The sequence below is a fragment of the Yoonia sediminilitoris genome (assembly GCF_003058085.1).
GTDB classification, from domain to species: Bacteria; Pseudomonadota; Alphaproteobacteria; order Rhodobacterales; family Rhodobacteraceae; genus Yoonia; species Yoonia sediminilitoris.
This window is the reverse complement of record NZ_QBUD01000019.1, coordinates 1-52,363: the sequence shown is the minus strand read 5'-3', so window position 1 is coordinate 52,363 and position 52,363 is coordinate 1. Positions and strand designations below refer to the sequence as shown.

At 55.7% G+C, this 52,363-nt stretch carries 44 protein-coding genes and 5 pseudogenes; 25 read left to right on the top strand and 24 right to left on the bottom strand.

Translation table 11 applies throughout. The annotated features are described in order from the left end of the window. Positions 1–264 precede the first annotated feature (264 nt). The 3 genes and pseudogenes from C8N45_RS21270 to C8N45_RS21260 all read right to left on the bottom strand — a co-directional run. Positions 265–561 (bottom strand): annotated as a pseudogene (locus C8N45_RS21270) (ParB/Srx family N-terminal domain-containing protein); the annotation flags it as partial. 219 nt (positions 562–780) lie between these two features. Then, positions 781–1,794, bottom strand: coding sequence for a hypothetical protein (locus C8N45_RS21265; RefSeq protein WP_108388766.1), 1,014 nt, complete (start codon positions 1,792–1,794; stop codon positions 781–783). 217 nt (positions 1,795–2,011) lie between these two features. Then, positions 2,012–3,208: a DUF932 domain-containing protein gene (locus C8N45_RS21260; protein WP_108388764.1), complete on the bottom strand. Its 1,197-nt coding sequence runs from the start codon at positions 3,206–3,208 to the stop codon at positions 2,012–2,014. A 640-nt stretch (positions 3,209–3,848) separates the two neighbouring features. Here C8N45_RS21260 and C8N45_RS21250 point away from each other — a divergent pair. After that, positions 3,849–5,537 (top strand): recombinase family protein, encoded by a 1,689-nt coding sequence (locus C8N45_RS21250; protein ID WP_108388760.1) that lies wholly within the window; start codon positions 3,849–3,851, stop codon positions 5,535–5,537. Between the two features lie 133 nt (positions 5,538–5,670). Further along, a pseudogene (locus C8N45_RS21245) lies at positions 5,671–5,868 on the top strand (integrase core domain-containing protein); the annotation flags it as partial. 514 nt (positions 5,869–6,382) lie between these two features. Here the strand turns inward: C8N45_RS21245 and C8N45_RS21235 are convergent. The 10 genes from C8N45_RS21235 to C8N45_RS21190 form a co-directional block, all read right to left on the bottom strand. Beyond that, positions 6,383–7,909 (bottom strand): D-arabinonate dehydratase, encoded by a 1,527-nt coding sequence (locus C8N45_RS21235; protein WP_108388756.1) that lies wholly within the window; start codon positions 7,907–7,909, stop codon positions 6,383–6,385. 33 nt (positions 7,910–7,942) lie between these two features. After that, on the bottom strand, positions 7,943–8,884 hold the full coding sequence (locus C8N45_RS21230; RefSeq protein WP_108388754.1) for a 3-hydroxyacyl-CoA dehydrogenase: 942 nt from the start codon (positions 8,882–8,884) through the stop codon (positions 7,943–7,945). A 31-nt stretch (positions 8,885–8,915) separates the two neighbouring features. Beyond that, complete coding sequence (locus C8N45_RS21225; protein WP_108388752.1) at positions 8,916–9,563, bottom strand: 3-oxoacid CoA-transferase subunit B; 648 nt, start codon at positions 9,561–9,563, stop codon at positions 8,916–8,918. Beyond that, a complete protein-coding gene (locus C8N45_RS21220) occupies positions 9,564–10,217 on the bottom strand; it encodes a CoA transferase subunit A (protein ID WP_108388789.1) in 654 nt (217 codons plus the stop codon). A gap of 63 nt (positions 10,218–10,280) precedes the next feature. Beyond that, entirely contained in the window at positions 10,281–11,225 is a 945-nt protein-coding gene (kce, locus tag C8N45_RS21215) for a 3,5-dioxohexanoate:acetyl-CoA acetone transferase (protein WP_108388750.1), read from the bottom strand. A 21-nt stretch (positions 11,226–11,246) separates the two neighbouring features. Continuing rightward, complete coding sequence (locus C8N45_RS21210) at positions 11,247–12,065, bottom strand: SDR family oxidoreductase (protein ID WP_245882792.1); 819 nt, start codon at positions 12,063–12,065, stop codon at positions 11,247–11,249. 11 nt (positions 12,066–12,076) lie between these two features. Continuing rightward, positions 12,077–13,420 carry a TRAP transporter large permease gene (locus tag C8N45_RS21205; RefSeq protein ID WP_108388748.1) on the bottom strand — a complete coding sequence of 448 codons (1,344 nt, stop codon included), beginning with the start codon at positions 13,418–13,420 and terminating at the stop codon, positions 12,077–12,079. Beyond that, positions 13,413–14,018, bottom strand: coding sequence for a TRAP transporter small permease subunit (locus tag C8N45_RS21200; RefSeq protein ID WP_108388746.1), 606 nt, complete (start codon positions 14,016–14,018; stop codon positions 13,413–13,415). The genes C8N45_RS21205 and C8N45_RS21200 overlap by 8 nt, the downstream gene beginning before the upstream one ends. 4 nt (positions 14,019–14,022) lie before the next feature. Continuing rightward, positions 14,023–15,057 (bottom strand): TRAP transporter substrate-binding protein, encoded by a 1,035-nt coding sequence (locus tag C8N45_RS21195; RefSeq protein ID WP_108388744.1) that lies wholly within the window; start codon positions 15,055–15,057, stop codon positions 14,023–14,025. 192 nt (positions 15,058–15,249) lie between these two features. Then, a complete protein-coding gene (locus C8N45_RS21190; protein ID WP_108388742.1) occupies positions 15,250–15,921 on the bottom strand; it encodes a GntR family transcriptional regulator in 672 nt (223 codons plus the stop codon). Positions 15,922–16,052: 131 nt separating this feature from the next. Between C8N45_RS21190 and C8N45_RS21185 the strand changes: the two genes are divergently transcribed. Together C8N45_RS21185 and C8N45_RS21180 are read left to right on the top strand one after the other, a co-directional pair. Next, positions 16,053–17,357 (top strand): hydroxymethylglutaryl-CoA reductase, degradative, encoded by a 1,305-nt coding sequence (locus tag C8N45_RS21185; protein WP_245882791.1) that lies wholly within the window; start codon positions 16,053–16,055, stop codon positions 17,355–17,357. Positions 17,358–17,404: 47 nt separating this feature from the next. Beyond that, a pseudogene (locus C8N45_RS21180) lies at positions 17,405–17,737 on the top strand (transposase); the annotation flags it as partial. An 18-nt stretch (positions 17,738–17,755) separates the two neighbouring features. On the opposite strand, the gene C8N45_RS21175 reads toward C8N45_RS21180, so the two are convergent. Then, positions 17,756–17,968: a hypothetical protein gene (locus tag C8N45_RS21175; RefSeq protein WP_108388740.1), complete on the bottom strand. Its 213-nt coding sequence runs from the start codon at positions 17,966–17,968 to the stop codon at positions 17,756–17,758. A 25-nt stretch (positions 17,969–17,993) separates the two neighbouring features. On the opposite strand from C8N45_RS21175, the gene C8N45_RS21170 reads away from it, so the two are divergent. Next, positions 17,994–18,893: a sulfotransferase domain-containing protein gene (locus C8N45_RS21170; protein WP_108388738.1), complete on the top strand. Its 900-nt coding sequence runs from the start codon at positions 17,994–17,996 to the stop codon at positions 18,891–18,893. Positions 18,894–19,141: 248 nt separating this feature from the next. Next, positions 19,142–19,408, top strand: coding sequence for a type 2 periplasmic-binding domain-containing protein (locus C8N45_RS21165; protein ID WP_133176029.1), 267 nt, complete (start codon positions 19,142–19,144; stop codon positions 19,406–19,408). Positions 19,409–19,505: 97 nt separating this feature from the next. Here the strand turns inward: C8N45_RS21165 and C8N45_RS21160 are convergent, their stop codons facing one another. Next, positions 19,506–20,384 carry a LysR family transcriptional regulator gene (locus tag C8N45_RS21160; RefSeq protein ID WP_108388782.1) on the bottom strand — a complete coding sequence of 293 codons (879 nt, stop codon included), beginning with the start codon at positions 20,382–20,384 and terminating at the stop codon, positions 19,506–19,508. Between the two features lie 111 nt (positions 20,385–20,495). On the opposite strand from C8N45_RS21160, the gene C8N45_RS21155 reads away from it, so the two are divergent. Then, positions 20,496–20,858 (top strand): DoxX family protein, encoded by a 363-nt coding sequence (locus tag C8N45_RS21155; protein WP_108388734.1) that lies wholly within the window; start codon positions 20,496–20,498, stop codon positions 20,856–20,858. 213 nt (positions 20,859–21,071) lie between these two features. Then, positions 21,072–22,003, top strand: a pseudogene (locus tag C8N45_RS21150) (IS5 family transposase). Between the two features lie 365 nt (positions 22,004–22,368). On the opposite strand, the gene C8N45_RS24185 reads toward C8N45_RS21150, so the two are convergent. The 5 genes from C8N45_RS24185 to C8N45_RS21125 are packed head-to-tail and all read right to left on the bottom strand — an operon-like array spanning position 22,369 to position 26,146. Further along, positions 22,369–22,824, bottom strand: a complete 456-nt coding sequence (locus C8N45_RS24185) for an SRPBCC family protein (RefSeq protein ID WP_168769551.1) — start codon at positions 22,822–22,824, stop codon at positions 22,369–22,371. 25 nt (positions 22,825–22,849) lie between these two features. Then, a complete protein-coding gene (locus C8N45_RS21140) occupies positions 22,850–23,482 on the bottom strand; it encodes a GNAT family N-acetyltransferase (protein ID WP_108388730.1) in 633 nt (210 codons plus the stop codon). A 46-nt stretch (positions 23,483–23,528) separates the two neighbouring features. After that, positions 23,529–23,765: a YjiS-like domain-containing protein gene (locus tag C8N45_RS24180; RefSeq protein WP_108388728.1), complete on the bottom strand. Its 237-nt coding sequence runs from the start codon at positions 23,763–23,765 to the stop codon at positions 23,529–23,531. Continuing rightward, on the bottom strand, positions 23,762–25,033 hold the full coding sequence (locus tag C8N45_RS21130) for a flavin-containing monooxygenase (protein WP_108388725.1): 1,272 nt from the start codon (positions 25,031–25,033) through the stop codon (positions 23,762–23,764). The genes C8N45_RS24180 and C8N45_RS21130 overlap by 4 nt, the downstream gene beginning before the upstream one ends. A 30-nt stretch (positions 25,034–25,063) precedes the next feature. Continuing rightward, positions 25,064–26,146 (bottom strand): class I SAM-dependent methyltransferase, encoded by a 1,083-nt coding sequence (locus C8N45_RS21125; RefSeq protein ID WP_108388723.1) that lies wholly within the window; start codon positions 26,144–26,146, stop codon positions 25,064–25,066. Between the two features lie 114 nt (positions 26,147–26,260). Between C8N45_RS21125 and C8N45_RS21120 the strand changes: the two genes are divergently transcribed. Next, entirely contained in the window at positions 26,261–27,289 is a 1,029-nt protein-coding gene (locus tag C8N45_RS21120) for a GlxA family transcriptional regulator (RefSeq protein WP_108388721.1), read from the top strand. Between the two features lie 534 nt (positions 27,290–27,823). Beyond that, on the top strand, positions 27,824–28,858 hold the full coding sequence (locus C8N45_RS21115) for an IS110 family RNA-guided transposase (protein ID WP_108388780.1): 1,035 nt from the start codon (positions 27,824–27,826) through the stop codon (positions 28,856–28,858). A 461-nt stretch (positions 28,859–29,319) separates the two neighbouring features. On the opposite strand, the gene C8N45_RS21110 is transcribed toward C8N45_RS21115, so the two are convergent. After that, positions 29,320–30,486, bottom strand: a complete 1,167-nt coding sequence (locus C8N45_RS21110) for a LacI family DNA-binding transcriptional regulator (protein ID WP_309499319.1) — start codon at positions 30,484–30,486, stop codon at positions 29,320–29,322. A 77-nt stretch (positions 30,487–30,563) separates the two neighbouring features. On the opposite strand from C8N45_RS21110, the gene C8N45_RS21105 reads away from it, so the two are divergent. The 8 genes and pseudogenes from C8N45_RS21105 to C8N45_RS21070 form a co-directional block, all read left to right on the top strand. Next, on the top strand, positions 30,564–31,886 hold the full coding sequence (locus C8N45_RS21105; protein WP_108388719.1) for an ABC transporter substrate-binding protein: 1,323 nt from the start codon (positions 30,564–30,566) through the stop codon (positions 31,884–31,886). Between the two features lie 143 nt (positions 31,887–32,029). Continuing rightward, the gene (locus C8N45_RS21100) at positions 32,030–32,977 is read left to right on the top strand and encodes a carbohydrate ABC transporter permease (protein WP_108388717.1); all 948 of its coding nucleotides are present in this window, start codon (positions 32,030–32,032) and stop codon (positions 32,975–32,977) included. Next, positions 32,974–33,912 carry a carbohydrate ABC transporter permease gene (locus tag C8N45_RS21095; RefSeq protein ID WP_108388715.1) on the top strand — a complete coding sequence of 313 codons (939 nt, stop codon included), beginning with the start codon at positions 32,974–32,976 and terminating at the stop codon, positions 33,910–33,912. Before C8N45_RS21100 ends, C8N45_RS21095 begins: the two co-directional genes overlap by 4 nt. After that, the gene (locus C8N45_RS21090; protein ID WP_108388713.1) at positions 33,909–34,097 is read left to right on the top strand and encodes a hypothetical protein; all 189 of its coding nucleotides are present in this window, start codon (positions 33,909–33,911) and stop codon (positions 34,095–34,097) included. The genes C8N45_RS21095 and C8N45_RS21090 overlap by 4 nt, the downstream gene beginning before the upstream one ends. A gap of 4 nt (positions 34,098–34,101) precedes the next feature. Then, positions 34,102–35,199 carry an ABC transporter ATP-binding protein gene (locus tag C8N45_RS21085; RefSeq protein WP_108388711.1) on the top strand — a complete coding sequence of 366 codons (1,098 nt, stop codon included), beginning with the start codon at positions 34,102–34,104 and terminating at the stop codon, positions 35,197–35,199. After that, positions 35,192–36,187 carry an ABC transporter ATP-binding protein gene (locus C8N45_RS21080; protein WP_108388709.1) on the top strand — a complete coding sequence of 332 codons (996 nt, stop codon included), beginning with the start codon at positions 35,192–35,194 and terminating at the stop codon, positions 36,185–36,187. Before C8N45_RS21085 ends, C8N45_RS21080 begins: the two co-directional genes overlap by 8 nt. Before the next feature lie 13 nt (positions 36,188–36,200). Beyond that, the gene (locus C8N45_RS21075; RefSeq protein WP_108388776.1) at positions 36,201–37,823 is read left to right on the top strand and encodes a dihydroxyacetone kinase subunit DhaK; all 1,623 of its coding nucleotides are present in this window, start codon (positions 36,201–36,203) and stop codon (positions 37,821–37,823) included. Between the two features lie 495 nt (positions 37,824–38,318). Next, positions 38,319–38,588 (top strand): annotated as a pseudogene (locus tag C8N45_RS21070) (IS630 family transposase); the annotation flags it as partial. Positions 38,589–38,932: 344 nt separating this feature from the next. Here C8N45_RS21070 and C8N45_RS21065 read toward each other — a convergent pair. Beyond that, positions 38,933–40,312, bottom strand: a complete 1,380-nt coding sequence (locus C8N45_RS21065) for an FGGY-family carbohydrate kinase (protein ID WP_108388774.1) — start codon at positions 40,310–40,312, stop codon at positions 38,933–38,935. Between the two features lie 173 nt (positions 40,313–40,485). Here C8N45_RS21065 and C8N45_RS21060 point away from each other — a divergent pair, with 173 nt between their 5' ends. From C8N45_RS21060 to C8N45_RS21050, 3 genes are all read left to right on the top strand, one after another. Next, the gene (locus C8N45_RS21060; RefSeq protein WP_108388772.1) at positions 40,486–42,588 is read left to right on the top strand and encodes a bifunctional rhamnulose-1-phosphate aldolase/short-chain dehydrogenase; all 2,103 of its coding nucleotides are present in this window, start codon (positions 40,486–40,488) and stop codon (positions 42,586–42,588) included. 138 nt (positions 42,589–42,726) lie between these two features. Next, positions 42,727–43,959, top strand: a complete 1,233-nt coding sequence (locus C8N45_RS21055; protein ID WP_108388707.1) for an L-rhamnose isomerase — start codon at positions 42,727–42,729, stop codon at positions 43,957–43,959. A gap of 136 nt (positions 43,960–44,095) precedes the next feature. Next, the gene (locus C8N45_RS21050) at positions 44,096–45,532 is read left to right on the top strand and encodes an arabinose isomerase (RefSeq protein WP_245882789.1); all 1,437 of its coding nucleotides are present in this window, start codon (positions 44,096–44,098) and stop codon (positions 45,530–45,532) included. Here C8N45_RS21050 and C8N45_RS21045 read toward each other — a convergent pair. Then, positions 45,516–46,433, bottom strand: a complete 918-nt coding sequence (locus tag C8N45_RS21045; RefSeq protein WP_108388768.1) for an AraC family transcriptional regulator — start codon at positions 46,431–46,433, stop codon at positions 45,516–45,518. The two genes, C8N45_RS21050 and C8N45_RS21045, sit on opposite strands and share 17 nt — an antisense overlap. Before the next feature lie 256 nt (positions 46,434–46,689). Between C8N45_RS21045 and C8N45_RS21040 the strand changes: the two genes are divergently transcribed. From C8N45_RS21040 to rhaM, 4 genes are all read left to right on the top strand, one after another. Next, a complete protein-coding gene (locus C8N45_RS21040) occupies positions 46,690–47,859 on the top strand; it encodes a sugar ABC transporter substrate-binding protein (protein WP_108388705.1) in 1,170 nt (389 codons plus the stop codon). Between the two features lie 95 nt (positions 47,860–47,954). Then, positions 47,955–49,451 (top strand): sugar ABC transporter ATP-binding protein, encoded by a 1,497-nt coding sequence (locus C8N45_RS21035; RefSeq protein WP_108388702.1) that lies wholly within the window; start codon positions 47,955–47,957, stop codon positions 49,449–49,451. A gap of 12 nt (positions 49,452–49,463) precedes the next feature. Beyond that, on the top strand, positions 49,464–50,441 hold the full coding sequence (locus C8N45_RS21030) for an ABC transporter permease (protein WP_108388700.1): 978 nt from the start codon (positions 49,464–49,466) through the stop codon (positions 50,439–50,441). A gap of 11 nt (positions 50,442–50,452) precedes the next feature. After that, entirely contained in the window at positions 50,453–50,767 is a 315-nt protein-coding gene (gene rhaM, locus C8N45_RS21025; RefSeq protein WP_108388698.1) for an L-rhamnose mutarotase, read from the top strand. A 438-nt stretch (positions 50,768–51,205) separates the two neighbouring features. Here the strand turns inward: rhaM and C8N45_RS21020 are convergent, their stop codons facing one another. Beyond that, entirely contained in the window at positions 51,206–52,102 is an 897-nt protein-coding gene (locus C8N45_RS21020; RefSeq protein WP_168769550.1) for a sulfotransferase domain-containing protein, read from the bottom strand. Positions 52,103–52,363 lie beyond the last annotated feature (261 nt).

Below are 52,363 nucleotides of genomic sequence, written 5' to 3'. Positions count from 1 at the left end.
CTTTCTCATCGTCCACTCCTCAGTGGCTACGATGAGCAACAAACCCTCCCTTAGCAAATACAGCTATTTGGACCCATAGGCGCTGACGTCAGACAGTGGCAAACCGGCTTGGCGTCTCAATCGCTACGCTTGCAACGTGGCGCTGCACGAAACGCTACGCACTGACCTATGTGAAAATCGGGCGGCTCGTGCGCTATCGTCAGGCGGATGTCGAAGCCTTCGAACTCTCGCGGTCGCACGAGGGGTCACTTCGGCATCCATGCGCACGATGCAGGGCACCAGCGCGGTCTTGTTCATCCGCTTTTGCTTCACGAGCAATTCCAGCGCCCGGAATCGCCGCCCACCGGCCGGGATCGAAAACATGCCGGTCTCGGCACCGTTGTCGTCCAGCACGGGCCGCACGGTGATGGAACTGAGCAGCGTCCGCCGCGCGATGTCCTCGGCCGGCTCCTCGATCGACACGCCCGCCTTGACGTGGCGCACGTTCGACTGGCTGAGCATCAGCTTGTTGAAAGGAATGTCGCACGAGGCGCTGAGGGTGATTTTCTGTTGCTTGGTCATCGGGATATCTCCGCGACGGGCCGGCCGGGAGCCTCTCTCCCGACCTCCAAACCCGTCACGGAAAACCCGGCACCCCTCTCACTCTAGGGGGCGATTGGCGAGGAGTATCTGTGTGGCATGACGTTTCGGCGATGTGATCTCTCGGGAACAGCTGGCCAGAAGCAATACTTTTTGCAGCTGATCTTGAATCTGGTTTAAATCTGTTAAGCGCGTCGGCTCTCACCAAAGATTCAAGCGTGTGGCGATGTAAGAATATTGATTCAGCACTAACGCATCCAACTCATAGCAGCCTGTTGGAGACTCGAAAGCCGGGCCAAACCACTGGAAACTGCAATCAAAGAATCCCCAGACGGGAATATTTTTCGCTACCTTCGTTAGCTGGGCCAGCTCCGCACTGTCAATAGAAACGCCCACGCTATAGGTTTTGTTTTCATTGTCGCAGTGGGTATAGTCGGGATCCGACCAGTTTACCGATTGACAACGCGCCGATTCCAATAGTTCACCCCATGTACCGTTTGGGGAATCGAGTGCCTCCCTAAAAGAATAGACATCCGTGTAGATCCCCCAGTCGCGGAAACCTTGAGAATTTATATCGCTACCACAGCCGACAGCCAAAAATTCCAGCTCTTTCCCAGCAGTTCCGCCAGTAAACCAGTTGGGAATACGCAGGCTTAGTTCGCATGAAGTATTGTCATCGATAAGATCGGCGAGACTGGAGATCTTCGGGTAATGGTAGAGCCCGAAAGGGTGCGAAATTTGAGCCTCGGACAAATCTCCCAAAATGGCCTTTCCGACAATTGCTTCGTTAAAATAATCCACCAACAAAAGCGTTTCACCTGCACCAAACAGATCAAAGCCAGTAGCGTCTGGATCGGAGTGTTCAGGTGTTCCTAACGTAGATTGTAAAAAGGCTCGACTTGTACCACTTTCACCGCGCAGGGAGACTTGAACCTCAGAAAAACTCAAACTCTCCTGCTCCTCTCCTGCACCGTTATCTAAATAAAGTTCGTAGTATCGAATTCCAAAGCCCAAAATCATTCCAATAATTGCAATATAGAATACGTACCTGAGAAGTGATTGAACAACGGCTCCACCTGCGCGTTGTGAAATTGGCGGGATCACTCCTGCTGCTAAGAGAGCGCGGTAAGTTGAGAACGCAAGAAAAATAATAAAGCCAACCAATATTAATGGGTGATTGAGCAGCGGCCAGATAGTCTCAGGAATCTTTTCCATCAAATTTGTGCTCCTTAAGTTATTGCCTTTGCTCGCAAGGTTGCCGTCTGAGATGCGGCTTGGCAACAATTCATTGCCAAGCTCGCACTGCACGCCAAGACACTAGGAGCCGACATGCATGCACACCGCAGCATCCGCCGCTATAGGTCGAGAGGGCCATCGGCCTGGTGGCCTTGGGAATGCGGCCCAGTATACTGCCCCTATAGAACCTCGCTGCCTACGCCACTTTCTCTAGCAACACCTTCGCCTTCCCCTCCATCACCAGCCGCGCATCCTGCTGGGGCTTCGACCGGGCCATGGCGGTGATCCCCTGCACGAAGTCGAAGACGCTCTCGGGCGAGCGGCCTTCTTCGGCCAGCACCGTCTCGACGATCCGCCCCGTCTCCGCCTTCGAGAATCCGCGCTTGCGCAGGAAATCCTGACGGTCCTCGTCCGATCGCGCGACGATCTTCTCGCGCGCCGCGCGGATGCCGTTGATGAAGGGCGCGGGCGAGGACTCCGCAAAGCGCGTAAGTGCCGGGGCCGCCTCGTGAGCAAAGCGGGACGCGGCATACTTGGAGTGGCGGATCTTGATCTCCTGGAAATCCTCGACGCCCCAGAGGTTTCGGTTCTGGCATACCGCGCGCAGGTAGAAGCTGGCGATGCCCAGCGTCTTGGCTCCGACCTCCGAATTCCAGCAGTAGAACCCTCGGAAATAGAGGTCTGGCGAGCCGTCAGGCAGCAGCCCCGCCTCAATGGGGTTCAGATCATCGACCAGAAAGAGGAAGACGTCGCGGTCTGAAGCATAAAGTGTGGTGGTGTCTTTGGTGATATCGACCCGGGGATTGTAGATGCCGGTCGACCAGTCGAGCACACCCGGCACCTTCCAGCGCGTGTCACCCGTGCCATTGCCCGCAATGCACTGGACGGCAGAGACCAGCTCGTGATCGTAGATGCGGCCATAGCCGGGCCCGGTCACGGCACGCAGTTCGGTGCGCCCGTCGCCGGTTTCCAGCGTCTTGATTTGTTCGGCGCGGTGGTTGGTCAGGCCGTATTGTAAGTTGATGCCTGCGAGTGGTGCGGGCAACTGGCGCAAATAGGCGGCAGGCGCGCCGACGAGGCTGGACAGTTGACCAAAGCTCCAATGCGTTGGCGCAATCGGCTCATCTGCTCCGGGCAAGACCAGCCCCAACTTCTCAGGATTGTCGCGATGCGCCTCGACCCGGATCGCAGCGCTCTCCACCGTGCGCGTCCGACTGCGCTCTGCGCGACCTTTGACTGAGGCGAAAAGGTCGTCGAGTGACAGGTAGCGCTCATCGTCGGGCCGCGAAAACCATTCGGACGACACGCGGTCCACGTTCGAGCCGCGTGACACATCCACCTTGTAGCCGCCGCTCGCATCGGGGCGCGCATTGAAATTCTGTTCCTGAATCATGGGAAAACCTCCACGACAGGCGCCGGAGGCCACTCCTCCAGCCCTAGCCCGTCACGGCTCCCCAAACCCATCTCTCACTCTCCCGCCGGAGTAGCCGCGCGTGCAAACGGCGAAATCTCGCAACCCCAATTCAATGCCGTTTTGCGATTCGGGCGGGTTGTGGCATTCCTTAAGAACGGGGCGATTGCGCTGGCAATTCGTCCGCCGAGGACCTCGCCATGGACAGAATTCGGACTGACACGCATTCGAACTACGGCCTTTACGGTGCCTATATGTGCGACGCCAAGCTTTCCCATACTGCGACAGCCTACGCCAAAGCACGCCAGCGCATGCGGCAACTCGCTGTTTTCCCACATGGTTTTTTCTTGAAGGTCAGCGACCGTCTGTCATGCTTGGCCCTATGGAACCCACCGATCAAAGAAAGCACGGCGGCCAGACGGCACGCGATACCTCGACGGGGCGTTGCTCAATTAGGGCCGAAAATGCAGATCGTGATGTCGGGCGCGTGGGACGTGCAAGCGATGACCCGCGTCTGGTCAACTTGGTTCGCCTGCTGGCACGGCAAGCTGCAAGAGATTTTGTCGAAGCGGAAACCGCGCGTCATGGACAGACTCGCCCCCGCGATTAGGGAGGTGAGCATATGAAAGCAGCACTTTACGCACGGTATTCATCGGACAATCAACGCGATGCGTCCATTGAGGATCAACTGCGCATCTGTCGTGCGCGTGCGGAACGCGAAGGCTGGACGATTATCGACAGCTATACGGATCGCGCGATCTCCGGTGCCTCGCTCCTCCGTCCAGGCGTTCAGGAACTGATCGCCGACGGACTCAAGCGACGTTTCGACGTAATCCTCACGGAATCGCTAGATCGGCTTTCGCGTGACCAAGAAGATATCGCCGGGCTCTACAAACGGATGCGTTTTGCGGATGTGAGCATCGTGACACTGTCTGAAGGCGAGGTCAGCGAACTGCATATCGGCCTGAAAGGGACGATGGGCGCGCTCTTTCTGAAGGACCTCGCGGACAAGACCCGGCGCGGCCTGCGCGGTCGGGTGGAAATGGGGAGGTCCGGCGGCGGTCTCTGCTTTGGCTATGACGTGGTTCGGACCGCGGACCCGGATGACCGAGGGGAACGCGAGATCAATCCGATCGAAGCGGCTGTCGTGCGGCGGATCTTTCGCGACTACCTTGCTGGGCAATCGTCGCGCACCATTGCAATGACCTTGAACGAGGAAGGCATTGCAGGCCCGCAGGGCAAGGAATGGGGGCCTTCGACGATCCACGGCAACCCCAAGCGCGGCACAGGTATTCTCAACAACGAACTCTACATCGGGCGGCTGGTCTGGAACCGGCTGCGCTACATGAAGGATCCTGACACCGGCAGGCGAGTGTCTCGCCCGAACCCGGAAAGCGAATGGGTTGTGCACGAAGTGCCTGGCCTGCGGATTGTCGATCAGTCGATATGGGATGACGTCAAGGCGCGACAAGCCAGCCTGGCGTTCGATACAACCGGGGACAGCGGCAATCCAATGAATGATCGCAGGCGGCCCAAGCACCTGTTGGGGGGCCTCATCAAATGCGGATGCTGTGGCGGTGGCTATTCCCTGATCTCAAAAGACCTGCTGGGTTGTTCGACGGCCCGGAACAAAGGGACATGCAGCAATCGGATGAATATCCGCCGCGATGCTTTGGAAGCTTCGATACTGAACGGCCTCCGCAAACACTTGATGGAGCCGGAGCTCTTCAAAGAGTTATGTTCCGAGTTCACGCGCGAGGTGAACCGCCTTCGGATCGAGCGTGGCGCGGATCTGGTAGGATGGCAGCGAGAGTTTGAACGGGTTGATCGTGAGTTGGACAAGATGGTCGAGGCCATTTTTCAGGGCTACCCGCCGCTCAAGCTGAAGGACAAAGCCGAAAAGCTGGAAGCACGCAAAGCCGAACTGGCTGAGTTGCTGGCGAATGCCGATGAACCGCCGCCCCTGCTGCATCCAAACATGGCGCATGTCTATCAGGAGCGGGTCGGCAAGCTCTGCGAGAACCTGCAGCGCGAGGAGGACCGCGGACCAGCGGTCGATGTGCTGCGGTCGTTGATCGAGCAAGTAACGCTCATGCCTGACAACGAGGAATTGGCGATCATCCTGCGCGGCGATCTGGGCGCAATCCTGCGCTTTGCCGCAGGAAAGAAAAACCCCGACTTCCTTTCGGAGGCCGAGGCGCTAGACAACTTGCTATCGCAAGGATCGTTGGTTGCGGGAGGGCGCATTGACCTTGACCGAACCTACGCGCACTTTCGGCGTGGCAAAGGGAAGACCGAGCAACTCCTATGAAAAAGGGGATGGAGAGGTATTCCCGAACAAGAAGTGCCAAAAAGAGCCCTGACATAAGACATTGCACTGCACGTTCGAGCAGTCTGTTGGCTCAACCTAAGTGCCCCGTCATTCAGCATAGAAAACCTGTTCCATACCCGGTGATCTCGAACGCCAAATCGGGGCCTTCGTCGAGTATTACAACAACCAGCGTTACCACGAGAGCCTGAACAACGTCACACCCGCCGACGTCTACTTCGGCCGCGACAAAGCCATTCTCAGGGAAAGGAAGAAGATCAAGAAACAGTTAACCCAACACCGGCGCTTGCAACATCAAAAACAAGCCGCATAATCAATCACACAAACGTGCCAGAGCCTACAATGCTCAAGCCGCTCTGATGTTCCATTTTACATGACGAAGGACACCAAAACGCTATGGGATAGACTCTGCGCAATCATAGAGCAGTTTTCGGTGAGGGAGGCTGACGCAAGTGTGTATGCGGTGTGATCGCGGGATGGTCTAATCTGCCGTTGTTGACCTGACTGGAGCTTTCGCCATGACCAGTGCCTGAAGCCGCCAATCATTGTCGCTGGGGTCATCGGTTGGCGCGATGGTCTGCACGAGGAGCCATCGTTTATGGCGATCCTCACACGGCATTGGCGCAAGTATCATCTCGTCAGGTTTCAGGGCTTGATCCATGCTAATCGTGTCCTGTCCCGCATCAATTTCGTCGGCAATGTCCAAAGGATAACTTTTGCGAAGCCTCATATACCGTCGATCAGAGCGGGACTCTTCCGATTCAGTTCGGGCGGCACAAGGATTTCAAGCCTTCTCCGGAGTGTGTAGGTGGCTTCGACAGCCGCGCCTACATCTGAGCATAGGTTTGCCATGGCGCGAATTCCGCATCGCCGATGTCGAGTTCTTCAGACTTCGTTGGTTTGCCCGAGGCCGTTTCGAGAATGGAGCGAAAGATCCTATCTCTCGCTTCGGCAACGGTTTCCGAACCCTCGGCAATGGTACCGCAATTGATGTCCATATCGTCCACCATGTGATGATACATGGTGCTGTTCGAGGCGATCTTGATCGACGGAACGGGTTTGTTTCCGTAGCACGATCCGCGGCCCGTGGTGAAACAGATCATGTTGCAGCCCGACGCGACCTCTCCGGTCAGCGAAACCGGATCGTATCCGGGGCTGTCCACGAAGACGAGCCCCTTGGCCGTGATCCTCTCGCCATATTCGTAAACGCCGGTCAGGTTGGTGCTTCCGGCCTTCGCGACCGCGCCAAGCGATTTTTCAAGAATGGTGGTCAGACCGCCCATCTTGTTACCCGGGGTCGGATTGTTGTTCATTTCGGAACCGTGCTTGGCAGCGTAGTCTTCCCACCATTCCAGAAGATCGACCAGTTTCCGGCCGACCTCGGGGCTTGCGGCGCGATCCGTCAACAGGTTCTCGGCTCCGTAGATTTCGGGCGTTTCCGCCAAGGCCGCGGTGCCGCCGTTCCTGACAAGAAGATCAACGGCATGGCCAAGTGCCGGATTCGCCGTGATCCCGGAATAGCCATCAGAGCCACCGCATTGCAGCGCCAGACTCAGATGAGAGGCATCGATCGGTTCGCGCTGCGCAAGGGCCGCTTTCTGCAAGGCGGTTTCAAGCCACACCAGGCCCTTTTCAATGGACTTGCGCGTGCCGCCTGCGCTTTGCAGCGTGTAATACTGAAAGCTGTCGTCTTCGGGTCGTCCATAGGCTTCGAGCATCAAGGGGATTTGGTTGGCCTCGCACCCCAGACCCAACATCAGGACCGATGCGAAATTCGGATGCGTGGCATAGCCCCAGATCGCCCGTTGAAGTTTGCGAAAGGCGTCGTCATCGGTTCCGATACAGCAGCCAGCGCCATGCACGATGGGCACAATACCATCGACGCCAGGATAGGCGTCCAGCAGACCGGAGCGTTCAGCTTCCTTTGTCAGCAGCTTGGCAGCAGAGGCCGAGCAGTTCACCGATGTGACGATGCCTACATAATTCCGTGTGCCCACGGCGCCCCTGGTACGGCGATAGCCTTCAAAGGTCGCACGGTCCGCAACAGGCAGGATGTGCGTGTCGCGGGCCTTGGAGCCGAAGGTCTCGCTGCGCTCGAAGCTGGCCATCGCGACGTTGTGCACATGCACGTGGGAGCCTGCGGGAATGTCCTGCGTGGCGACCCCGATGATCTGACCGTATTTGGTGATTTGTTGGCCAGCGGCAATGGATTCCATGGCCACCTTGTGCCCTGACGGGATCTTGTCGAGCGCATTGAGGCCGGTGGATGCCAACGCAGTCCCGGACTCGATCTGGCGCAGGGCCACTGTGATATTGTCGCTCTCGTGAAGCTTAAGGATTTGTTGGCTGGACATGTTCAGTTACTCCTGAGGTGTGTTGGGAGCGGATCAATGGTCGGTCTGCTCTCGCGCCTTGTGGCGCAGCAGGGCCATCAGCTTTCGGTCACGTTCCGCTTGCTTTGTGGGAATGTCTGCGACGGGGATCAGGGTTTCCAACTGAGCCTTCAGGCCGGAGTCGACGATCTCTTTCCAGTCGACGTCATCGTAGGGACCAAGACCAAAGCCGCGATACATTGCGCCATAACGTTCGACGTATTGTTCGACCCCTTCTGGCGCATTGAGGTGGATCGTCTGCATCGGCCCCATGAAGGACCAGCGCAAACCGAGCCCGTCACAAATGGCCTTGTCGAGATCTGAGGCCGATACGATGCCGCTGCCGACCAGCTTGAATGCCTCTTCCAACAGCGCACCCTGAAGACGGTTGACCACAAAACCATCGATTTCCTTGGTCAGAACGATGGTTTCGCGCCCGCAGGCCCGCATGAGCTCTGTCGTTATGGACACGATTCTGGGATCGGTCCATTGGGTCGGCACGATCTCGACCGCCGGGATGAGATGCGGTGGATTGATCGGGTGCACGACAAGGCAGCGGTGCCGTCCGGTGATATCCTCGCAATAGCGCGAGGCCGAGATACCGGAGGTCGAGCTGCCGATGGGCACGTCAGGGGCGGCAAGCGTGTCCAGTCTTTCGGTGATCTCGCGTTTTACCTCGACGCGCTCAGGTCCGCTTTCCTGAACATAGACGACGTCTTGCAAGGCCTCTTCGAGACTTGTCGCGACCGTGAGGCGGTTCAAGATAGCGGGGGCGTCAGAGGATGCGATGAGGTCGAAGGCAACCAGATCCGCTACCCTTTGCGTCATTGCGGCAAGGGCGTGCTCAGCCGCCGCCGGCGCGGGGTCGTACATCGCGACATCGAATCCCGCTTTGGCAAAGACAGTTGCCCAGCCCTGCCCGATCAAACCGCATCCGATGGTGGCTATCTTGGTCATGTTTACTCTCCTTGAAGCGGCCAGTTTGTGGCTACGCCATTATTCCGAGGTTGTCCGCCGTCTCAAAACGCGCCTCTGTTGCGTTCGCCACCTTCTCCAGCGTCAGGCCTGGCGCGATTTCCGTCAGGGTCAGACGGGATTCGCGCACCTCAAACACGCCCATATCCGTGACCAGCAGGTCGATGGGCCTGCTCGATGTCAGTGGCAGGTCGCATCTTCTGACGACCTTGCTGACATCCTTTGCAACGTGCTGCATCGCGACAATCACACGACGCGCTCCGGTCGCAAGGTCCATTGCGCCGCCCATGCCCGGCACCATCTTTCCAGGGATCATCCAGTTGGCCAGATGACCGGTCTCATCCACTTGCAAGCCACCCAGCACCGTCACGTCAATATGACCGCCGCGGATCAGGCCAAAACTCATCGCGCTGTCGATGGCCGCGGCGCCCGGAACAGCGGTCACGAAACCGCCGCCCGCATCCGTCAGGTCCGGATCTTCCATCCCTTCGGGCGGCCGTGCGCCAAGGCCGATGACACCGTTTTCGGACTGAAAAAACACGCCGGCCTCTGAGGGCACAAAACTGGCCACGAGGCTCGGCAGACCGATTCCGAGATTGACCAGCGTTCCCGGCACGATTTCCTGCGCGACACGGCGGGCGATACGTTCCTTGGGCGTCATCTAGACCGGCCTTTCGATCAGGTGATCGACGAGCACAGCGGGAGTGCGCACCGAGTCCGGGGGGATGACGCCAACCGGAACAATATGTTCAGGCTCCGCGATCACGGTATCGGCCGCCATCGCCATGATCGGGTTGAAATTCTGGGCGGTCAGGGAGTAGTCAAGATTACCGAGGTAGTCAGACTGGCGCGCGGCAATGAATGCAAACTCGGCGCGAATGGGCATTTCCAGAAGGAACATCTGGCCATCGATTTCGAGAAGGCGTTTGCCGTCTTCTAACCCGGTGCCCAGCCCCGTCGGTGTCACGACTGCGCCAAGCCCCATGCCACCCGCGCGGATGCATTCGACGAGGGTCCCCTGCGGCACCAGCTCGACCTCTAGGGTGCCGTCGTTCATCTGTTTTTGCGTTTCCGGGTTCAACCCGATATGCGAAACGATCAGGCGGCGGACCGCTTTGGCTGAAATCAGCTTGCCAATCCCGCGCCCCGGCATGGCGGTGTCGTTGGCGATCAGAGTCAGGCCACGTCTGCCGGAGGCCACCAAAGCGTCGATAATTCGCCGTGGCGTCCCCACGCCCATGAAACCGCCGATCATGATCCTTGCCTCATCCGGGACAAGGTCTGCGGCAGCGCCCGGCGACAGGACTTTTTTCATCATATTGCGCCCCAGCGTCCTGCGCGCAAGAGCCCGCGGGCATCAACTAGGATCGGGCGCGGCTCAAAACGCAACTTGATCACCCCCTTTGAGGTCGAGGATTTCACGGGCTTCATCCGGTGTTGCGATCTGTAGGCCCAGGCCTTCAAGGATCGTGCGCACCTTGCGGACCTGCACGGCGTTGGAGGTGGCAAGCTCTCCGCGGCCCGCCCAAAGACTGTCCTCGAGCCCGACGCGCACATTCCCGCCCAGGGCGGCGGCCTGCGTGGCGATGCGGAACTGGTTGGCACCTGCACCTAGCACCGACCAGCGGTAGTCAGCGCCGAACAACCGGTCGGCGGTGCGTTTCATGTGCATGACGTCCTCGGGATGGCCGCCAATCCCGCCCAGCAGGCCAAAGACCGATTGGACGAAGAAAGGTGCCTTGACCAGGCCGCGATCAGCAAAATGCGCTAGGTTGTAGACATGCGAGGTGTCATAGCATTCGAATTCGAACCGGGTACCGTTACCGTAGCAGGTCTCAAGCACGTATTCGATGTCCTTGAACGAGTTGCGGAACACCAGATCCTTCGAGCCTTCGAGGTGCTCGCGTTCCCAGTCGTACTTGAATTCCTTAAACCGCTTCAGCATCGGATATAGTCCAAAATTCATCGAGCCCATGTTCAACGAGGCCAACTCGGGCTGGTACGTCGCGGCTGGTGCGGCGCGCTCAGCGACGCTCATGTAAGGACTGCCGCCGGTGGTGATGTTGAGCACCGCGTTGGTGCTTTGCTTGATCCGGGGCAGGAAGGCTGCAAACCCCTCAGGGCTCTGATCGGGCCGCCCGTCTTCGGGGTTGCGCGCATGCAGATGGAGAATGGAGGCCCCGGCCTCGGCTGCGGCCAGCGACTCTGCGACAATCTCCTCAGGGGTGACCGGCAAATGCGGCGACATCGACGGCGTATGGATGGCCCCCGTGACCGCACAGGTAATGATGACTTTGCCCGCGTGTGTGTTCTTCGTGCTCATGGTCGAACTTTCTTCTTTGAATCACAGAGTTTCGACGTTTCCGTCGACGGCAAGGGATTGCCCTGAGAGATTGTTGCCGAGATCGGAAATCAGCATTGCCACTGTCGTGGCGACATCGTCCGGCGACACCATGCGACGCAGCGATATATTCTTGAGATACTCCTCGCGCATCGCATCAAAGCTGACACCCGTTGCCTCGGCGCGGGCGCGGATAACACCGTCCATGCGCGGACCCTCTACGATGCCGGGAAGGACGGCGTTCACGCGGATATTGTCGGGGCCAAGCTCCTTTGCAAGGCTTTGGGTCAGACCGATCACGCCAAACTTTGCGGCGGAATAAGGCGTGCGATAGGCGTATCCGTGCTTGGACGCGGCCGAACCCATGTTGACCAGAGCGCCGCCACCAGCGGCTTTGATCATCGGGATCGCTTGCCGTGCGCACAGGAATTGCCCCGTCAGGCAGATATCAATGCAGCGCCGCCACTCGTCCGGTGACAGGTCTTCGATATTGCCGGTCGGACCTGCGATGCCTGCATTGTTTACCAGCGCATCCAATCCGCCAAGTCCCGATTTGACCTTATCAAAGAAAGCCTCGACCGCAGCCTCGTCCGAGACATCCGCTTGCTCCGCTATGCAGCCCCCAAGCGCGTTGCTGGCTTGCTCCAGCGCAGCCGCATCAACATCACAGATCGCAAGCTGCGCGCCCTGGAAATAGAGCTGGCGGGCAATGGCAAAGCCGATGCCACCTGCGCCTGCCGTGACCACAACTTTTTTGCCCTTCAGCCCCGGCAGGCGCATGTCTGTCATGGCTTTTTTCGCCTCGATCTGATGGTCGTTCATGTCAGTCTCCTTCAATTGCCGAACACGGCGTCGGGTGCCCAAAGTACAATGCTAGGCCAGATGATCAGCAGCGCGAGGCCGAAAAGCTGCAACACGACGAACGGCACGATGCCTCGGTAGATTGTACGAATGGTAATCTCGGGTGGGGCCACGCCTTTAATGTAGAACAGCGAATACCCGAAGGGCGGTGTCAGGAAACTGGTTTGCAAGTTGACGGCCACCAACATGGCGAACCACAAAAGCTGTTGCTCCTGTGAGATACCCAGACCGAAATCCAACCCAGCAACGATTGGCGCAAAGAGTGGCAGCACGATAAAGCTGATTTCAACCCACTCTAGGAAAAACCCCATTACAAAGATCACCAGCAACAGGATGCCCAGCGTGCCATAAGCACCTAGATCAAAGAACAGGATTCCGTTCTCGATCATCTTGTCGCCCTTCAGGCCCTTGAATACCATGCTAAAGATTGTGGCACCCACCAGCACTCCGAGGATCATGGCGGAGGTATTTCCAGTCTCACGGACACAACTAGACAGGGTTGGCATCGTCAGCTTGCGATTGATGGCGGCCAAGATCATTGCGCAGATTGCCCCAAGGCCGGCCGCTTCGGTTGGCGTCGCCATACCCGTAGCAATGGACCCAAGCACCGTCAGGATCAGTGCCAGAGGCGCAAACAAATCTCTTAGCAAGGCCAAGGCCAGCGATCCCTCGGCCCGTACGGAGGTAGAGACGGGTGCATAGGTTGGCTTGGTCAGCGCAATAAAGACGATGTATCCGATATAAAGCCCACCGAGCAATAAGCCGGGAATAATGGCACCGAGAAAGAGTTCGCCCACAGAAATCTGCAGAATGTCGCCCACCAGAACCAGCATGATCGACGGAGGGATCAGAATACCAAGCGTACCAGACGCGGCGATTACACCAACGGCCAGTTCAGGCTTGTATTTTTCCCGCAGCATAATCGGCAGGGCCAATGTGCTGAGCATGACAACCGACGCTCCGACAATGCCTGTGCTTGCGGCCATGATGATACCAAGAATTGCGACGGAAATCGCCAGCCCTCCGCGCTTACTTCCAAGCGCCCGTTCCAGCGAATAGAGCAGGTTCTGAGCCAGCCCAGACTTATCAAGCATCGCCCCCATGAAAACAAAGAGCGGCACCGCCAGCAAAAGCCAGTTCTCGATGACGCCCGCGAAGATGCGCGACACGCCAATCTTCAGGAAGGCAAACGGCAGCCCGCCGATGAAGGCAAACAAGATGCCAATACCGCCTAGGACAAAGGCCACCGGGTAGCCGCTGAAAATGCCAATGAGCAGACACAGAACCATCGACAGGGGAACGATATATTCAATCATCGGCTTTCCCGGATTGTTTGGTGAAAAGTGCGCGCAGGTCGCGTATGGTCAGGTTGATCCCGGCAAGCAGCATGAGACCGAAGCCAATGGGGATGAACGCCTTTATGAAAAAGCGGTCGTACATCCCGTCATAGTTCGATCCCTCGTCCATGTGGAAAGAGCGGACGGTAAAATCATAGCCGTGATAGGCCACGATCGCGCAAAGTGGAATGAGCAGAAACAGATGCCCGATCACATCCACGATGGCCTTATTCCGCGCGCTCATGTGCTGCCTAAGAAAATCCACCCGTACATGCGAGTCGGTGATAATTGCCCCCGCCATGGTCAGCATCAGCATGATCCCGAACAAGTGCCACAGAAGATCTCCGATGCTCGACAGTGTAAGCTTTGAGCCAAACAGGAAGACATCGCTGTCCCAACTAAAGATCGTTCCGACCTTGGCCATGGACAGCACAACACTGATCAAAACGAGCACGAGGATTGGAACGAGGATCCAAGCCGCAGCCCGGCCGATCCATAAGATTCCGTTCAGAACCATATGGACCGGGCCGACGCCAAGATCAGGATCACCAGGACGTGACTCCAAATCCTGAGCCATGGCCTTACTCAGCTGGCAGGGTCTGAAGTGCGGTCCAGCGGCCCGAAGACGCCACGAAGTCCTTCATCGAGCGGTAGGCTTCACCATAGAGTGGGTCTTTCTCGGCCTCGGCATTCAGGACGCGCTCAGTCACGACACGCAGTTCGGCCAGAACCTCGTCGGGGAAGGTTTTGACGATGGTACCACCGGCCTCAAATTCCTCGATCTGCGGGATCTGGGCGGATGGCGCATAGGCCAGGGTCCATTGCAGGCTGACCTGGCAGGCCGCTTCATACATGGCCTGTTCTGTTTCGCTCATGCCGTTCCAGACATCCATGTTGATCATCAGGATGTCGGCACTGCCCGGCTGATGCCAGCCCGGATAGTAGTAGTATTTCGCGATCTGGTTAAACCCCAGATCCTTGTCGATGATCGGAAGCGAAAACTCCGTGGCGTCGATCCGGCCACGTTCCAATGCCAGATAAATCTCTCCTGCGGGCAGATACTGGGCCGAGGCACCAAACTCGTTCAACACGCGTGCGCCGACGCCACTCATCCGCATCTTCAACCCATTGAAGTCCTCAACCGAGTTGATTTCCTTGTTGAACCAGCCGCCGGGCTCGGGGTTGGTGACATGGCAGGCCATGATCTTGATGTTGAGCGGGTCAAAGCCGCGCTGCACGATCTCCAGGCCCCCGCCCACATGCAACCAGGCTGCCAGAGCTTCGGGGCCCGCACCAAAGGGTGTCGCGCCGATTTGGGCAACAGGAACCTGTCCGCCCCACTGACCTAGGAAGCTCCACCCGGCCGGAATGGCACCCGAGCTGACGTTTTCAAGGATCTCCCCTGCCGGGACCAGTTCTCCAGCACCATAAAGCTGGAAGCCTGAATCTCCACCGCTCATATTTCTGAGGGTTTCATCCATCAACTTCGCGCTGTCAGCCAGGAATGTCAGGTCCTTGGGGATGTTCATGTGAACATCAAGGATGTCAGCTTGCGCCGTTGCGCCAAAAGCCATGGAACCAGCGACGAAAGCCGCAGTGAGTGTCGAGTTTTTCATTTTTTCCTCCCAGTTGGGCTGACCTGTGAACGCACCAACCGGTTGCAGATCACGAGCAGCAATGGAAATCTGATAATTGATTATTGATCAAAAATCAATTACTAGAAAATGAGAAATATTCTGGTGCTTTACGAGAACGTTGAGAGGGAGAAAGTGCAAGAGTGGAACAGCAGCTACAGGTCTGTTGGTGTTTCAGGCTGATTCGGTCTGGAAAAGCACCCGGACGAGCACCTCATAGGCATCAGAAAGATCTGCGATCAATGCTTCGGATGCCGCATCGGCATCGCCTTGGTGGATGCTCTGGACGATCTTGCGGTGGTGGATGTTGGAAATCTTATATTGATCCTCTTTCTCCAGTTGGTACAGATGCGGACTGACGCGAAGCCAGAGTGTATCTATCACCTCGGTCAAGGTCGGAGACCGAGATTGTTGGTAGAGCCGAAAGTGGAATTCGTAGTTGGTCTTGACGTACGCGGCGACTTCGCCCGATTGTTCTGTTTTCTCGAGACGCTCAAGCAAGGCGTCAAGCTCGGTCAGAAAGGCCTTGTCCCGGTTCTTGACCGCCCACCTGATGGCAAGAGATTCGATCTCAGTGCGGACGTTGCGCAGATCGGTCAACTCATCGTAGCCAAGCACCGGTACGCCCACGGACCTGCCCGACACATTAGACAGAACGCCAATTGCCATAAGCCGGGTCAATGCTTCGCGAACCGGCATTGCGCTGACGCCAAAGGCCTTGGCAACCTTCGAAACCGGCACAGCTTGCCCAGGCGTAAACTCTCCTTCACGCAAAAGCGTACACAGACGGTCGTAGACCTGATCGTGCAATTTGTCTTTTTGGATCGGCTGTTGGTTCTCGAACATGATACGCGTCTTTGCATTAAATCAGGACAGAAATCCAGAGTGCGTTTGCCGCACCGGGTGCTCTTTGCGTGCCTGATACACCTCAGATCGTCCGCTTTACACTTATCCGCAACATCCAAAAGGAACGTATAGTGAACAGGAAATCAGACAGAAGAATCTCGTCAAGGATCAAAGACTTTCGCACACTCGAACCCGATGCGCGATTAGAAGCCGTAACGCACGCGGCAGGGATTGAAGCATTTTCTGCCATTGCCTTGTCGGGACAAACCGTTCTCGGGCTCGATATTGCGAACGGGATGATCGAAAACGTGATCGGTACGTTCGAATTGCCCTTGGGCGTTGCAACCAATTTCACGGTCAACGGGCGCGACTACCTCGTGCCAATGGCGGTGGAGGAACCCTCTGTTGTTGCGGCAGCATCCTACATGGCCCGGATCGCCCGCGCTGGCGGTGGCTTCAACGCCACTTCGAGCGAACCGATCATGCGGGCGCAAATTCAGATTCTCGGAGTCCGCGATCCTCACGCTGCACAGGAAAGTCTGATGGCCGAACGTGACAAAATTCTGGACAAGGCGAATGCAAAGGACGCTGTTCTTGTCGATCTTGGCGGCGGATGCCGGGATATCGAGGTGCATGTGTTCCCAGAAACCCCCATCGGAGCGATGGTGGTCCTGCACCTTTTGGTGGATGTGCGTGACGCAATGGGGGCAAACACGGTCAACACCATGGCCGAGGCGCTTGCGCCTTTTGTCGAAGAGATCACAGGCGGAACCGTGCGCCTGCGTATCCTGTCCAACCTTGCCGATCGACGCCTTGTGAGGGCCAGCGTGCGGGTGCCAACTGACGCTCTGACAACCGATTCTCTAAAGGGAGCTGACGTGGCGCAGGGCATCGTCGAGGCCTGCGCCCTCGCGCTTGTCGACCCGTACCGCGCCGCGACCCACAACAAGGGGATCATGAACGGAATCGACCCCGTTGTGTTGGCCACTGGCAACGATTGGCGTGCCATCGAGGCCGGTGCCCACGCGTTTGCGGCCCGCTCCGGGCGCTACACATCGCTCACGACGTGGGAAATCGCAAATGATGGGGCGCTTGCCGGGACGCTGGAAATGCCGATGGCGCTTGGTATCGTTGGCGGTGCGACGCGTACACACCCGGCGGCCCGCGCGGCGCTTGACCTGTTGGCGGTTTCCACCGCGAAGGAGCTTGCCGAAGTCGTGGCCGCCGTCGGATTGGCACAGAACATGGCCGCACTAAGGGCTCTTGCCACCGAAGGCATTCAGCAGGGGCACATGAAATTGCACGCCCGAAACATCGCAATTACTGCCGGGATCACAGGCACTGATATCGACCGCGTAGCAAACGCTCTTGCAGCCGACGGCGACGTCAGTGTCACCAAAGCGAAAACATTGATCGAGAGGTTGAAACCATCGTGACTTTCTTTTGCCTTCAGCACGTCCGGAACGCCACAAAAAACCCGACCTTTCAGGCCCTGAAACATACCTGCCAAGCCTGTCCGTCAAAAATGAAGTGCTGCCCCAATGCTGATGCACGCAAGATCCCCCGCGAAGAACATGAAGACGCCCGCCAAGTCGCCCGAGATATCGCTAAGACCAAACAATACGCCATCTCAATGCGGCTCAGAAAGAAGGTCGAGATGCTCTTCGCGCACCTCAAACGCATCCTCGGCTTGGGACGGCTCCGATTACGCGGTCCTTGCGGTGCAAATGATGAATTCCTACTTGCAGCCACTGCCCAAAACCTCCGCAAATTGGCAAAGATCTTTCCTGCACCGCAGCAAACGCGCAAAGCCTGATAAGAAAGGCACTCGCCCTCAGTTTTGAGACGCATTTTCTGCGCCAGCAACACGTTGTTTTTCAACAGAATCGGCGGATAGCAGCCGTTCGCTGCGGTCTGCATAGAGGTCTACTATTGGGACGAAGCTGCCGTAAGGAACGCGTTGCTCCTTGGCGGGCGTGGACTTTGGGAAGTTGCTGGACAGATGTCTTTTCGCACCGCAGGCTTGGCGGACAACATCAATTTCCAATGCTATTCCCAGAAAGGAATTCGCAATGACCGAAGTGACCTTCGATCTGCTGGGCAAGACCCGCGAACTGGTCTCACCGTTACTTGATTCAACGCAGTGGAATGGGTTTGAATTTCGCGATGGCGACGTCGTCGTAAATACCTATGGCAAGAGTGGTACAACATGGACTCAGGCCATTCTGGTGCAACTCCTCCACGGCGCCCCCGAAGCACCGCGCGTGAACAACATCTGCCGCTGGATCGACTGCGGTTTCGGTCAGGAAGGTCGTCTGGAGGCGATTGCGGCGCAGAAGCATCGTCGCATTCTTAAATCTCACCTGCCGCTTGACGCGATGGGGATTTCACCGACGGCCAAATACATCCACGTGTCGCGCGACGGACGAGACGTTGCCTGCAGTACTCACAATCATCTCTTCAATTCCGTGGATGGCTTCTACGACATGCTCAACAGCAGCCCGAATGCCGCGGGCCTGCCGCTCGAACGTCCCACAGACGACCTTCGGGCAAATTTCCACGACTGGGTGGAGACGAGCGCCTTCATGGGTGCAGAATTCTTCGATGTGACGCGCGGCTGGTGGGACGTGCGTGACCTTCCGAACGTGTACCTGTTGCATTATCAGAATCTGAAAGACGATCTTCCAGGACAAGTGAGGCGTCTGGCAGATTTCCTGGATATCGAACTCGACGCAGATCTGTTGGGCAAGGTGCTCGAGCATGTGAGTTTCGACCACATGAAGAAGCACGCAGAAACAATGTTCCCGGATCTTCCTTTGAAGCGCGGCGGTAGCGACTTCATCAACAAGGGTACCAATGGTCGCTGGCGCGACATCCTGACTGCTCAGGACATCGCGAAGTACGAGGCAAGAGCTCTCGCCGAATTGGGCGAGGACTGCGCACATTGGGTCGCCACCGGCGAAATGCGGTAAGGCATCGGACTATGTGCCTCTCATGACGGCTTCGGGCTCGGAGCTGCCTTCCGCAATGCAGCGTATCCTTATTGTCTCAGACCATTCCGACCGACTAGGACGGCCCGAAGCTGACAACGTCACAAAGGGCGAATTCTGTTGAAAAACTCTTCCTTGATCGGCGTCGCATTCGCTGATTCAATTCCTTTAGGGATTGGGGGATTTTGCGATGATGGGACTGAAACAGGAAGCACAGGCGGCGCTGTTCTATGAGTTCTCGCTGGAGGATCAGCGATATGCGTCTGCGCTATGATCTGGTCAAGAGCGGTATCAGCTGGGGGTCCATGCCCCGCCCCATGGTAGAAGCCAATCTTTCTCGCGGTGACCTCGTTGAACTCCGGCCCGCGCAATGGGACTCCTCCAATACCATGCCCCGCTTCAAGACCGTTGTAGCCAAACGCAAAGGCAAGGCACTAGGGCCCGCCGGCAGTTTTCTTATGGCTACCCTGATGCACGGGTCTGGTTCCAACGATTGAAACAGCAAATCCGGCATGTAGACGTCGATGAGGCACTGGCTTGGCGCTTTATGATAGACCTGTGGCAGTTCTGGAAAGACACTTCGTTTGGGCTTGTTCACCGATCCTGTTTGGATTTGAAGTGCTTGATACATGACAGCATCGCCTGCACCTTTTCCGTGCGATGCAGGTCAACGTGGGTGATCAGCCACCCCGTAACGGTCCAATCCGCAGTGGCCGGCAAGATCACGCGCAGGTTATCACGCTTCTGGGCTTCTGCGTCGCTGAGAAAACCCAAGCCAATGCCTGAATAGACAGCCCTTTCGATAACCCCGACATCGCGGGACGACAGGGCGACCGCTCTTGGATTGACGTTGTCCTGAATCCACGCGCCAAATGGAAGACGCTCCAGTGGGAAATCAGGCAAGACGAACGCGTGGCCTTCAAAGCTATTATGGATTCCGGCTGGCCCGTACCGCGTCAGATAGCTGTCGTGGGCATAGAGGTTGAACGTGATCTCGCCAAAATGTGTGACCACGTAGTCGGGATGATCCGGTTTGTTGCCTGCCCGAAGGGCGATATGGGCCTCTCCATATTCGAGGCGGGCCAAATCCTCGGTCACATCGATCCGGACAGCGCATTGCGGATTTTCGATACGAAATTTCTGGATTGCCTCCATTAGAAATCCCGCAAAAGGCGCAAGAAGCGTGAGTTTGATTTCACCGTCTATCTGGCCGCTGCCGCCTTTGACGCGGCCTGCCAGATCTTCGATCATTTCATCGGCCTTCTGGGCGACCCGAAGCACTTCTTCGCCAGCCTCGGTCAACGTATAGCCCCGTGCGTGGCGCAGAAAGATCTTGGTACCGATCGCCGCTTCCAGCGCATCAATATGGCGGTTTACGGTTGCGCGGTGTAGCTGCAGCGCCTCGGCGGCCGCGCTCACAGTTCCAAGGCGTGCCACGTGATAAGCCGTGCGCAATTCCGTCCATTTATCCAAATCACCACCTGTACAATCTTCGCGCATATAATGACTGAAATCGCGCATTGATTGCGAATTTGCGGCGCTTTAGATCGGATATCAAGCAAAATGACATTCTAGGAGTCTTCAATGAAATATGTCTCGCTCGGCCTTCGCGGCCTTCTGACGCTCGCGTTTGTAGCCGCAGGTGGTGCAAAACTAGTTGGCGTTGAAATGATGGTTGGTACCTTTGATGCAATCGGCGTGGGCCAGTGGTTTCGCTATCTGACCGGCGCGCTGGAATTTGGCGCCGCAATCCTTCTGTGGTTGCCCGGCAGACAGGTACTGGCCGCAGCGCTTCTTGGCGCAACGATGGTCGGTGCGGTTTTGGCCCATCTGTTCATCCTCGGGCCGTCGGCTGTTCCTGCGGTGATCCTTGGCCTCATCTGTACCGCCGTGATCTACCTGCACCGTGACCAGATCGCTGATCCCTTGGGCCGTGCTACCGCCTGATCTGCTTTTCGCAAGGGCCGCGTGCAAACATTGCGCGCGGCCCAATTCCTATTCCGAACACTTGGACCAGACATGGAAATCGGTATCGACAGCTTTGCAGCTTTCTTGCCCGAAATGCAGGACCGGACGGGTTTAGGGGCCGCTCAGGCTTTGTTGCACAAATCGGCTCCACCAAGGATTCACCTCATGAATCCAGCGTGATAGCTGGCGGCCATGAGCAGCTGGACACCTACGAAGTACAAGACCCGGAACTGGGCAGAGTATAACCTTTCACTGAAGCAACGGGGATCGCTCGCGATCTGGTTTGATCCAGAGATGGTGTGGGAAGCTGCGCCATCTGGGCGAAGAGGCCGTCAACAAGCCTATAGCAACGCAGCGATACAGGCCTGCCTGACGCTCAAAGTGTTGTTCGGCTTGCCGTTGAGGCAGACGGCAGGTTTTGTGGCCAGTTTGCTCAAGCTTGTCGGGTTGGACTGGTCTGTTCCGGACTACAGCACCTTGTGCCGGCGACAACGAACGCTGTCCGTTGCAATCCCCTATAAGGGCTCAGCAGGGCCGTTGCACCTTCTGATGGATAGCACTGGCATCAAAGCTGAGGGTGAAGGGGAGTGGAACGCGCGCAAGCATGGCGGCTCCAGGCGCCGCCTGTGGCGCAAGATTCATATTGGTATAGATGAGGAAACGCTGGAGATACGGGCGTCGAAGTCACCAGCAGCAGCATTGGAGATGCTCCTATGCTTCCCGACCTACTCAACCAAATCCCACCAGACCAGGAGCTTGGCAGCGTGACTGCCGACGGTGCTTACGATACGCGCAAATGCCATGATGCGATTGCGGCGCGTGATGCACATGCTGTCATACCACCTCGCAAGAACGCCAAAATGTGGAAGCCGGATACACCTGGAGCCAGGGCGCGAAATGAAGCGGTTCGCTCCTCAAAGTACCTGGGTCGCGCCCTGTGGCGGCGGTGGAGCGGATATCACCGCCGCAGCCGTGTCGAAACGAAGATGCATTGTGTGAAGCTACTAGGTCAGCGCCTCTTGGCGCGCGACTTCGATCGGCAGGTTGCGGAACTCCAAATCCGCGCAGCCATCCTAAACGGCTTCACAGCTCTTGGCATACCTCGTACCGTGGCCCTAGGCTAAATCCGTCCGGGGTAAGGGGAAGCTCGTCCTCAGCCCATTTGTGCAACAAAGCCTGCAACACCCTCAAGATCGACAAACACCAGATCGTGGTTGGCACCCGCCGCCTCCAGTGTATCTAGGATGACCCCGGCAATAAACAGCTAGTCGAGATCGGATTGATGCTTGGGTTTCAGGTAAGCTTGAGTGGTTCACGATGACCGAGCATTCCAAGGATTGAACGGGCTGGCACAAGACCTCAAACCACGATGCGCTTTGAGGCTCGGTGTTAAGACGAAACCTATCTGCAGGAGTTGCAGCCAGTTGACACGGCTCAACAGATCCAAAATGCCTGAGGGCAATTCGATGGCCAATCACCATAGCTCGTTTCACCCACTTGCGTATTTCCCAAGTGACAGAGCCCTGTCAGAGCCTTCACACTCGATTTTTAGCGCCTTGTTTTCTTGACGCAGGGCCTGTTTGATTGGGTACCTCAAGATCGGACCCAATAATGGACTGAGTGGACCTTCAATTTGGATGCTCGTGTAGCACTCTGTAACGTCTTTCACGGGAGATAGATGGTGCTTTGCGCGCATCCGCAATAGACGTCCCGATGTCTCCCACACAAAGCTGACTTTTGGTGAGAATTCCACGACTCGCCAAAGCGTTTTTGGTTGCGCTGGCTGCTTAATAACGGCTTTACTTCCGACACCGAACGGACCCTCACTCACCACTTGTGCGTGCCGAATGGTTGGCACCCAGTTCGGCCAGCCGTTGATATCTATGGTGATTGCCCAGACTAGATCTGCCGGACAAGAGATGTGTATTCTATCTTCGATCAGCATTGTAAACGGTCCCTTCGAATGTGCATCAAACTGGCTCAGCCTGAAAACGCGTGACCGCGGGCGTTTGTTGCAGCTGTTTGGCAAGCAACACAGCATCACCCTGAGTGTATTTCAACGTCGGATGTGGCACGAGGGGCCGCCGTTTGACTTCAACAAAGGAACGCCTGCGATAAAGCGTCATCGCCCTGTCATTTTGCTCAAAACAGATAAGAGAGATATGGTCGTTGGTCGCTGCCGCGTCTTCGACTTGGTCCAACAGTAAGGTTCCGATCCCCCGACCACGATATTCTTCCTGGACGGCGATACCAGAAACATACACTGAACCGGGCACCTCAAGATCTGCGTAGGGTTTCAGGATCGGGTCATCCTCAACAGCGCGATCCCCGATTGGCATTGGAAACGCGTGTATCATGCCAACGACATTGCCCGACACCTTGGCCACCCAACAATTCTCATATGAAAAGGCTGTGCCTGACCGTGCGTATCGATTTGCGCCGTGTTCAAGCAAGTCGGTTCCAGACGGTTTGTCGCGCGACCAGACGTATGCGGCAAGCCCGTCTGACGAGATCAGGAATAACCTGGCTATGGCCTCTGCGTCATCACGCACTGCATGCCTGATTTGAACCGCTTTCGGATTGTTTTCGTTATGAATATGCATCTTTTTGCTATCCTTGGATTACTTCAGGGGGGAACCGCAGCCGACATCAGATCTTTTTTGTGTCGGCTCTGGAAATCGCGTTTCGAAGAAAACGATGTTTGCCTAGATGGCTTCGTTCTTCTCGTGTCAGATGGTCAAGGCCCACGTCGCGCAAGAGATACTCCGGCAACTCATCAAGGCGACGCAGCTGCCGGGCACGCGCCCGCCAAGACGACCAATTCGCTAACAACCGCCGGAGCGTCCACTGTCTGGAGAAACTGAAAGAGAAAACGGAAGTTGTCATTGAGATGCTCCTTTTGTTGCAGTCCGGCGAGCGGTAGCGGTTAATCTTGTGGAATTAATCAACCGGGCTCCGAGAGAGTTGCGCGTCCCAGCCAGGTTTTGGGGCATGGCGCTATGCGCAGATTCGGCCGGTTGCCGGTCATTGGTGATCGCTTTCGCGATTTTGTCTGCTGTCTCGCCCGCCGCATGAAAGAAACCGGCGAGACCGGGCGTAAATCCAGTGAACCAAAGTCCCGGATTGTCAGGGTCAGGTTGGCCCATCGGATGGAGGGGACGCCCATTGTGATCCAGCGCACCGAGATCCCTGAACAGCGGTTTCAGTCCGGTTTCGTAACCAGTCGCGCAGATCACAACGTCTGGATCGATACGCCTTCCGTTGGCCAGCTCTACGCGTGTGTCATCAAAGCCGACTGTTTCGGGAACAGCCTCGAACCGCCCGGTTTTCAAGGCCGCGACAAAGCCATCATCCAAGGCGAATGTTACGCCCTCTTGCCGCATTCGCGTTGCGCCACCCGTGCGGTGACGACGCAGACCAAAGCGCCTGAGATTTCCGAATGACAACCATTGCAATGCAACAAAAGACGGGTCCAAAGACCACTTTGGCAGATACGTGAACAGTTTGGCGAGGCGGTGCAGTGGAAAGCCTAAGATTAGCTTGGGCAAAATTGAGGGGCCGTGCCTGACAGACACCCAGACCTTGGCCGGGTTGATGCGCGCCAGATGGCTCAGTACGTCTGTTCCAGAGTTTCCTGCACCAACAACAAGGACTTTGCGACCTTCATATTGGGTCACATCGCCAAAATCGGCAGTATGGATGACCGGACGACCATAGCGCTCCATGCCAGGCCAAATCGGAATCGTCGGTATGCTCTCGCGTCCCGTCGCAACGACAAGATGCGCACAGCTCAGTTCGCCCTTATTGGTTTGAACATGCCAGCCATCACCATGGCGTTCAACACTCAAAACCCGAGTGCCGAACCTGATTTCAGCGTCCAGCGCCTTTGCGTAGTCTTCCAGGTATCCCACGACGGTGTCGCGGCGCACATAGGTCCCATCATTGCGGGTCATCGGCGCTCCGGGAAGTTGTGCGAAATGCCGATGGATGTTCAGCCGCAATTGCGGATGTCTCTTGCGCCAAGGATCTGCGACCCTGTCGGAGGCTTCCAGAATGGTGACGGGGATGTTCCTGTCACGCAGTGCCCGTGCTGCCGCGAGACCAGAAAGACCGGCCCCGATCACAATTGTATCGTTCATATTCGGGTATTCCATGGGTTAGGTCCTTCAAATTCGGCGTGAAATTCAACGCCGGGCGATGAAATATGCGTTGGTTGGATCATGCGGCAGGCGGTGCGTCGCAATCTGACCGAAGCCCGCAATCGCAAGCATCTCTTGTGCGGTTTCAACGCCCCACATGGCTCCGAGACCGGGTCCGCCTTGTCCGATCGAAACCGGCGTGCAGTGCATCAGCGAGATGGTGTAGAGCAAAGGCGCAAGCGGATTTTCGATGTTTGCGGCTAGATCGCGCGATCCGCCGATGTCCTGCATCAGGAAAACGCCGTCATCCGCCAGGGACCCGTACACCAGATCGAGCAGCCCTTGCGGGTCTTTCTGATCGTGGACGGCGTCGAATGCCGTGACCAGGTCGAAGCTGCCAAGCGATTTGATCTCTGACAAATCCTGCACGCGAAACGAAAGATTGTTCAGGTCGCGCTTGGCAGCGGCGATCTGCGTTTCTGCAAATGCATCGGCACAAAGGTCAACGCCCACAAAACGACTGGCAGGAAAAGCCTCGGCCAATCTGAACATGGCCCGACCGGCACCGCAGCCAACGTCAAGTACGTCAATCCCATGTTCCAGTCGCTCGATCAGTTCCGGCGCCAATGGCAAGATGTGATCGATCAGGGCTGCGACAACCGTTTGGCCGCTGTCCTCAGCCATCACCTCGTGAAACCGCCCATAGTGATGGTAATGGGTGCCGCCGCCATCCCTGAAACGTGCCAGCATTTCCTCCTCAACAGAGGCAACAACGCCAATGAACTGCGTAGTGACAGCGAGGTTGTTCGGACTTGCGTCGCGGGTCAGGAATGCCGCGTGCTCAGGCGGCAGCGTGTAGACGCCTGTTTTCGGGTCATAGAGAACGACACCCGAAGTCACCATGACACCCAGCCATTCGCGCACATAACGTTCTGCCAGCCCGGCCTGTTCGGCCAATTTCTCAGAGGTGCAGCCGGGCATCCCTGCCAACGTATCGAACAGCGCGGTCCGGTGGCCAATCGACGTCATTAAAACTACGGCAGCCGCGCTGAGTGCGTCGACCAGCCGATCTGCAAAGGCCTCGGCTTTGACCTCGTCGAAGGGCGTGATTTCTGTATGTTCATTCATATTGTTTCTCCAGATTGCGACTGACGGGTGCCGTCGTTCCAGGAGGTATTGTCGCACTGCGTTGAGTCGTGATATGCGGAAAAGTGTGTAAAACGGTTAAAATCGGACACACCAATGAGCGATTCGACATCTACCTACCGGACGGCGGTGCTCGCGATGCCCTGTGTGGGCACATCGACCGTTTTCGGTATTCTCGATGTCATGGCATCAGTCGGACGAGACTGGGAGATGCTCCACGGCGATCAACCAAAACCACCGGTATTTGAGGCATCGCTCTTATCCTTGGATGGACAGCCTTATTCGGACGTCAATGGCCGTAAGGTTACGCCCGATGGCGCGCTGCATGATTTTGGTCAGCCTGATCTAATCATCGTGCCTGACCTGCACCTGGATCCGAATGCACCTCCACCTCGCGAATTCGACGAATTTGCACCCTGGATTGTCAACGCGCATGAGAACGGCGCAATGATTGCGTCCGTCTGTTCAGGCTCGCTTCTCCTTGCCGAAACCGGCGTTTTGAATGGGCTGGATGCAACATCGCACTGGGGATACTGCGATGTCATTGCGCGGCGATTTCCTGAGATAAGGCTGAGGCGTGAACGGATATTGGTCCCGGCAGGTGAAGGGCACCGAATCATAACGGCTGGCGGCGCGTCAGCTTGGGGTGATCTCATGCTTTACCTCATTGGCCGACTCGCAGGGGAGAAGGAAGCCCGGAAAATGGCCAAGGTCTATCTTCTTCAGCCGCATACCGAGGGGCAGTTGCACTACGCGTCATTGGTCGCAGGACGGCAGCACAACGATGCAATTGTCGCGGAGGCGCAGGCGTGGGCGGTTGATAATTACGCTAGCTCAGCACCCGTTGCCGCAATGGCCAAACATTGTAGGCTAACAGAGCGCAGCCTGCTGCGCCGTTTCAAGAAGGCGACGGGGCAGACACCCGCAGAATATATTCAAACTCTGAGAATCGAAGAGGCCAAGCAGATGCTGGAAACTTCAGCGACACCCATTGACGAGATCGCCGAAGATGTCGGCTACATCGAAACATCGAGCTTTCGACACGCCTTCCGAAAAAGGGTCGGGATGTCTGCTTCCTCATATCGTAAAAAGTGGTCCACGAGCGCGCCAGGCGCAGCTACTTGATCGAATGCTCTTGGTCGCATTGGTAAGGGTTTTTTGTCGTGCCGCCGCGGTCGCCCGAACAATGCGAGGCACTCGGCAAGTCGAGCTCGAAGCTTTCCTTAACATGAGCAGCAGAGCACAACATACTAGTCTCAGTTCTCTTAGCGGCTCACGCAACGCCTCATAGCCAGACTTTCGCGCACGCGCAGCGAAGGCTCACTAAGTCCCGCGACTTGATCCTTGCTCGCGCTATTTGCGCTGCGGTAGGAATGAATGACCTGTTTCGCCGCCGCACGGCAGCGTCCGTAACCGAGCACTTGCAGCGATTTTCATGCCGCGTGCGCGCGCAGCGAAAAAATTGAATTCACAGGTTGGGCTCTTCGGTAGCCTTCGCTGCGTGTTGCACGGGTGACTGCTTCGGAATTTTCCGACTTTCGCTGCACGCTACATGAATTGGTAAGATGCGGACGAAGCATGGGTAATCGGGCTGACCAGATTGATGGGTCAGGTTCTTGATAGAGTTGCAGGATGTATCTGCAATTTGAGGAGAACGAGATGGATTACTTTGTTGGTTTGGACGTGTCGCTGCGGTCAGTCGCTGTCTGCGTGATCGATGGAGGTGGCCGAACGGTTCTTGAGCGCTCGGTTGCGTGTGAGATCGATGACATCAGCGGCTGTCTGGCAAGCCTTACTGCAAGTGAACTTCAGATTGGGTTCGAAGCTGGTGCGATGAGCCAGCACCTATACTTTGGATTGCAGGGCGCTGGCTTTGACGTTGTTTGTATGGAGGCACGGCAGGTGAACGCGGCGTTGTCGGCCATGCGCAACAGGACCGATAAGACGGATGCGCGCGGGATTGCCAATGTGCTTCGGTCTGGATGGTTCAATCCCGTCCATATGAAGAGCCGGGAGGCACACGCCATTCGTGCGCTGTTGAGCAGCCGCAAAGCGGTTCAGCGTAAGTGCATTGATCTGGCGAACGAGATACGTGGATTGTTCCGGGTCTTTGGCCTGCGCCTGCCATCGGGTATCGACCAGGCCTCCTTTGACGAGCAGGTGCGGCCTATTATCCAGGCGGACACAGATTTGTCGCATGCGCTGTTACCACTCTTGGATGCCCGAGCAGTTCTCTTCACCGCATATCGAGAATTGGACAGACGCGTAAAACGCGCCGCCAACCATGATGAGACTTGCCTACGCTTCATGGCGATCCCCGGCGTGGGGCCGATTGCTGCCCTGACCTTCAAAGCGGCGGTGGATGACCCCAAGCGCTTCACAAGCTCAAGAACGGTCGCTGCACACTTCGGCCTGACACCGAGGCGCTACCAGTCCGGGGAGATGGACAACCCCGGTCGTATCTCAAAAGCTGGTGATGCGGACGTTCGGTCCGCCCTCTACGCAGCGGCAAATGCAATGATGATGCGGTCCGTTGCTAGCTCAGAGATAAAGAGTTGGGGTCTTCGGTTGATGCGCCGAAAAGGCCGCCGCAGAGCTGTCGTTGCAGTCGCCCGCAAGCTGGCTGTCATCATGCACCGCATGTGGGCGGACAACACCGAGTTTCGTCAAAGACCTTTGGAGGGTGCCGCATGAACTGAACCTTCAAAGATCAATGACGGGATCGTCCCTCACCGGACGAGGTTAGCGGATGACGCCGAAAATGGCTGCTGCGCCACTCGAAGCGCGAGACTAAGCTGGGCGCTCCGCGACCGATCCGACACATGCATGCAGCGGTCCAACCGAACCGGGCCAACAATGACTGCGAAGAGAAGCTTGACCCGGATGAAGGACCTGATCCCAAAGAACGGAAACGAAACGATGAAATAAACTTGACCCAAACGCCCGATTAGAGAAGCTGCCGTTCGTTGAGCCGTCACCGATGTCCACTTAAAAAAGGTTCAGGATTATTGTTTTCTTGAAATTGGCTTTTGTCGATGGATCGTTTCAAATCAAGTCCAGTGCAACTATTGTCCTACGGCGCCTTCTGCAAGCGTCTAAACATCGCTCGGGCCATCTCCTTCGTCCGACTTGCTTCGCCTGCCAGATTTTCCAACTTATAGATTTGTGCGTAATAGAATCTCGATTCTAATCCGCTCTTGAGGCCCTGCTGAACGTCGCTTGTCGACGATACCTTTTAGACGTCGAATGGCACTTCGGACTAGATGACCTGCATCTTGCGCTACGAGACCGTCCAGCTTGCCGTCGCGAAGCGCATTTTCAGTAAAGGGCGTGCGTTCGTGTGCGACCTTGATCAAATCTTGCGGGAGTTGAAGAGTGTCGAGTATCTGAAGCGGAACACGCGCTTCGGAAGACATCACATAAATCCCGACAATATCTGCGTTTGCAGAAAGTGTAGCTTTCAGGATTTGCTCCGCGCGTTCTTCGTTCCCATAGGTTTCAAGAGACGGCAAAGCGCTCAACTCAGGGAAGTGAGTATTGATTTCTTGGTCAAACCCAAGCCGACGTTCCATACTATCGCGCGAGGTCATGCTTTCTGAAATCACAACCACGGAACCACTTTTCCCACGCAACGATTGCCCGATAAGCAGCGCAGCTGTGGCACCGGCCGAGCTATTATCGATGCCGACCCAGTCTGCGTTAAGGGGCGCTTGGTTTGAAATGAAGGGCAGGGCGGCGATGTTGCGTTCTTTTAGACGGATGATGGCATCGCGGACCTGCGGTGTTTCTTGCGCCATAATGGCGACACCTGATACGTCCTCAGATGTAAGTGAACTTAGATAGGCGCTGATGCTGTGCGGGTCATTGTCGTCGATATGATGAACATCGCACCAGATGCGATCTGCGGCGAAAACATCGATGGCTTCCTCGATCTTTGCGACGATTTCCTGAAGGAATTGATCTCCTGATTTCGGCAGCGCGAAAACAAACCGATAGCTTTGTGATTTGGCAAGATTTGCGGCCTGAACATTGCGGACGAATCCCAATTCCTCGATAGCCTTATTTACGCGATCAACGGTATCTTTGCGCACACCTTCACGTCTGTTTAGGACGCGATCCACCGTCGCACGACTGACCCCCGCAGCCTTGGCAAGGTCTTTTGTCGTCGGGTGCAGAAGCGGTTTTTGAAGCATACGGTTTTGAATTTTTATCATTTTTTCAGGCTCTTGAGTGCCGTCCAGGTCAACTTTTCCGGTAGCGGCTGCAAGTGGTTTAGCAGAAGTTGACGCACGTGTCTCAACAAAAAGCTTGATTTGAGGCACGTGTCTCATTAGCACTTTGAGCATCAAAGCCGTGGCTAGGGGGTCCGGCTTAATGACTTTCTGGGAGGAAGCATCCAATGAAAAAGAATTTAATGATGACGGCTGCCGCGGGTGCCGTGATGATGTCCGGCTTTTCAAGCGCTGCGGTCGCCGAAGACCTGACGCTTTGCTGGGCCGCATGGGATCCAGCAAACTCGCTTATCGAGCTAAGCAAAGATTTTGAGGCTCAGTCCGGACACAACATGAGCTTTGAGTTTGTGCCATGGCCAAGTTTTGCAGACCGTATGTTGAACGAGTTGAACTCGGGTGGTCAGCTGTGTGATTTGATGATTGGCGACAGCCAATGGATCGGCGCGGGCGCAGAAAACGGCCACTACGTGAAGCTAAACGACTTTTTTGACGCCAACGCGATCACAATGGATGATTTCATCCCGGCAACCGTGACCGGCTATGCCGAGTGGCCCAAGAACACACCAAACTACTATGCTTTGCCGGCCTTTGGTGACGTGGTGGGTTGGACCTACCGCAAAGACTGGTTTGAGCGCCCCGAGCTTCAGGCTGAATTCCAAGAAACCTATGGCCGCGCATTGGGTGTGCCAAACTCGTTGGAAGAGTTGAAAGACATCGGCCAATTCTTCCAGGGCCGGGACATCGACGGCACAACGGTTTACGGAGCTGCAATCTACACCGAACGTGGGTCCGAAGGCATCACAATGGGTGTGACGAATGCCCTGTATAACTATGGTTTTCTTTATGAAAACCCCGATCAGCCCTACGACCTTGAAGGATTTGTGAATTCTGAGGGCGCGATTGCTGGCTTGGAATTCTACAAAGAGCTTTATGACACAACAGTGCCTCCGGGATCTTCGAATTGGTACATGGGCGAAAACATCGATGCTTACCGTTCTGGTCAGGTCGCGATGCAGATGAACTTTGCGTTCATTTGGCCGGGTGTTGAAGCTGACGAAAACGTGGGCGGGGGAAAATCTGGGTACTTCCCGAATCCAGCCGGACCGGCGGGTCAGTTTGCACAGCTTGGCGGACAGGGCATTTCGGTTGTGGCCTATTCGGAAAAGCAGGACGCAGCGCTCGAATACATCCAGTGGTTTGCACAGCCACAGATCCAGGCCAAATGGTGGGAACTGGGCGGTTACTCAGCTTTGAAGGCGGTTGTTGAAGACCCCGGATTTGCGACCAGCCAGCCATATGCACAGACCTTCCTCGACTCGATGGCAATCGTAAAAGACTTCTGGGCAGAGCCTGCTTACGCAGACCTTTTGCTGCCAATGCAAGAGCGCGTTCACAACTTTGTTGTGGCAGGCGAGGGCACAGCGAAAGAGGCGCTTGATGGCCTTGTTCGCGATTGGGTCGAAGTCTTTGAGGACGAAGGCAAGCTTTAAACGCCTCCCTTTCGGGCGGATGAACTTGCGCCCGAAAACAATTTCCTTCCCGGTTGAATGCCAATCGGCGTTGCCGGGAAGGCCCTTCTAGATCAATGCCCCATGACCGTGCCTTTGGGCAGCGGCTTGGAAAGGACTGACAAATGACTGGCAGCCCCATCGACACACTAGCTGACAAAACGCCCGCAAACGTGGCGCGCAAAATCAAGGGTCTGTCGGACAGAACGATTGCCTGGATTTTCGTAGCACCCACGATCTTTTTGCTGCTGGCGGTGAACATCTTTCCGCTGATCTGGACGATCCGCCTGAGCTTTACAAATTATCGGGTGAACCGCCCGAACCGCGATGTCGAGTGGGTTGGACTTCGCAATTACGAGCGCATTTTGAACGACCCTGACATTTGGAACACAATGCAGGCGACGGCGCATTTCCTGATCTGGACGATTGTTCTGCAGGTGCTGATCGGCTTCACACTGGCGTATCTGATCAACAAGAAATTCAAAGGCAACGATCTTTGGACGACGATCATCGTCTTTCCGATGATGCTGTCTCCGGCTGTGGTCGGCAACTTCTGGACCTTCCTTTACCAGCCGCAGATTGGCTTGTTTAACTATGCGGTGACTTTTCTTACAGGGGGCGATCCGGCCAGTTTCTCGATGATTGGCGATGTGCATCTTGCCCCATGGGCGATTGTCATCGCGGATACGTGGATGTGGACGCCCTTTGTGATGCTGATCTGCTTAGCTGGGCTACGTTCAATCCCTGACAGTATTTATGAAGCGGCGGAATGTGACCGGGCCAGCAAGTGGCGTCAGTTCTGGACAATCACCATCCCGATGGCACTGCCGTTTCTGATGTTGGCTGTGCTGTTCCGCGGGATCGAAAATTTCAAAATGTTCGACCTTGTCGTGCAACTGACAGGTGGCGGGCCGGGGAACACCACTACGCTCACCTCAATCGACCTCAAACGCGAAGCCTTTGAGAAATGGCGCACGGGCTATTCTTCGGCCTACGCGGTCATTTTGTTTGTCACGGTGTTCGGGCTTGCCTCGATCTACGTCAAAGCGCTTAACAAGGTGAAAGAAAGATGAGCTTTTCAGTTACTGAGCCGTCAAACGGCACCAAGTGGTTTGCTGGCATTGCCGTGATCGCCTATGCGGTCATGACGCTTATCCCGCTGCTTTGGATCATTGCGACCGGGTTCAAATCCCCCACAGATTCTATCGCCTATCCGCCCGTCGTGGTGTTTGAGCCTACACTGGAGGGCTATGTGAACCTGTTCACAGATCGCACCCGTGCGACAGCTCAGATGCTGGAAGAGGCGGGGCCACCACAAACGTGGTACGATGAGATTGCGCGCGAACGTGGCACGGTGATCAGTGGACCCTCGCGCTATGGCGAACGGTTCTTAAATTCGGTCATTATCGGTTTCGGCTCGACTTTGCTTTGCATGGTGCTGGGCACGATGGCGGCCTATGCGTTCAGTCGCTTCAAAGTGCCGCTCAAGGATGACTTGCTGTTTTTCATCCTCTCGACACGGATGATGCCGCCAATCGCTGTGGCGATCCCGATCTTTTTGATGTTCCGCAATTTGGGGCTGAACGACACGCATTTGGGGATGATCCTTCTTTATACAGCCGTAAACCTTTCATTGTCGGTTTGGTTGCTGAAAGGGTTCATCGACGAAATCCCGACCGAGTATGAAGAAGCGGCTCTGATCGATGGCTACACCCGCTTTCAGGCGTTTTACAAAGTTGTGCTGCCACAGGCGGCGACCGGCATCGCGTCAACTGCGATCTTCTGTTTGATCTTTGCTTGGAACGAATACGCCTTCGCGGTGTTGCTAACCTCGGGCACGGCCCAAACAGCACCACCTTTCATTCCCAATATCATCGGGGTCAACGGCAAGGATTGGCCAGCAGTTGCGGCAGGTGCGACGATCTTCCTTGTCCCTGTCATGGTCTTCACGGTCTTGTTGCGCAAACACCTGTTGCGCGGGATCACATTCGGAGCGGTGCGCAAATGAGTGATTTTATCAATGGCCTGTTGCGGCTGCGCCGTGGTCCGTGGGAAATGGTTGCCTCGATCCTGATCGCGGTGGGCGTGGTGATGCTGATGCAGCCATTTGTTCTAAGCGTTTACACCTATTCGTTCATTGTCACCCTTGTTGGCACGGTGATGTTCATCATCGTCAGCCACTTCCCGGAGTAAGCGCATGGCTCAAATTAGAATTGAAAACGTGCGCAAAGACTTTGGTAGCTTCACCGCTGTACAGTCTTCAAGCTTTACCATCGAAGACGGCGAATTCTTCATGCTGCTTGGGCCTTCGGGCTGTGGCAAGACGACGACGCTGCGCATGATGGCCGGGCTGGAACTGCCGACCAAGGGCGAGATTTACATCGACGGCGAAGAAGTTGGCATGAAGCCTGCCAGTCAGCGCGACATTGCTTTCGTGTTCCAGATGTTTGCGCTTTATCCGCATATGAACGTGCGCAAGAACATTAGTTATCCGCTGAAAAGTCAGGGGATGCCGGGAGCAGCGGTCAAACAAAAGGTGGGCGAGATTGCCGAAATCCTAGGCATCACCGATATTCTGGATCGCCCAGTTGGTGGTTTGTCGGGGGGGGACCGTCAGCGTGTTGCTTTGGGACGTGCGATTGTGCGGGATCCAAAAGCGTTCTTTATGGACGAACCCTTAGGCGCGTTGGACGCTGAGTTTCGTGAACATATGTCTGAAGAGCTACGCGCGCTGCATGATCGCATGAACGCGACGACTGTCTATGTTACGCACGATCAGTTAGAAGCCATGCAAATGGGCGACAAAATTGTTGTTATGAACCACGGTGTTGTTGAACAGTTTGGCGTGCCGCAAAATATCTATGACTGGCCCGCAACAAAGTTTGTCGCTCAGTTCATCGGCTCGCCCCCGATGAACTTTCTTGATTTTCACGGGATGGCAGGGGCGGGCGCAACGTCTGTATCCTTTGGCGGCAACACCTTTGACATCCCTCGTCTGATTGACGGCGAAAGCGGTGATCTGACCTTTGGTGTCCGCCCAGAACATATCCGGCTGGACGACGGCGCGTCTTATCGGGGTGAGGTGGTTGCGGTTGAATATTTGGGGACCACCCAGATCATCACGCTTAACACCGCCAACGGCCCGGTAAAGGTACGGGCCGCATCATCGCAGTTGGCAAGGGTCGGCGAGAAAACCGGCCTAGCGTTCGATCCACGTACCGTCACGATCTTTAACGCAGACACGGGGCGGGCTTTGAAAAACGAAGCAAATGTGGGGGTGCTGACCAATGGCTGATGTGAATTTAACCGGTGTCTCAAAGACCTTTGGCGAGGATATCGCGCTTGAAAACCTGACCATGACGGTGCCTGATGGGTCTTTCGTCGTGCTGCTTGGGCCGACCGGGGCGGGCAAGACAACGACGCTGCGCATGGTGTCGGGGCTTGATAAACCTGACAGCGGAAGCGTCAGCATTGGCGGGCAAGACATGTCGGGCATGACACCTGCTCAGCGCGATGTAGCGATGGTGTTCCAGCAATACTCGCTTTATCCGCATCTATCGGTGCGCGAGAATCTTGAATTCCCGCTAAAATCGCCCGTTTTGCGGACGCCGAAACCTGAGATCGACCGCAAAGTTGGCGAGGTCGCCGAAGTTTTGCAGATCAGCCACAAGCTGGACAACAAAGCGACTGAATTGTCCGGTGGCGAGATGCAGCGCGTTTCTATCGGGCGCGCACTGGTGCGCAATCCATCGGTCTATCTGATGGACGAACCGTTAAGCTCGCTGGATGCGAAACTGCGCTCGGATTTGCGGGTGGAGTTAAAAAGCATTCAGGCGAATTCTGGTGCGACCCTGCTTTACGTGACGCATGACCAGATCGAAGCCATGACAATGGCCACCCATGTTGGCGTGTTGGACAACGGGCGCCTAGTCCAGTTTGGCAGCCCGCGCGAGATTTACGAAAACCCTGTCAGCGTTTACGCCGCCAGTCGTTTAGGCCAGCCGCGTATCAATGTGCTGCCTGCGGAGATCTTTGGCGGCGCTCCTGCAAGTGCCAAGACAATTGGGCTAAGGCCAGAACATATTGTGCAGGGCGAGGGCGAAGACAGCATGGTAAAACGGGTCGAACATCTGGGCGATCAGACGCGCCTGCATCTGTCGTTCAAAGACCAAGAGCTGATTACCGTCACTGATGCTCACACCCAACTTAAGCACGGTGATATCGTGAAAATTCGGCCAGAAAATCCATATTACTTCGACGCTGCTGGCGCACGCGTTGCATGACCGGGGGGAAAAGATGAAGCATTTTACCAACAACAAAGAAGACATCGTGACCGATGCCATTGATGGCACGATTGCAGCCTCGGGCGGTACATTGACCCGGCTTGATGGGTACCCGCATATCCGGGTGGTTGTGCGCAGCGATTGGGACAAGTCCAAGGTTGCTTTGGTCACTGGCGGTGGGTCCGGTCACGAACCAGCACACGTTGGCTTTGTCGGGCAGGGGATGTTGACGGCGGCAGTTTGCGGCGATGTCTTTGCGTCTCCTTCGGTTGATGCAGTGCTGGCTGGTATCTTGGCGGTCACCGGTCCTGCGGGCTGTTTGCTTATCGTCAAGAATTATACTGGCGATCGGTTAAACTTTGGACTTGCAGCTGAAAGGGCACGCGCTTTTGGGCTCAAAGTAAGTATGGTCATCGTTGATGACGATGTCGCTCTTCCTGATCTGCCTCAAGCGCGCGGGCTTGCTGGAACACTGTTTGTTCATAAGATCGCGGGTGCGATGGCAGAGAACGGAGCGAACCTTGAAGCCTGCACCTTGGCCGCAGAACGGGTCATCAAAGCGAGTCGCAGCATCGGCATGTCACTGGACACTTGCATAGTGCCGGGTTCCCTCAAGGAAGACCGAATTCCTCCGGGTATGGCCGAATTGGGATTGGGCATTCACGGCGAAGCTGGCGTCGAACAGGTCGCGTCAAAGGGTGCTAAAGACGCGATGGCGCAAGTCGTTGAAAGACTGGCGGCCACCATGCCAAAAACGCCTCATGTGGCCCTTGTGAACAATCTTGGTGGGTCTTCGGTACTTGAGATGTCTGTACTGACAAACGATCTTTTCGCAACCGCCATTGGCGACAATATCAAGCTTTTGATTGGCCCGGATGCAATGATGACGGCGCTTGATATGCATGGATTCTCTGTGTCGGTGATGGAGCTGTCAGACGGCGATGACGCGCTACTGAAGCACCCTGTGGCCGTACCGGGTTGGCCAGGCTGCACAACAGTTCAAACACCTAATACGGTGCCGTTGCCAGATGGGCTTTCGCCCATCCGTGCCCCCGCCTCGCCGCACGCATCAACTAAGACTTTTATTACCGAATGCTGCAAAGTTCTGATTGCCGCTGAAGACGATCTGAATTTACTGGATGCCAAATCGGGTGATGGAGACACAGGGTCGACGTTGGCTACGGCCGCGCGCGCACTTATCGAGGCAATGGACAGCCTGCCGCTTGCCGATCACACACAGCTTTACCGTGCGATTGGGCTAGAGCTCAGCCAAACGATGGGGGGATCATCCGGTGTTTTGCTGGCGATTTTCTTTGCGGCGGCAGGGGACGCTTCATCTTCTGGGCTGCCAATGCGTGAATCTTTGATTGCTGGGTTGGATCGTATGCGGCAAATCGGGGGAGCAAACCCAGGTGACAGAACTATGATTGACGCACTTGCGCCTGCTCTGGAAGGCCTCAAGGGCGGTTTGCGACCCGCAGCTGACGCAGCTCGCAAAGGAGCGAAATATACGGCAACTCTGACGCAAGCAAAAGCTGGGCGCGCTACTTACATCAATGCCGATCAATTGGAAGGGCACGTGGATCCTGGTGCAGAAGCAGTTGCGCTTTTGTTCGAGCATCTTGCTGGAACGTAGAGCGCAAGTTTTTTTGACTCCGACGAATTGTATCTTTGGCCATTCCTATGCCTGAAATTCAATTGATTTGGATGTTAGGGCAGGCATTCGCTGCGAAACAGAAAATTGCAAACTGGGCTCTTCTGTAGCATTCGCTGCATAAGCCACGAGTGGCCGGTTCAAGAAGTATCGCCTTTCGCTGCGCTGCGCGCAAACTTGTAAGATGCGGACAATCCGGACTTGCGCAGGTGCGGCTATTGCTGATGCAGCATTTGCTCGCATGTGCGGCACCAATTCCGCTGCGGAGCAACATAACAGATGGTGTCAAAGCGATCATTCAAACCGCTCTTTCGCAACGTGGCCAATGTACGCAAAGGGAGCATATTAAGCGGACTCGGGCAGTTGGAGCTATTTCTTACGCAGCATTCATTTGCATTTGCGGCAGCGTCTCCACCATTCCATCGTTGATGCCATCATAGCCGCCAGTCAGTTCAAGTTCGACATCCGTTTTGGCGCTGGCTCGACCGTCATCCACGCTGGACGTTCCACTTCACGCCGACCTCAAGCTTCTGGCTGAACGCGGTAGAAGGCTTCTTCGCCAAGCTCTCGCGCCGCCGACTGAAACACGGCGTGTTCCATTCGCTCGTTGATCTTCAGGCCGCCATCAACCGCTTCATCGCCGAACACAACGAAACCGAGGCAAAGCCATTCATCTGGCGCGCTGATCCCGACGAAATCATCGCCGCCCGAAACAGAGGGTTCCAAGCGTTGGAGACAATCCACTAGCGCTACGACGCAGCATTACCAGACCGTGCCTTCGATGCAGCAATGAAATCCGCCGCTCGGCGAGGAGTGGCGTCGAACAAATCGAGTTGATAGGTTCGTTATTAGAATGGGCTGTATGAGGTTCATGCATTTGGGAATCGAATGAGACCCTGGTCTCTCGAATGGAAAATCTACGATAGGTTGGACACCATCGGGAATTCCAAAGTGGATATTTGGCGGCCTCGCCAAGCTATCGAAAGCTCCCAATTGAATGAAAATTTGTCGAGACCATGAAGGGACACCTTTTTCTTTGCTTTCCTGTCCAACTGGCCCTACTTTTCTGCCCGAATTATGCCGCTTGCATCTCAGTCAGCAAAGGTATTGTGGACATTTCTTAGCCATTTGGCTGCATAGACCTCTGCAATTTCCTGCCAAGACGCAGAAATCTCAATCAGGTGATGAACCGGTTCTTCCCGATCTTGGACTAGCAACGCCGCGCCGACACTTGTACCGGTCGTGTTACGAGAGTAGATGATCGGGCATTTGCAAAAAATAGCTAACGCTTGAAGTAGTGTCGCGTTTCGCGCGAACGGTCCTTCGATATGAATTGCACCGTTATGGCCGATCATCGCAAGTTGTTGATCAATCATGAGGGCCAAATATAGCGCTACTGCTGCGGTACGGCGCCCACTACCGAGTTCGGGCTCGTCGCCAACCCATCTATGTGTCTGGCCTTGAAAGGGCCCGCTATCTGGCACGACCGCTGGCATCAGCATCACGCCATCGGCCAAAACGCTCTTGACGTCCGCTTCCGTTGGTTCCGAAAATTGGCCTGAAATCAAGATGTCATGCTCGCGCCCGCCCATAAAGCGGGCAGACGGCACCGGATCGCCGAATGCATTGACGTTGATCAAAGTGTCTTTTGCGGGGTCCAGTGTCGGTATCGTGCTGCCAACCGCCATCGTAATGACCCATGTGCCCGTGGACACTACGCTGAACGGCGCAATTGTGTTTACGAGCTTGGCATAGAGTGACGCGTTTGAATCGTGGATACCGCAATAGACCGGCGTGGTTTCGGGCAGTCCTGTTTCCTGGGCGACCTCGTGCAACAAGTGGCCCAACATATCAGATGGTTTGCGCACAGGCGCAAAAAGCGTCTCGATACCCAAAGTTTTCGGAAGATCAGAAAAAGCCCGCATATGGGGGTTCCACAAGTCTGTGTGGCACCCCAGAGACGTCACATCGACAGCGCCTTTACCCGTCAGCATATGGCCCCAGAATTGCGGATAGGTCACGATCTGCGCGGTCCGCGCCTTTAGGCTAGGATCAGTGGCAAACATCCAGTGCAACTGTGCCCCAAGGTTAAGGCCCATAGGCAAGCGCGGGGACCCTGTTTGTTCGAACGCAGGGCGCAGTTGATCGTAGTCTGACGCCAATGCGTCAGGCCCAGTATGCTCGTAGTCTAGGACAGGCGCGGCCAAGGCCCCATCGGCATCCAATAGTGCGCAACAGGCGCCATGGGTCGTCGTGGTGATGGCCTTGATTCCATATTGCGCATGAAATTCTCGCAGTCCGGCCTTCAAGAATTGCCAATGTCCGTCAATGTCGAAATGCGGCCATGGCGGACTGGGGAGAACGGTGTTTGGGCGTGTAATGACCGCGATCTCTTCGAGTTGATCCGCAGAAACTAACGCCAATTTGACGTTTGTTTTGCCTATATCTATGACCGCTATGTTTGAGCGCATTGATTGTCCTCCCGTTGCGGCTTCGATCCCGCGCCACTTGTTATGACAAAGCATAAGCCCTCGCATTCGATCAAACACATACACATAATGATCTCCGAGATCTCTTTTTGTTGACCGGCTCAGCCTGAATGCCGCAAGGCAGTTTCAACGCCGAGATTTTGGGAGGATATGGCATGTCAACCGATGTTGAGATTAACTTGCTGGACAATCGCTGGGATGCGTCTGTTGCATCCGGGATGAGCGAATCCGAGTTGCTTCTGTATCGTTCGAACGTATTGGGTTCCGATAAACGCGTCACCAACTACGGTGGCGGCAACACTTCCGCAAAAGTGTTGGAGATTGATCCGCTGACCGGTGAAGCGACCGAGGTTCTTTGGGTCAAAGGCTCTGGCGGTGACATTGGGTCCATCAAAATGGACGGCTTTGCGACGCTGTATATGGACAAGCTTCAGGCGCTGAAATCGCTTTATCGCGGAGTGGAGTTTGAGGATGAGATGGTAGGCTATCTGCCGCATTGTACCTTTAAGCTGAACCCGCGCGCGGCTTCGATAGATACGCCGTTGCATGCCTATGTGCCCCGCAAACATGTGGATCACGTCCATGCCGATGCGATTATTGCAATTGCGGCCTCGAAAAACTCCAAAGATCTGACGCAAGAGATTTTTGGCGACAAGATCGGTTGGTTGCCATGGAAGAAGCCGGGCTATGAATTGGGTCTTTGGTTGGATAAATTCTGCCGTGAAAACCCTGATGCGGATGGCGTTGTTCTGGAAAGCCATGGTCTGTTCACTTGGGCTGACGACGCCAAAGCCTGTTATGACATGACGATTAACGTCATCAATCAGGCGACCGAGTGGCTGGCGCAAAAATCCGAAGGCGTTGCCGTCTTTGGTGGAGCCAAGCATGAGAGCTTGGACGTGGACGCTCGTCGCGCTGTAGCAGCGAGTCTGATGCCCGCCATTCGCGGATTTGTCGGCGGCAACCAGCATATGGTCGGCCATTTCAATGACAGCGATGCGGTTTTGGAATTTGTGAATAGTCAGAACATGGAGCCTTTGGCGGCTCTTGGCACGTCTTGCCCCGACCATTTCCTGCGCACAAAAATCCGCCCTCTCGTTGTCGACTTTGATCCGGCCAAAGGCAATCTGGATGAGGTGATGGAAGGTCTGCCAGCGCAGATCGCTACTTATCGCGACGACTATGCGGCCTATTACGAGCGGTGCAAGCACGACAATAGTCCGGCACTGCGTGACCCCAATGCAGTGGTTTATTTGGTGCCCGGCGTTGGTATGATTACCTTTGCTAAGGACAAGGCGACAGCTCGGATCGGTGGCGAGTTCTACGTCAATGCCATCAACGTGATGCGTGGTGCGTCAGCTGTGTCGGAATATGTTGGCCTGCCAGAGCAAGAAGCATTCGATATCGAATATTGGTTGCTGGAAGAGGCTAAGCTGCAGCGCATGCCCAAGCCCAAATCTCTAGCGGGCCGTGTGGCGCTGGTGACTGGTGGCGCTGGCGGAATTGGTACGGCGACAGCGATCAAATACCTGTCCGAAGGTGCCTGTGTCATGCTGGTCGATATCAACGCTGATGGGCTTGCCACAACGGTCGAGGCATTGGCCGCGCAGTTTGGTGGCGATGTGGTGCGCAGCGTTGAGATGAATGTCACGGATGAGGGTGCCGTCGCTGCGGCCATGGCGGAGACATCTGTGGAATTTGGTGGGCTTGATATTCTGGTGTCCAATGCCGGGATCGCGTCGTCCGCGCCGGTTGAAGAAACCTCGCTGGCGTTGTGGTCCAAGAATTTGGACATTCTGAGCACCGGGTATTTCCTTGTCAGCCGCGAAGCGTTCAAGCTGATGCGCGTGCAGGATATGGGCGGTGCGATTGTCTTTGTGGCCTCCAAAAACGGCCTTGCGGCTTCGCCTAACGCTTCGGCCTATTGCACAGCCAAAGCCTCTGAAATCCATCTGGCCCGCTGCCTCGCGCTGGAAGGCGCAGAAGGCGGCATTCGTGTCAACGTCGTGAACCCGGATGCGGTTTTGCGGGGATCGAAGATTTGGGAAGGCGAGTGGCTGGACCAACGCGCAGGCACCTATGGGACCGACAAAGAAGGTCTTGAGGAAATGTACCGTCAGCGGTCGATGCTGAAGCGGTCCGTTCTGCCAGAAGATATTGCAGAGGCGGCATTCTTCCTCGCATCTGACCTGTCGGCCAAATCGACAGGTAACATCATCAACGTAGATGCGGGCAACAAAGAAGCCTTCACCCGGTGATCCTCCCAGCGGGTGGGGTTGGCCACGGCTGACCCCGCCAGCAAATTTCACAACCGGCGCAACTGAGGAGAGCGCCTAAGGCCTTGGCCAGGCAACAAATGGACGGACAACGTTTCGTGGAACGGGAGGACCATACCAATGAGCTATGATACTGCAAAAGCACAATATGCCGAATGGGGCGTCGATGCGGATGCTGCGATAGAGGCCACGCTAAAAATCGCCATTTCGATGCATTGTTGGCAGGGCGACGATGTGGTTGGATTCGAAAAGCGCTCTGGTTCATCCGGCGGCGGCATTCAGGCAACGGGCAATCACCCTGGCCGGGCTCGCACGCCTGATGAGCTGCGAGCGGATCTAGAGTTTGCCTATTCCATGATCCCAGGGGCACATCGTCTGAACCTGCATGCGATCTATTTGGATACGGATAAAACGCCTGACCGTGACGAAATCGAATACAGCCATTTCGCCCCTTGGGTCGATTGGGCCAAGGCGCAAGGGGTTGGACTGGACTTCAACCCAACCTTTTTTGCCCATGCCAAGGCTGACGATAACCTGACGCTCAGCCATCCTGACGAGGGAGTCCGCGATTTCTGGATTGAGCATGGTAAGCGAAGCCGCGAGATTGCAAATCAGATCGGAGACGAGCTGGGCAGCCCTTGCGTCAACAACATCTGGGTGCCCGATGGGTATAAAGATACGCCGATTGACCGCATGGCGGCGCGGTCTCGGCTGGAACTGTCGCTCGACAAGGTCATCAAAGAAGATCAGCCAAAAATGCGCGACGCGGTTGAAAGCAAACTCTTTGGTATCGGGGTCGAAGCCTGCACCGTCGGCAGCCATGAGTTCTACATGGGCTACGCGATCCGTCGCGGAATTGCGCTCTGCCTCGATATGGGTCACTTCCACCCAACTGAGAATGTGGCCGACAAGCTGTCATCTGTCGCTTTGTCCGTTGATGAAATCCTGCTCCATGTCAGTCGCCCAATGCGGTGGGACAGTGACCATGTGATCTTGCAGAATGATGATGTTCTGCAGATAGCGCAGGAACTGGTCAGTGCCGACCTGCTAGGGCGGACCTATATAGGGCTCGATTTCTTTGATGCGACGATCAGCCGGACAGCGGCTTGGGTCATCGGTGTGCGCAATATGCAAAAGGCTCTTTTGCGCGCCTTCTTGATGCCCTTGGGGTCTTTGCGCAGGGCGGAGGAGAGCATGGATTTCACAACCCGCCTGACCATGACCGAAGAAATCAAAGATTTGCCATTCGGCGCGGTCTGGACAGAGCTGTGCGCTCGGACGGAACGACCTGCAGGGATGAACCTGATTGGCGCACTTGATGCCTATCAGGCTTCGGTCGCTGGGCGTAGGTGATCTGCGCCGCGGTGATCAAAATTTGCATGGGTCCGGTCATTTAGGCCTGACCTGACGCAGTATCCTAAAATGAAATGCCCGCGCAGTCCGGCTTTGCAGCTGTGATCAAGTCTCGCGCGGCGCGGGAGGAGATAACATGGCAAAAATCACAAAAGCACCGATGAAAGTCGGTCTCTTCGGTATCGGATTGGATGCGTACTGGCCTCAGTTTGAGGGTCTGAAAGAGCGTTTGAAATCCTATGTCGGCGTTGTTGAAAATAAGCTGGCGCGCGATGACGTTGAGGTCGTAAATTTGGGCCTTATCGACACGCCGGAGAAGGCCGTGCAAGCAGGTCATGATTTTCGTGCCGCCGATGTCGATGTTATATTTCTTTACGTGACCACCTACGCGCTGTCATCGACGGTATTGCCGGTAGTGCGTCGCGCCGGTATTCCGGTCATTATCCTGAACCTGCAGCCCGTCGCCGCAATTGACTACACTGCATTTAATGCACTTGGAAACCGCACGCAGATGACGGGCGAGTGGTTGGCGCATTGTGCCTCTTGCCCAGTGCCTGAAATTGCAAATGTCTTCACGCGGGCGGGCATCGACTTTCACCAGATCACCGGGGTTCTTGAGGGCGACGCCCATGTGGATGCTGAAATCGAGGATTGGATTGAAGCGGCCCGCGTTGGCCATGTCATGGCCCATAACAAACTGGGTGTCATGGGCCGCTACTACAACGGCATGCTCGATATCTATTCTGATATGGCGTTACAATCTGCGGCCTTTGGTACGGTCATTGAGATCGTTGAAATCGACGAACTGGCAGCGATACGGTCTAAACTGACTGACGCGCAAGTCGATGCGGCTCTGGCGCAGATCAAGGATGAATTCGATGTCCAATCCGATTGTAGCGAAGCCGAATTGCGTCGCGCGGCGTCCACGGCGGCCGCCCTCTTTGAATTGGTCGATCGGCACGGTCTGGGGTCGATGGCATATTACTATGAATCCACACCGGGCACCGTTCACGAAGACATCATCACCTCGGTCATTCTGGGCTGTTCCATGCTGACGGCATCGGGCGTTCCGATTGCGGGCGAGTACGAGGTCAAGAACGCACAAGCCATGAAGATCATGGACAGCTTTGGCGCAGGTGGATCATTCACCGAATACTATTGCATGGACTTCAACGAAGACCTCGTCTTGATGGGGCATGATGGTCCTGGGCATACACAAATTGCTGAAGGCAAGACCAAAGTGCGCCCGTTGGAGGTGTATCATGGCAAGGTTGGAGCAGGTGTTAGCGTCGAGATGAGCGTGAAGCACGGCCCAGTAACTTGTTTGTCGGTTTTGGAGATAGGTGGAAAAGTGTCTTTGCTGGTGGCTGAGGGCGAGTCGGTGCCTGGCACGACGCTTGAGATCGGAAACACAAATAGCCGTTACAGTTTCCCTATTGGCGCTCGCAAATTTGTTGAGGATTGGAATGCTGCTGCGCCTGCGCATCATTGCGCAGTGGGCGTTGGCCACATCGCCAGCAGAATCGAAAAACTCGGAGCGCTTTTGGGGCTTGAAGTTATTCGGGTTTGCTGACTGAGCCAGCTGACGCAATATCTGGGCGTGTCCGCCACTCTGTTGGCGGGCAGCCCACAATCTTTCTAAATTGATTAGAGAAATGGAATCCCGAACTATAGCCTAGTTGGGCCGCAATCCCCTTGATGGACAGGTCGGTGTTGTCCAGTAGATCTTTGGCTTTGTGGATGCGCATTTCGGTCTGATAGTCTTTCATCGACATACCAGTGTTGACCCGAAACGTGCGCCGCAAGTTCGAATAGCTGACATTGAGGGCGTCAGCGATGTCTTCCATCGGGCGATTGTCCGCACATCGTTCCAAGAGCATCATCCTCACCGTGTTCACGATCCGGTTCGTGCTATTCTCACTTGCATTTCGCGGTCCTGCCAAAATGGCCAATAGCTTAAGACCAAGCATCGACAACACCGGTTGATTGCCAACGGCGTCCTTCGCTGCCAATGCATGGATTTCTGCAAATGTTGCCTCTATCGCGGCAATGTCAGGGTTCCGAAACACAGGGCGACGGCGATCCAGGATGCCGGAATTGACCGCCATATCGAAGGCTGTTCCTTTACATTCCACCCAGTGTTCTGTCCAGCCGACCGACAGCTCAGGTGCATAGCGATGCCAAACGTTTGGAAAAAGAATAAAGACGCTGCCAGAGGGTATATCCTGTATTCCCTCTTGTCGGCCAAGCTCCGCTCGACCGCGCCCGTTTTCAATGTAAACAATTTGATATGCTTGAAGAATTCGGCCTCGGTTCCGGCCAAAAAGGTGATCCTCTGGGTGGGTCTGCGCGGGATACTGCGCGTTTTTTTCGACCTTCGTATAGCCAGCCGATTGCAGGGTGCAGCCCAAAGTGTGGCATAGCCTGCTTTCGGGTATGTAACAAAAGTAGTCTCTTTGAGGTAGGTGAATCATGTCATTTTCTTCATGGTGTGCGCTGCCGACTCCGAACAATTTTTATCGCATTCCTGCAAAAACACCATGTATTTCCGTATATTGGGCACTGTTTGGAGGACTTTCTTGCTTTGGCCCTACTTTTGCAAGGAGAAGGAAGGTTATCATTTTTTATATCTTTTTGGGCAGAAACTCAACGTGCTATGCAGGTAAGGTGACCATGGAGGATGTCCCCTAACACGGGGACAACAAGAACACTTCAGGGAGGAACCAAAGAATGAAGAAACTACTCTTGTCCGCAGCAGCGGCGGCAGCGTTTATGGCTGCTGTGCCAGCTCATGCTGATTTCATGGGCTACGATCCGGCCAGTCATGATGGATCGATGTTTGCCGCAGATGATCTGATGGCGATGGTCAAGGCTGCAATGGAGGTGACCCCGCCGCGCAATGGCGAAAACTATGTCATCGGCTTTGCCAACCTGCAGCGTGACATTCCATTCTGCGCGCTGGTCGAACAAGGCATTCTTGAGAATGCGGAAGCCGCTGGGATCGAAGTCGTTGTTGCTGACAACCGCCTTGATGGCGCGACCGCTTTGACGAATGCTGAAAGCTTCATCAATCGCAACGTTGATTTTGTCATCGAATTCCAGACGGATGCGGAATTTGGTGCGGTTATCATGAACAAGATGAACCAGGAGGGCATTCCCGTTGTGGCCATCGACATCCCGATGCCTGAGGCTGGCTTTTTCGGCGTGAATAACCCCCGTGCTGGCTTCATGGGCGGCTCTTACCTCGCGCAAGCCGCTGTTGCCCGCTACGGCATGGAAGCTGTGATGAACGGCTATTTCATCGAAGGTGAATTGCCGCAATCCGGCCCGATCCCTGCGATGCGTACAGGTGGTCAGGTCGCGGGTTTCAAGGCTGCACTGCCTGATTTCCCCGAGAATCAAATCCTGACCTTCGACAGCAAGAATACGCTGGAAGAAAGCTTCACGCAGACTAACAACCTGTTGAGCCGAATTCCCGAAGGTGTGCCGATCATGGGTACGGCGATCAATGATCAGGCGACAACAGGCATCCTGCGCGCAGCGCAACAAGATGGCCGCGAAATGATCACGGTTGTTGGCTTGGGTGGCGACGAGGGTGAAACCCTAGCCAATGAGGCCGATTTCGTAGCCGCTGTTGGGTCGTTCCCAGAGCGCTATGGCAATTCGCTGATCCCAATGGCGATGGCGACTTTGGCTGGTGAAGATTTGCCGGACGCAGTGCTGATCAACCACACCATGGTGACGCCTGCGAATATCTGCGAATTCAACACAGAGGTCGCCTGTCAGGACGTTGAGGTGATTGATTACTCCTTCCCCGAGGAAGGTTTCCTTGCCCACCTTGAGGCGCTGCGGAGCGATCCGTCGCTGGCGGATGTGCAAAATCTGATCCCAGCACAATAAATCCAAAATGAAAAAAGAACCGCGCGGCCGATGCGCCGCGCGGTTTTTTGATGATGTTACGTGCACTATGGTTTTACGGCACGAAAGGACACGGAATGACTGCTCTCTCTCCCCGTCTGCAAATGCAGAACATCAAAAAAAGTTTCGGGCCTGTGCAGGTCCTCAATGGGGTCTCCATGGATGTTATGCCGGGCGAGATCGTTGCGCTATTGGGGTCCAATGGCGCTGGCAAGTCCACTCTGATGAAAATTTTGACGGCGAATTACAGCAAGAATGCTGGCGATATTCGCGTCAACGACCAACTGGTCGATTTCCAGACACCGCGCGATGCGTCACGGGTCGGTATCCGATTTCTGCCGCAGGAAATTTCTGTTTTTCCTGAGCTAACAATTGCGGAAAATATTTGTATGTCCGCCGAAAGCACAGGGCCGGTTAACTGGTCCGATATGGCCAGCCGGGCCGAGCTGGTTCTGGACGATCTTGGCTTTGGTCAGCTTGACCCGCAAACACTTGTGAATGACCTGCCGGTTGCCGAGCGCCGGATCATCGAGATCGCCCGCGCGCTGGAAGGCCAAGCCGATATCTTGGTGATGGACGAGCCAACAGCCTCACTCTCCGAACAGGAAAGTGAGCAGATTTTTATCATTCTAAGACGCCTTAAAGAACGCGGCACCTCGATAGTGTATATCTCGCATTACCTTAAGGAAGTGTTCGAGATTTCAGATCGCATCGTCGTGTTGCGCGATGGTTTGAACTCAGGGGAGTTTGACCCCCATAAGGCCGAGGTCTCTGAGGTCGTCAGCGCCATGTTGGGCAAGGTTTCGGGGTCGATGTTTGAAGACAGGCCACCTTTGCCAGAACAGTCAGACGTGGTTCTGTCCTGCTCTGGCCTGACGCAGCCTGGCGTCATCGAAAATGTCTGCTTTGAGCTGCGCACAGGCGAGATCATGGGGGTCTTTGGCCTCATCGGTTCCGGCGTAGAAGTGCTAGGACGGTTGATCTTCGGCGCTGAAGGGCGCCCTGAGGCAGGCAGTCTCATGCTGAATGGCGCAGCCTACACGCCCATAAGCCCACTCAAAGGCAAACAGGCCGGGATCGGCTTTGTCACGGCTGAGCGCAAGACCGACGGTATCATGGCCGATATGAGCGTGCGCGAGAACCTCGTCGCCGCCTTCCAAGCCGACTTTGGCGGGAAAATGCTGACGTCTCCGGCGCGTGAAAATGAACATACGACAGATTGGATTGACCGTTTAGGGATCAAAACGGCTGGCCCCGAACAGGCGATCCGTTTCCTGTCGGGGGGCAATCAGCAGAAGGTCTGCGTGGCCCGTTGGCTTAACCCCAAGGTCAAGGTTTTGATCCTTGAGGAACCCACGCGCGGCGTCGATGTCGGCGCGCGCAAAGATATCTACAGGCAACTCGTCGCCTTTGCCCGCGAGGGGTTGGCGATTTTGGTCCTGTCATCCGATGTCGAAGAAATCGCAGGCTTGTCGGATCGATCCATGGTGATCGACCGAGGCCGCATCATCGAAACATTCGAGGCTGGGGCAGCGCCAAGTGACCTTATGTCTGCCTCCGCCCAGCCGTCATAAGAGGTCCGTCTGATGTCTCAATCCGCTCAAACCAACAGTCTCGTGAAACGCCTCTTCGGAGGCTCCGGCGTAGGCACTACAGTCCTGATCTTGCTGGTGTTTTATGTCCTTCTGCTGGTCGTGTTCTCGTTCTTGTCTCCGTTCTTCATGACGGTTCGGAATATGACGTCGATCAGTTCAAACATCGCCCTGATCGGACTGATGGCCGCTGCTGGAACTCCGCTGATTATCGCCGGGGGGCTTGATCTCTCGGTTGCAGCGGTTGCGGGGCTGACAGGTGTGATTATTGCCTTATTGCATGCCGCGGGCATTCCAATTTGGTTCGCGGTTTTGGCAGCCATTGCGGTCGCCGTAGTGGTTGGGATCGTGAATGGGATACTGGCAACCTACCTGCGCCTGAACCCCCTGATTGTCACCTTGGCGACCATGTCGATTGTGACTGGGGTCTCGTTGATCTTGACCGGCGGCCTAAGCAAACCGCTTTTGGTCGACGGCTTTAACTGGGTTGGGCAGGGGCGTATCGCGGGCATACCTGTCCCAGCGCTTTTGATGTTGACAGTCTACATCGGCCTTTGGCTGATGATGCAAAAGACTCACTTCGGGCGTTACGCTTTTGCAGTCGGGGGTAACCCCGATGCCAGCCGCCTGATCGGTCTGCCCGTAGATCGCACGCAAATCACGCTCTATGTTATGTCGGCTGTGTCGGGTGCCCTTGCAGGAACGGTCCTCGCAGCTATGCTCGGCGCGGCTGCCCCGAATGCGGCAGGTCCGCATCTTTTGACCGTCATTGCGGCTATCATTCTGGGCGGAACTTCACTTCAAGGAGGGCGAGGGTCGGTCTGGGGCACATTGGTCGCCGTGCTTATCCTTGGGACCTTAAACAACGGCCTAACCTTGATGAATGTCACCAGCTTCTGGCAAGACGTGACACGCGGCGTGGTGCTTATTCTGGCCGTCGGCTTTGACGGCTTGCGCCAACGCATGGCTTAAGGAGGCGGCTCATGGAAAAGATTGCCTTCCGCATGCGCTTGAACCCCGGCCAGAAGGAGGAATACCAGAAGCGTCACGATGACATCTGGCCCGAGCTGGTCGCCTTGCTGAAAGACGCGGGCATCCAAGACTATTCCATTCATTTGGACGAAGAAACCAACCTGCTTTTCGGAGTGTTTTGGCGCAAGCCAGACCATAAAATGGACGCACTGCCCGCCCATCATGTAATGCAACGCTGGTGGACGCATATGTCCGATATCATGGAGTCCCACCCATCTGGGGAACCTGTGGTTGCCCCGCTGGAGACGATGTTTCATTTGCGCTGAGGATCGCAACTGCCGCTTGTGCAAATCTCCGCTTAATTAGGACCGTTTGCGATGCTGGCGCCGAAGCGAGAAGGCGTAGGAACTAATGGTTTTGTGGGTGTTACGAGAATTAGGTTCACCCAAAACAAGTGGTGATCTAGAATAACTTTCTCTGGCTGAGCTAGCTGCGCCAGCAAAAGACGGGTTTGTCCGCGCCTTGATCCTTGCTCAAAAGATCCTCGTCGCGCGGTGTTTCAATAGCAGCTTTTCTAGCCGCAGTGCCGCATAGATTTCTTCGCTCAAACAGCAATTTCCGTGCTGCGAGCGCGCGCAGCGAAGAATTGCAAGGTCTCCCTTGGGCTCAAACCCGTCGTTAGCTGCTGCTTGGACAGATGTCTGCAAAGCGGACAAACCTGACTCGTGGATATCAGTGGCAGATATTGCCAATGCGACCTGTTCCTATCCATCACCGTTCTCAAGCCATGTCCGTGCCCGAGTTTCTGGGACCAGATTGCTAAGTTGATTGTGATATAGTTCGATCTCTTCCTCGGTGAGCTTGCCTTCCCATTTGTTCGAGCTGGCAGAATCAAAGAAACCGGCATCAGATTTCCAGTATCCTGTGCCCGCTACGGGTGCATAGTTCGCAGCCTTTGCCTTCATCGCGCCAAAGGCGGTGGCTTCGGTCACAGCGTCGAGCAATGCGGCATCTGCGTCAATTTCAGCCGCTTTGGCAAGCCTTTCCACGGTGGCCCGCCCGTCTCGTATCATGTCAGAATAGTGAAACAATCTGAAGTCAGGCACTCTGCCCGAGAGTGCTGTTTTCGCGTAGTGTTCGGTAAATGCCGCGAGCGTGTCCCGGTCGCAATCATTAATGTCTGACGGACCCTCGAGGAATGCCCGTATCGAACGCGGAATGGGCATGAGCATCGGGTGGTCGGCCTTTCGATCCTTCACATTTTCGGCGTGTTTGCGCAGCGAAAAGAAAACGTCGAGCGGATGGCGGTAAACCGCAATGACAATGACGTCCTGCCATACAGGGAAGCCATCGGCAGGCGTGTGCGTCTTGACGACCCGCCGTCCCTTCTGTGTTGAGAGCGCGGTCGCGACGTCGTTGGCTGGAACTCCCAAATCGGCATCGACCCAAGGCGACAGAACGGGAACCCTTTCGGGAAGGTCCGGTCCTCCGTGAACGAGCATGGTAAGGATCGTTTGGGTCCAGGTCGTGCCGCATTTCGCAGGCGTGCAGACAAGAATATCACCTTTGCGCGGCGCCCAAGCGTTCCAGCGGTCGGGATCAGTAGTATCGCCACGATAAGTTCGGGATGCAGGTGCGAGGATGGAGGCGTCTGTCGTCATGTTTGTATCGACTCCTACTTTGCGAACTATTGAAAGCTCTGTCATTATCCTTAGCAATTAAAATAGCATAGTGTCCAATCAGGGCTAATTCTGTTGAAAAACTCTTCCTTGATCGGCGTCGCATTCGCTGATTCAATTCCTTTAGGGATTGGGGGATTTTGCGATAATGGGACTGAAGCAGGAAGCACAGGCGGCGCTGTTCTATGAGTTCTCGCTAGAGGATCATGTCCCACAAGATCATCTGCTGCGGTCGATTGATCG

Excerpts from the sequence above, each read along its gene's own strand:
- C8N45_RS21095 (WP_108388715.1), top strand. The coding sequence starts at position 32,974 with ATGAGCTTTTCAGTTACTGAGCCGTCAAACGGCACCAAGTGGTTTGCT.
- C8N45_RS21190 (WP_108388742.1), bottom strand. The coding sequence starts at position 15,921 with ATGTTCGAGAACCAACAGCCGATCCAAAAAGACAAATTGCACGATCAG.
- C8N45_RS21230 (WP_108388754.1), bottom strand. The coding sequence starts at position 8,884 with ATGACCAAGATAGCCACCATCGGATGCGGTTTGATCGGGCAGGGCTGG.
- C8N45_RS21045 (WP_108388768.1), bottom strand. The coding sequence starts at position 46,433 with ATGATTCACCTACCTCAAAGAGACTACTTTTGTTACATACCCGAAAGC.
- C8N45_RS21155 (WP_108388734.1), top strand. The coding sequence starts at position 20,496 with ATGAAATATGTCTCGCTCGGCCTTCGCGGCCTTCTGACGCTCGCGTTT.
- C8N45_RS21125 (WP_108388723.1), bottom strand. The coding sequence starts at position 26,146 with ATGAATGAACATACAGAAATCACGCCCTTCGACGAGGTCAAAGCCGAG.
- C8N45_RS21130 (WP_108388725.1), bottom strand. The coding sequence starts at position 25,033 with ATGGAATACCCGAATATGAACGATACAATTGTGATCGGGGCCGGTCTT.
- C8N45_RS21260 (WP_108388764.1), bottom strand. The coding sequence starts at position 3,208 with ATGATTCAGGAACAGAATTTCAATGCGCGCCCCGATGCGAGCGGCGGC.
- kce (WP_108388750.1), bottom strand. The coding sequence starts at position 11,225 with ATGAGCACGAAGAACACACACGCGGGCAAAGTCATCATTACCTGTGCG.
- C8N45_RS21210 (WP_245882792.1), bottom strand. The coding sequence starts at position 12,065 with ATGAACGACCATCAGATCGAGGCGAAAAAAGCCATGACAGACATGCGC.
- C8N45_RS21225 (WP_108388752.1), bottom strand. The coding sequence starts at position 9,563 with ATGACGCCCAAGGAACGTATCGCCCGCCGTGTCGCGCAGGAAATCGTG.
- C8N45_RS24180 (WP_108388728.1), bottom strand. The coding sequence starts at position 23,765 with ATGACAACTTCCGTTTTCTCTTTCAGTTTCTCCAGACAGTGGACGCTC.
- C8N45_RS21065 (WP_108388774.1), bottom strand. The coding sequence starts at position 40,312 with ATGCGCTCAAACATAGCGGTCATAGATATAGGCAAAACAAACGTCAAA.
- C8N45_RS21120 (WP_108388721.1), top strand. The coding sequence starts at position 26,261 with ATGAGCGATTCGACATCTACCTACCGGACGGCGGTGCTCGCGATGCCC.
- C8N45_RS21050 (WP_245882789.1), top strand. The coding sequence starts at position 44,096 with ATGGCAAAAATCACAAAAGCACCGATGAAAGTCGGTCTCTTCGGTATC.
- C8N45_RS21100 (WP_108388717.1), top strand. The coding sequence starts at position 32,030 with ATGACTGGCAGCCCCATCGACACACTAGCTGACAAAACGCCCGCAAAC.
- C8N45_RS21170 (WP_108388738.1), top strand. The coding sequence starts at position 17,994 with ATGACCGAAGTGACCTTCGATCTGCTGGGCAAGACCCGCGAACTGGTC.
- C8N45_RS21080 (WP_108388709.1), top strand. The coding sequence starts at position 35,192 with ATGGCTGATGTGAATTTAACCGGTGTCTCAAAGACCTTTGGCGAGGAT.
- C8N45_RS21075 (WP_108388776.1), top strand. The coding sequence starts at position 36,201 with ATGAAGCATTTTACCAACAACAAAGAAGACATCGTGACCGATGCCATT.
- C8N45_RS21250 (WP_108388760.1), top strand. The coding sequence starts at position 3,849 with ATGAAAGCAGCACTTTACGCACGGTATTCATCGGACAATCAACGCGAT.
- C8N45_RS21235 (WP_108388756.1), bottom strand. The coding sequence starts at position 7,909 with ATGTCCAGCCAACAAATCCTTAAGCTTCACGAGAGCGACAATATCACA.
- C8N45_RS21195 (WP_108388744.1), bottom strand. The coding sequence starts at position 15,057 with ATGAAAAACTCGACACTCACTGCGGCTTTCGTCGCTGGTTCCATGGCT.
- rhaM (WP_108388698.1), top strand. The coding sequence starts at position 50,453 with ATGGAAAAGATTGCCTTCCGCATGCGCTTGAACCCCGGCCAGAAGGAG.
- C8N45_RS21085 (WP_108388711.1), top strand. The coding sequence starts at position 34,102 with ATGGCTCAAATTAGAATTGAAAACGTGCGCAAAGACTTTGGTAGCTTC.
- C8N45_RS21060 (WP_108388772.1), top strand. The coding sequence starts at position 40,486 with ATGTCAACCGATGTTGAGATTAACTTGCTGGACAATCGCTGGGATGCG.
- C8N45_RS21220 (WP_108388789.1), bottom strand. The coding sequence starts at position 10,217 with ATGAAAAAAGTCCTGTCGCCGGGCGCTGCCGCAGACCTTGTCCCGGAT.
- C8N45_RS21105 (WP_108388719.1), top strand. The coding sequence starts at position 30,564 with ATGAAAAAGAATTTAATGATGACGGCTGCCGCGGGTGCCGTGATGATG.
- C8N45_RS21090 (WP_108388713.1), top strand. The coding sequence starts at position 33,909 with ATGAGTGATTTTATCAATGGCCTGTTGCGGCTGCGCCGTGGTCCGTGG.
- C8N45_RS21140 (WP_108388730.1), bottom strand. The coding sequence starts at position 23,482 with ATGCATATTCATAACGAAAACAATCCGAAAGCGGTTCAAATCAGGCAT.
- C8N45_RS21035 (WP_108388702.1), top strand. The coding sequence starts at position 47,955 with ATGACTGCTCTCTCTCCCCGTCTGCAAATGCAGAACATCAAAAAAAGT.
- C8N45_RS21205 (WP_108388748.1), bottom strand. The coding sequence starts at position 13,420 with ATGATTGAATATATCGTTCCCCTGTCGATGGTTCTGTGTCTGCTCATT.
- C8N45_RS21165 (WP_133176029.1), top strand. The coding sequence starts at position 19,142 with ATGAGTTCTCGCTGGAGGATCAGCGATATGCGTCTGCGCTATGATCTG.
- C8N45_RS21040 (WP_108388705.1), top strand. The coding sequence starts at position 46,690 with ATGAAGAAACTACTCTTGTCCGCAGCAGCGGCGGCAGCGTTTATGGCT.
- C8N45_RS24185 (WP_168769551.1), bottom strand. The coding sequence starts at position 22,824 with ATGCTGATCGAAGATAGAATACACATCTCTTGTCCGGCAGATCTAGTC.
- C8N45_RS21055 (WP_108388707.1), top strand. The coding sequence starts at position 42,727 with ATGAGCTATGATACTGCAAAAGCACAATATGCCGAATGGGGCGTCGAT.
- C8N45_RS21200 (WP_108388746.1), bottom strand. The coding sequence starts at position 14,018 with ATGGCTCAGGATTTGGAGTCACGTCCTGGTGATCCTGATCTTGGCGTC.
- C8N45_RS21020 (WP_168769550.1), bottom strand. The coding sequence starts at position 52,102 with ATGACGACAGACGCCTCCATCCTCGCACCTGCATCCCGAACTTATCGT.
- C8N45_RS21030 (WP_108388700.1), top strand. The coding sequence starts at position 49,464 with ATGTCTCAATCCGCTCAAACCAACAGTCTCGTGAAACGCCTCTTCGGA.
- C8N45_RS21115 (WP_108388780.1), top strand. The coding sequence starts at position 27,824 with ATGGATTACTTTGTTGGTTTGGACGTGTCGCTGCGGTCAGTCGCTGTC.
- C8N45_RS21265 (WP_108388766.1), bottom strand. The coding sequence starts at position 1,794 with ATGGAAAAGATTCCTGAGACTATCTGGCCGCTGCTCAATCACCCATTA.